57 protein-coding genes and 1 tRNA gene (1 of these 58 running past the window's edge) are annotated in these 55,375 nt (G+C 65.7%); 10 read left to right on the top strand and 48 right to left on the bottom strand.

Annotation, left to right across the window (positions count from 1 at the left end; all coding sequences use genetic code 11):
• The 12 genes from ACFOOQ_RS21835 to ACFOOQ_RS21780 form a co-directional block, all read right to left on the bottom strand.
• On the bottom strand, positions 1-99 hold the beginning of the coding sequence (locus ACFOOQ_RS21835; protein ID WP_379729818.1) for a hypothetical protein. Its footprint begins 156 nt before the window's first position; the window shows 99 of its 255 coding nt (coding positions 1-99); its start codon is at positions 97-99; the stop codon falls past the left edge of the window.
• 21 nt (positions 100-120) lie between these two features.
• Entirely contained in the window at positions 121-411 is a 291-nt protein-coding gene (locus ACFOOQ_RS21830) for an acylphosphatase (protein ID WP_379729817.1), read from the bottom strand.
• Between the two features lie 181 nt (positions 412-592).
• Entirely contained in the window at positions 593-1,210 is a 618-nt protein-coding gene (locus tag ACFOOQ_RS21825; RefSeq protein ID WP_379729816.1) for a YeeE/YedE thiosulfate transporter family protein, read from the bottom strand.
• Positions 1,211-1,221: 11 nt separating this feature from the next.
• Positions 1,222-1,737: a YeeE/YedE thiosulfate transporter family protein gene (locus ACFOOQ_RS21820; protein ID WP_379729814.1), complete on the bottom strand. Its 516-nt coding sequence runs from the start codon at positions 1,735-1,737 to the stop codon at positions 1,222-1,224.
• Between the two features lie 79 nt (positions 1,738-1,816).
• Positions 1,817-2,968, bottom strand: a complete 1,152-nt coding sequence (locus ACFOOQ_RS21815; protein ID WP_379729813.1) for an aromatic ring-hydroxylating oxygenase subunit alpha — start codon at positions 2,966-2,968, stop codon at positions 1,817-1,819.
• Positions 2,965-3,609: a TetR/AcrR family transcriptional regulator gene (locus ACFOOQ_RS21810; protein ID WP_379729810.1), complete on the bottom strand. Its 645-nt coding sequence runs from the start codon at positions 3,607-3,609 to the stop codon at positions 2,965-2,967. The genes ACFOOQ_RS21815 and ACFOOQ_RS21810 overlap by 4 nt, the downstream gene beginning before the upstream one ends.
• Positions 3,610-3,680: 71 nt before the next feature.
• Positions 3,681-4,997: a cytochrome P450 gene (locus ACFOOQ_RS21805; protein WP_379729808.1), complete on the bottom strand. Its 1,317-nt coding sequence runs from the start codon at positions 4,995-4,997 to the stop codon at positions 3,681-3,683.
• Entirely contained in the window at positions 4,957-5,736 is a 780-nt protein-coding gene (locus ACFOOQ_RS21800) for a DUF502 domain-containing protein (protein ID WP_379729807.1), read from the bottom strand. The genes ACFOOQ_RS21805 and ACFOOQ_RS21800 overlap by 41 nt, the downstream gene beginning before the upstream one ends.
• 19 nt (positions 5,737-5,755) lie before the next feature.
• A complete protein-coding gene (locus tag ACFOOQ_RS21795; protein WP_379729806.1) occupies positions 5,756-6,634 on the bottom strand; it encodes an alpha/beta fold hydrolase in 879 nt (292 codons plus the stop codon).
• A 24-nt stretch (positions 6,635-6,658) separates the two neighbouring features.
• Entirely contained in the window at positions 6,659-8,323 is a 1,665-nt protein-coding gene (locus tag ACFOOQ_RS21790; RefSeq protein WP_379729805.1) for an ArnT family glycosyltransferase, read from the bottom strand.
• The gene (locus ACFOOQ_RS21785; protein ID WP_379729804.1) at positions 8,320-8,637 is read right to left on the bottom strand and encodes a lipid-A-disaccharide synthase N-terminal domain-containing protein; all 318 of its coding nucleotides are present in this window, start codon (positions 8,635-8,637) and stop codon (positions 8,320-8,322) included. Before ACFOOQ_RS21785 ends, ACFOOQ_RS21790 begins: the two co-directional genes overlap by 4 nt.
• Positions 8,638-8,656: 19 nt before the next feature.
• Entirely contained in the window at positions 8,657-9,439 is a 783-nt protein-coding gene (locus ACFOOQ_RS21780; RefSeq protein WP_379729803.1) for a glycosyltransferase family 2 protein, read from the bottom strand.
• Positions 9,440-9,669: 230 nt separating this feature from the next.
• On the opposite strand from ACFOOQ_RS21780, the gene ACFOOQ_RS21775 reads away from it, so the two are divergent.
• Both ACFOOQ_RS21775 and ACFOOQ_RS21770 read left to right on the top strand, forming a co-directional pair.
• Positions 9,670-10,428 carry a glucose 1-dehydrogenase gene (locus ACFOOQ_RS21775; RefSeq protein ID WP_379729802.1) on the top strand — a complete coding sequence of 253 codons (759 nt, stop codon included), beginning with the start codon at positions 9,670-9,672 and terminating at the stop codon, positions 10,426-10,428.
• Entirely contained in the window at positions 10,419-10,994 is a 576-nt protein-coding gene (locus tag ACFOOQ_RS21770; RefSeq protein WP_379729801.1) for a hypothetical protein, read from the top strand. Before ACFOOQ_RS21775 ends, ACFOOQ_RS21770 begins: the two co-directional genes overlap by 10 nt.
• A 6-nt stretch (positions 10,995-11,000) precedes the next feature.
• On the opposite strand, the gene ACFOOQ_RS21765 is transcribed toward ACFOOQ_RS21770, so the two are convergent.
• The 6 genes from ACFOOQ_RS21765 to ACFOOQ_RS21740 form a co-directional block, all read right to left on the bottom strand.
• Positions 11,001-11,609: a hypothetical protein gene (locus ACFOOQ_RS21765; RefSeq protein WP_379729800.1), complete on the bottom strand. Its 609-nt coding sequence runs from the start codon at positions 11,607-11,609 to the stop codon at positions 11,001-11,003.
• Positions 11,609-11,809 (bottom strand): hypothetical protein, encoded by a 201-nt coding sequence (locus ACFOOQ_RS21760; RefSeq protein WP_379729799.1) that lies wholly within the window; start codon positions 11,807-11,809, stop codon positions 11,609-11,611. The genes ACFOOQ_RS21765 and ACFOOQ_RS21760 overlap by 1 nt, the downstream gene beginning before the upstream one ends.
• 94 nt (positions 11,810-11,903) lie before the next feature.
• Positions 11,904-12,233, bottom strand: coding sequence for a hypothetical protein (locus tag ACFOOQ_RS21755; protein WP_379729798.1), 330 nt, complete (start codon positions 12,231-12,233; stop codon positions 11,904-11,906).
• A gap of 35 nt (positions 12,234-12,268) precedes the next feature.
• Positions 12,269-12,928: a hypothetical protein gene (locus tag ACFOOQ_RS21750; protein WP_379729796.1), complete on the bottom strand. Its 660-nt coding sequence runs from the start codon at positions 12,926-12,928 to the stop codon at positions 12,269-12,271.
• A gap of 123 nt (positions 12,929-13,051) precedes the next feature.
• Positions 13,052-13,240: a DUF4170 domain-containing protein gene (locus ACFOOQ_RS21745; protein WP_379729795.1), complete on the bottom strand. Its 189-nt coding sequence runs from the start codon at positions 13,238-13,240 to the stop codon at positions 13,052-13,054.
• A 96-nt stretch (positions 13,241-13,336) separates the two neighbouring features.
• On the bottom strand, positions 13,337-13,903 hold the full coding sequence (locus tag ACFOOQ_RS21740; protein ID WP_379729794.1) for a hypothetical protein: 567 nt from the start codon (positions 13,901-13,903) through the stop codon (positions 13,337-13,339).
• Between the two features lie 56 nt (positions 13,904-13,959).
• On the opposite strand from ACFOOQ_RS21740, the gene ACFOOQ_RS21735 reads away from it, so the two are divergent.
• From ACFOOQ_RS21735 to ACFOOQ_RS21725, 3 genes are all read left to right on the top strand, one after another.
• Positions 13,960-14,961 carry a tetratricopeptide repeat protein gene (locus tag ACFOOQ_RS21735; protein ID WP_379729793.1) on the top strand — a complete coding sequence of 334 codons (1,002 nt, stop codon included), beginning with the start codon at positions 13,960-13,962 and terminating at the stop codon, positions 14,959-14,961.
• A 160-nt stretch (positions 14,962-15,121) separates the two neighbouring features.
• Positions 15,122-15,197: transfer RNA gene (locus tag ACFOOQ_RS21730), tRNA-Lys, on the top strand.
• An 82-nt stretch (positions 15,198-15,279) separates the two neighbouring features.
• Complete coding sequence (locus tag ACFOOQ_RS21725; protein WP_379729792.1) at positions 15,280-15,771, top strand: PAS domain-containing protein; 492 nt, start codon at positions 15,280-15,282, stop codon at positions 15,769-15,771.
• 121 nt (positions 15,772-15,892) lie between these two features.
• Here the strand turns inward: ACFOOQ_RS21725 and tgt are convergent, their stop codons facing one another.
• The 16 genes from tgt to dusB form a co-directional block, all read right to left on the bottom strand.
• Positions 15,893-17,017 carry a tRNA guanosine(34) transglycosylase Tgt gene (gene tgt, locus ACFOOQ_RS21720; RefSeq protein ID WP_379729791.1) on the bottom strand — a complete coding sequence of 375 codons (1,125 nt, stop codon included), beginning with the start codon at positions 17,015-17,017 and terminating at the stop codon, positions 15,893-15,895.
• Position 17,018: 1 nt separating this feature from the next.
• Entirely contained in the window at positions 17,019-18,077 is a 1,059-nt protein-coding gene (gene queA / locus ACFOOQ_RS21715; protein WP_379729790.1) for a tRNA preQ1(34) S-adenosylmethionine ribosyltransferase-isomerase QueA, read from the bottom strand.
• Positions 18,078-18,113: 36 nt separating this feature from the next.
• On the bottom strand, positions 18,114-18,596 hold the full coding sequence (locus ACFOOQ_RS21710; protein ID WP_379729789.1) for a peptidylprolyl isomerase: 483 nt from the start codon (positions 18,594-18,596) through the stop codon (positions 18,114-18,116).
• A gap of 27 nt (positions 18,597-18,623) precedes the next feature.
• Entirely contained in the window at positions 18,624-19,181 is a 558-nt protein-coding gene (locus tag ACFOOQ_RS21705; protein WP_379729788.1) for a peptidylprolyl isomerase, read from the bottom strand.
• Positions 19,182-19,232: 51 nt separating this feature from the next.
• Positions 19,233-19,757: a pantetheine-phosphate adenylyltransferase gene (gene coaD, locus ACFOOQ_RS21700; protein ID WP_379729787.1), complete on the bottom strand. Its 525-nt coding sequence runs from the start codon at positions 19,755-19,757 to the stop codon at positions 19,233-19,235.
• A complete protein-coding gene (gene gyrA, locus ACFOOQ_RS21695; protein ID WP_379729786.1) occupies positions 19,757-22,522 on the bottom strand; it encodes a DNA gyrase subunit A in 2,766 nt (921 codons plus the stop codon). Before gyrA ends, coaD begins: the two co-directional genes overlap by 1 nt.
• A 142-nt stretch (positions 22,523-22,664) precedes the next feature.
• On the bottom strand, positions 22,665-23,498 hold the full coding sequence (locus ACFOOQ_RS21690) for an inositol monophosphatase family protein (protein ID WP_379729784.1): 834 nt from the start codon (positions 23,496-23,498) through the stop codon (positions 22,665-22,667).
• A complete protein-coding gene (gene hflX, locus ACFOOQ_RS21685; RefSeq protein ID WP_379729783.1) occupies positions 23,495-24,784 on the bottom strand; it encodes a GTPase HflX in 1,290 nt (429 codons plus the stop codon). Before hflX ends, ACFOOQ_RS21690 begins: the two co-directional genes overlap by 4 nt.
• 94 nt (positions 24,785-24,878) lie before the next feature.
• Positions 24,879-25,145 carry an RNA chaperone Hfq gene (gene hfq, locus ACFOOQ_RS21680; protein ID WP_379729781.1) on the bottom strand — a complete coding sequence of 89 codons (267 nt, stop codon included), beginning with the start codon at positions 25,143-25,145 and terminating at the stop codon, positions 24,879-24,881.
• 212 nt (positions 25,146-25,357) lie between these two features.
• The gene (locus ACFOOQ_RS21675; RefSeq protein ID WP_379729780.1) at positions 25,358-26,254 is read right to left on the bottom strand and encodes a D-amino-acid transaminase; all 897 of its coding nucleotides are present in this window, start codon (positions 26,252-26,254) and stop codon (positions 25,358-25,360) included.
• A 39-nt stretch (positions 26,255-26,293) separates the two neighbouring features.
• A complete protein-coding gene (gene trkA / locus ACFOOQ_RS21670; RefSeq protein WP_379729779.1) occupies positions 26,294-27,670 on the bottom strand; it encodes a Trk system potassium transporter TrkA in 1,377 nt (458 codons plus the stop codon).
• Positions 27,671-27,685: 15 nt separating this feature from the next.
• Positions 27,686-29,077, bottom strand: a complete 1,392-nt coding sequence (gene ntrX, locus ACFOOQ_RS21665; protein WP_379729777.1) for a nitrogen assimilation response regulator NtrX — start codon at positions 29,075-29,077, stop codon at positions 27,686-27,688.
• Positions 29,067-31,469 (bottom strand): sensor histidine kinase NtrY-like, encoded by a 2,403-nt coding sequence (locus ACFOOQ_RS21660; RefSeq protein ID WP_379729776.1) that lies wholly within the window; start codon positions 31,467-31,469, stop codon positions 29,067-29,069. Before ACFOOQ_RS21660 ends, ntrX begins: the two co-directional genes overlap by 11 nt.
• A gap of 120 nt (positions 31,470-31,589) precedes the next feature.
• Positions 31,590-33,038: a nitrogen regulation protein NR(I) gene (gene ntrC / locus ACFOOQ_RS21655; RefSeq protein ID WP_379729775.1), complete on the bottom strand. Its 1,449-nt coding sequence runs from the start codon at positions 33,036-33,038 to the stop codon at positions 31,590-31,592.
• A 2-nt stretch (positions 33,039-33,040) separates the two neighbouring features.
• The gene (locus ACFOOQ_RS21650) at positions 33,041-34,183 is read right to left on the bottom strand and encodes a two-component system sensor histidine kinase NtrB (RefSeq protein ID WP_379729774.1); all 1,143 of its coding nucleotides are present in this window, start codon (positions 34,181-34,183) and stop codon (positions 33,041-33,043) included.
• On the bottom strand, positions 34,183-35,169 hold the full coding sequence (dusB, locus tag ACFOOQ_RS21645; RefSeq protein WP_379729773.1) for a tRNA dihydrouridine synthase DusB: 987 nt from the start codon (positions 35,167-35,169) through the stop codon (positions 34,183-34,185). The genes ACFOOQ_RS21650 and dusB overlap by 1 nt, the downstream gene beginning before the upstream one ends.
• 124 nt (positions 35,170-35,293) lie before the next feature.
• Here dusB and ACFOOQ_RS21640 point away from each other — a divergent pair, with 124 nt between their 5' ends.
• Genes ACFOOQ_RS21640 through ACFOOQ_RS21630 form a run of 3 tightly spaced genes read left to right on the top strand, consistent with a single transcriptional unit; the run spans position 35,294 to position 37,449 of the window.
• The gene (locus ACFOOQ_RS21640) at positions 35,294-36,463 is read left to right on the top strand and encodes a bifunctional 2-C-methyl-D-erythritol 4-phosphate cytidylyltransferase/2-C-methyl-D-erythritol 2,4-cyclodiphosphate synthase (protein WP_379729772.1); all 1,170 of its coding nucleotides are present in this window, start codon (positions 35,294-35,296) and stop codon (positions 36,461-36,463) included.
• A 10-nt stretch (positions 36,464-36,473) separates the two neighbouring features.
• Positions 36,474-36,926 (top strand): phosphatidylglycerophosphatase A family protein, encoded by a 453-nt coding sequence (locus ACFOOQ_RS21635; protein WP_379729771.1) that lies wholly within the window; start codon positions 36,474-36,476, stop codon positions 36,924-36,926.
• A 4-nt stretch (positions 36,927-36,930) separates the two neighbouring features.
• A complete protein-coding gene (locus ACFOOQ_RS21630) occupies positions 36,931-37,449 on the top strand; it encodes a CinA family protein (RefSeq protein ID WP_379729770.1) in 519 nt (172 codons plus the stop codon).
• On the opposite strand, the gene ACFOOQ_RS21625 is transcribed toward ACFOOQ_RS21630, so the two are convergent.
• The 8 genes from ACFOOQ_RS21625 to ACFOOQ_RS21590 all read right to left on the bottom strand — a co-directional run bounded on the left by ACFOOQ_RS21625 (position 37,446) and on the right by ACFOOQ_RS21590 (position 46,129).
• Positions 37,446-38,867, bottom strand: coding sequence for a malonyl-CoA decarboxylase (locus tag ACFOOQ_RS21625; protein ID WP_379729769.1), 1,422 nt, complete (start codon positions 38,865-38,867; stop codon positions 37,446-37,448). The two genes, ACFOOQ_RS21630 and ACFOOQ_RS21625, sit on opposite strands and share 4 nt — an antisense overlap.
• Before the next feature lie 27 nt (positions 38,868-38,894).
• Positions 38,895-39,371, bottom strand: coding sequence for a type II toxin-antitoxin system RatA family toxin (locus tag ACFOOQ_RS21620; protein WP_379729768.1), 477 nt, complete (start codon positions 39,369-39,371; stop codon positions 38,895-38,897).
• A gap of 8 nt (positions 39,372-39,379) precedes the next feature.
• Entirely contained in the window at positions 39,380-40,360 is a 981-nt protein-coding gene (lipA, locus tag ACFOOQ_RS21615) for a lipoyl synthase (RefSeq protein WP_379729767.1), read from the bottom strand.
• A gap of 98 nt (positions 40,361-40,458) precedes the next feature.
• Entirely contained in the window at positions 40,459-41,880 is a 1,422-nt protein-coding gene (gene lpdA / locus ACFOOQ_RS21610) for a dihydrolipoyl dehydrogenase (protein ID WP_379729766.1), read from the bottom strand.
• Between the two features lie 16 nt (positions 41,881-41,896).
• Positions 41,897-43,213, bottom strand: coding sequence for a pyruvate dehydrogenase complex dihydrolipoamide acetyltransferase (locus ACFOOQ_RS21605; protein WP_379729765.1), 1,317 nt, complete (start codon positions 43,211-43,213; stop codon positions 41,897-41,899).
• Positions 43,214-43,227: 14 nt separating this feature from the next.
• A complete protein-coding gene (locus ACFOOQ_RS21600; protein ID WP_379729764.1) occupies positions 43,228-44,601 on the bottom strand; it encodes a pyruvate dehydrogenase complex E1 component subunit beta in 1,374 nt (457 codons plus the stop codon).
• A gap of 22 nt (positions 44,602-44,623) precedes the next feature.
• On the bottom strand, positions 44,624-45,643 hold the full coding sequence (gene pdhA / locus ACFOOQ_RS21595; RefSeq protein WP_379729763.1) for a pyruvate dehydrogenase (acetyl-transferring) E1 component subunit alpha: 1,020 nt from the start codon (positions 45,641-45,643) through the stop codon (positions 44,624-44,626).
• Positions 45,644-45,817: 174 nt separating this feature from the next.
• Positions 45,818-46,129, bottom strand: coding sequence for an FtsB family cell division protein (locus tag ACFOOQ_RS21590; protein ID WP_379729762.1), 312 nt, complete (start codon positions 46,127-46,129; stop codon positions 45,818-45,820).
• 240 nt (positions 46,130-46,369) lie between these two features.
• On the opposite strand from ACFOOQ_RS21590, the gene ACFOOQ_RS21585 reads away from it, so the two are divergent.
• Complete coding sequence (locus tag ACFOOQ_RS21585) at positions 46,370-47,422, top strand: glutathionylspermidine synthase family protein (protein ID WP_379729761.1); 1,053 nt, start codon at positions 46,370-46,372, stop codon at positions 47,420-47,422.
• A gap of 19 nt (positions 47,423-47,441) precedes the next feature.
• On the opposite strand, the gene ACFOOQ_RS21580 is transcribed toward ACFOOQ_RS21585, so the two are convergent.
• The 4 genes from ACFOOQ_RS21580 to ACFOOQ_RS21565 all read right to left on the bottom strand — a co-directional run bounded on the left by ACFOOQ_RS21580 (position 47,442) and on the right by ACFOOQ_RS21565 (position 51,562).
• Entirely contained in the window at positions 47,442-47,801 is a 360-nt protein-coding gene (locus tag ACFOOQ_RS21580; protein ID WP_379729760.1) for a hypothetical protein, read from the bottom strand.
• Between the two features lies 1 nt (position 47,802).
• Positions 47,803-49,083, bottom strand: coding sequence for a phosphopyruvate hydratase (gene eno / locus ACFOOQ_RS21575; RefSeq protein WP_379729759.1), 1,281 nt, complete (start codon positions 49,081-49,083; stop codon positions 47,803-47,805).
• A 151-nt stretch (positions 49,084-49,234) separates the two neighbouring features.
• Entirely contained in the window at positions 49,235-49,603 is a 369-nt protein-coding gene (locus tag ACFOOQ_RS21570) for a DMT family protein (RefSeq protein ID WP_379729758.1), read from the bottom strand.
• A gap of 84 nt (positions 49,604-49,687) precedes the next feature.
• On the bottom strand, positions 49,688-51,562 hold the full coding sequence (locus ACFOOQ_RS21565) for a chloride channel protein (RefSeq protein WP_379729757.1): 1,875 nt from the start codon (positions 51,560-51,562) through the stop codon (positions 49,688-49,690).
• A gap of 548 nt (positions 51,563-52,110) precedes the next feature.
• Between ACFOOQ_RS21565 and ACFOOQ_RS21560 the strand changes: the two genes are divergently transcribed.
• The gene (locus ACFOOQ_RS21560) at positions 52,111-52,533 is read left to right on the top strand and encodes a hypothetical protein (RefSeq protein ID WP_379729756.1); all 423 of its coding nucleotides are present in this window, start codon (positions 52,111-52,113) and stop codon (positions 52,531-52,533) included.
• 89 nt (positions 52,534-52,622) lie between these two features.
• Here the strand turns inward: ACFOOQ_RS21560 and kdsA are convergent, their stop codons facing one another.
• On the bottom strand, positions 52,623-53,483 hold the full coding sequence (gene kdsA / locus ACFOOQ_RS21555) for a 3-deoxy-8-phosphooctulonate synthase (RefSeq protein ID WP_379729755.1): 861 nt from the start codon (positions 53,481-53,483) through the stop codon (positions 52,623-52,625).
• Between the two features lie 200 nt (positions 53,484-53,683).
• The gene (locus ACFOOQ_RS21550) at positions 53,684-55,315 is read right to left on the bottom strand and encodes a CTP synthase (RefSeq protein ID WP_379729754.1); all 1,632 of its coding nucleotides are present in this window, start codon (positions 55,313-55,315) and stop codon (positions 53,684-53,686) included.
• Between the last annotated feature and the right edge of the window lie 60 nt (positions 55,316-55,375).

The following is a 55,375-nucleotide window of genomic DNA, read 5'->3' as shown; positions in this document are numbered from 1 at the left end:
GCCGGTTGCCCACCAGGTCACCCCACCAAAGCCCAGCGAGCCAGCATAGCAGATCAGCCACTGCTTTAGCGTCAACTTCATAGTTTTATTGTTTTTCATGACCCTAGGATGAGTTTCAGACTATTCAGTCGAGCTTTGCTCGAAGCCGGTGGCCCGTGCCGCCAGCTCGGCCTCCTCGGGGGTGACCGGGGCGGTCTCGACGCCGGTGACATCGGCCGCCGGCGGGCCGCCGGCCAGATCCCGCTCCAGGGTATCGAGGACATCCTTCTCGCCATAGGCGACCACCTCGACCCGGCCGTCACGTCGGTTCCGGACCCAGCCGACCAGGCTGAGCGCCCGGGCGCGCTGCACGAGCCAGTGCCGGTAACCGACCCCCTGGACGCGGCCCGCGACATAGTAACGGCTGGTCATCTTCGTGGTGTTTCTGGCCATGCAGGAAGTTTAGCCGCCGGTTCCGCCGAATGCCAGACCGCCCTGCCGCCGCCGCTGGGTGCCTGCGAGCGGGCTTCCAACGGGCTCGTCGAGAGGGCGCGCTGACGGGTAGCCGTCGCCGCCAACTACACCGCCCAGAAGGGCGGACAGGTCACCGCCATCAATGCTGAGGCCGCTGCCGCATAGCGGGCGCCGAGGCGATCTGTTCGCTGGTGTCTCCATCGACATCCGCGCCCAGTTCGCCGCGCCAGGGGCGCCAGCGTTCCAGCAGCACCAGCACGACCACCAGCAGGGCGGCAGCGGCCAATGCCACCGGCCAGAACGGCAGACCAACAAGCTGGTTGAGGGTGAGTTTGCCGGGACCGCCGCTGATCCAGGGGTGCAGGGTCGGTTCGAGATAGCCGAAGGTCATGGCGCCGGCAATGCCGCCAAGCAGGGTTGCCCAGGCATCCCGGTAGCCGGCACCGATCTGGACCAGCACCGTGCCGGGGCAGCCGCCAGCCAGGCTGATGCCGACGCCAAGCAGCAGGCCACCGACGACATCGGCCGCATACAGCGTGGCCTTCGGCGACAGGCTGACGAACCCAAAGCCATTGAGGGCTGCCAGCACGACAAGACCGGTGGCGACCGCGCTCAGAAAGACCTTCAGCATGGTGAAATTGCGCAACTGCATCTGGCCAAGGATGATGCCCGGTTCAAACACGCGCGACTTTTCCAGGGCGAAGCCGAAGACCAGCCCCATGGCCAGACCGATCAGGATGGCGGAGATCACGCTCATGACAGCCTCCCTTACACGCGCCGCATCAGCATCGCGGTAGCGATGCCGCCGGCGAACATTGCGGTAACGGCGATGAAGGAACTGATGGCAAGCTGGGCCATCCCTGACAGGCCATGGCCGCTGGTGCAGCCATCGGCGACGCGGGCGCCGAACAGCATGATGAAGCCGGCCGCAAAGGCGAGCGGCAGACGGCCCGCCAGCGAGGTGATGCCGAGGCCACGCGACCAGGCATAGGACATGACCGCGCGCCGCGAACCGGACAGCCGCGCCGACAGGGCCGCGCCGAGCGCAATGCCGCCCACCAGCGCGACCTGCCACCAGTTCTTGGCGCCAGCCAGATGTTTCGCCACATACTCAATCTGCGCGATGCCCGGATCGATGATCCCGGCAAGATGCCCGGCAATGGTGACATAGGCCGACGAGGCGCCGAGCGCCGTGTGGATCAGCAAAAATGCGGGAATCTGCAGCAACCCGATCAGGATGCCGGCAGCATAAGGCGACCAGGCCTTGTCGGTGAGTGCGAACATGAACACCTCCCACGGCCGGACCAGATCACGGCCGTGGAAATCTTTTATACAATTTTCTTATGTTTAATGTTGATCCAGATCAAGCCGATGGTTCGGCGGCCAGCGCCCGGTCCATGCTGTCATGGAACCAGCCACAGCCCTGCTCGAAGCGGCCGAAGGTTAGGTGGCTGTTGGCACCGGAGCGGAAGCCGCGCTGGATTGCCTGGGCCATCTGAAAATCTTCGTCGAGCGCGTCCCAGAAGATCTTCACGTTGCGGTCCCAGTGTGCCCGCGCCTTCGGCGTTTCGGCCGGCTGCGGGATCAGGGCGCCGCCATGGATGCGGCAGGCATCGGTGCCATCGGGCAGGACGATCATCGCGGTGGCGTGGTCCGGCTGGACCAGGATCAACAGGTTGGGAAAAATGAAGTAAAGCAGGTTGCCGTAATCGCGCACGGACAGCCGTGTCCCGTCCGACCGGGTCAGATCCTGCGCCACCTGCTTGGTGAAAAACAGCCGCATGTGCGGATCGAGCCGGTCGGCGACGATGACATTGTCGGTAAACATCGGCGCGATGGTCGTCCGGTGGGCATGGCGGACGTGGTAGGTCTCGAGCCCTCCTTCGACCACCACCTTCCAGTTCGCCGCCACGCCGATCTCGCGCTCGTCGTACAGCACATGGTCGCCAAGGCCAAAGCTGTCGAGGTCGTCACGGATGCCGCCGAGGAAACCGTCGAAATCGTAAGCCTCACCCGGGCTGGGGACCACGAAGACCAGACCGAAGGCCTCCGCCACCGGCAGGCGGACCAGGCCACGGGTCGCCCTGTCCACCCCCGCAAAGCCGTCCTCATGCGGGATGCCGCGCAGGGCACCCGCCATGTCATAGGTCCAGGCGTGATACGGACAGACCAGCGCCCGCCGGCCACAGCCGCCACGCTCCCAGACCAGCTTGGCACCGCGATGCCGGCAGACATTGAGAAAGGCGTTGAGCCGCCCACCCTGGTCCCGGGTCAGCAGCAAAGGCAGGTCGAGCAGGTCATGGGTGACATAATCGCCGGGCTTCGCCAGCTTCGATGCAAAGCTGACCGCAACCGGATACCGCCGGAACAGGGTGCTTTCCTCGGCCGCCAGCCGCACCGGATCGACATAGCGCGCGGTATCGATGCGGGTGACCTGGTCGGCCATGTCGGTGCTGCCCGCCGCCATATGCCGGCGGGTGCGGTCGAGCCAGTCGGATGCTGTGGCTGGTTTCATGATCCGGCCTCCTGCAGCCGGGCGGTGCCGGCGATGAACTGCCAGAGCTGGGCGGCGATGCGCTCACGCCCCGGCCGCCGCGGCATCGCCAGTACCCGGCCGATCGCCTGCCGCAGGCCGCCGAGGATCATGGCGCCGAGCAGATGGGCGTCGAGATCGGCGGGGATTTCGCGGCGGCCCTGCGCCAGTTCGATGTTATGGGCGGCAAGCTTGATGTGGCCGGCGATGCGCGCCGCCTCGACGGCGGCGACTTCCGGCTCACGGCTTAAGCGGCCGAGGATCAGCGGCGCCAGCGCATCGGCATAATGGAAGGCGACCATGCGTTCGAGCCGCAGCCGCTCGCGCTCGGCCCAGCCGGCGCCGGGCTTCGGGTTGACGTCCATCACCGCCGCCTCGAAGCGGTCGTAGAAATCCTCGACCAGCGCGGCGATCAGACCGGCCTTGGAGCCGAAATAATGATAGCTGAGCCCGACCGACACGCCGGCCAGCCGCGCCACGTCGGCGATCTCGCAGGCGCCCGCGCCGGCCACCAGCGCGCGGGCCGCCGCATCGAGGATGCGCCGGCGGGTCTCGCTGCCGCGCGGCGAGACGGCCGCATCATGCGGCAGAATGGTGTCGGGCTGGCGCTTCGCGCGGGGCATGACTGGAGCTTAATTGAATTCAATTCAAAGTCCAGTCCGGCGTGCGCCCCTGCCGCTGCAGGACAGCCGCGTCAGAAGCTGACCGGAAAACTCAGGAACCCGCGGAACCGGGCGCGGCCGCCGCGCACCGGATCACCCGCCGGGCGAAAGTCCGGAAAACGCGCCAGCAGCCGGCTGATCGCGATCTGGCCCTCGATACGCGCGAGCGACATGCCGGCGCAGGCATGGATGCCGGCACCGAAAGCCAGATGCCGGTTCGGCTGGCGGCCGACATCAAGCCGGTCGGGGTCGGCGAACTGCGCCGGATCGCGGTTGGCGGCACCAATGCACAAAGTCACCAGGGTGCCGGGTGGCAGGGTCACGCCGCCGATCTCCACCTCCTCCACCACGCGGCGGTTGCCGAGCTGGTTGGAACTTTCGAAGCGCAGGAATTCTTCGACCGCCGTCTTCATCAGCGACGGATCATCCGTCAGGCGGCGGCGTTCGTCCGGCCAGTCGAGCAGGGCCGCGATGCCGTTGCCAATCAGGTTGGTGGTGGTCTCGTGTCCGGCATTGAGCAGGAAGATGCAGTTCTGCACCAGTTCGTCCGCTGTCAGCGCCTCGCCGTTCTCGCCGCGGATCAGGCCGGTCAGCACATCGCCGTAGCCATCGGCGCCGGCATCCTCGTGGGCGGCCATATGCGCGCGCCAGCTTTCCAGATGCCGCTCCAGATAGGCTTCGAATTCGACCATGGCGCGATTGCCGGCCTCGGCCCGCTCCGGGGTCAGCACCGGCTCCAGCGCGCCGAGAATGGCGAGCGACCAGTCGCGCAGCAGGTGGCGGTCTTCAGCCGGCACCGCCAGCATGTCGCCGATGATCTCGACCGGCAAAGCCGCGGCATAGTCGGTGACGACATCCATGCCGCCCTGTTTTTCAGCGCGGTCGAGCAGCCGGTCGACCAGCGCAGTGAAGCGGGCCTCCAGCAGCCTGAGCGCGCGCGGCGTAAACGCCGGCGCCAGCAGGCGACGCACGCGGGTGTGCAGCGGCGGATCGTTGAAGACAAGGCTGGTGGTATGGTGGCGATAGAGCGGCGTATCGCCGAATTTCGGCCGGAACTCGATCTTCTTGTCGGAGCTGAAGCGCTTCGGGTCGCGGTAGACCGCCTGCAGGTCGTCGTAGCGGGTCAGGAAGTAACTGCCGTCGGGCATCTGCCGCACCGGCGCGTAATGCCGCAGCAGGTGATAGACCGGATACGGGTCGTCGAGGAAAGCGCGATCGAGCGCGCGCAGGTCGAAGCCGGCCACGACATCCCGTCGTGCCGCCTGGTCGGCGGTCGTGTAGCGGCCGAGCCGCAGGCCGTTCAGGTCATCAGGGCGTGAAACCGCCGTCGCCGGTGCCGGGCTGGCCATTGGGTTTTCCTCCGTCGGCCGTCTTCGCGGCCGTTTTGCCTGCCGCCAGATCCGGCGGCACGATCACGCCGCAGGAAATGATCAGCTTCATCGCCTGATCGACCGAGGTCGACAGGATCACGATATCCCTGCGCCGGTAATACGCCATGTAGCCGCCGGTTGGATTCGGCGTGGTCGGCACATAAACGGTCACGAGGTCATCGCCCAGATGCTGCGACACTTCCGTGCCCTGCACATAATTGGTGACGAAGGCGATGGTCCAGGAGTCTTTCGACGGCCATGGCACCAGCGCCACCTGGCGGAAGGAATTGCCGGACTGGCTGAACACCGTCTCGAACACCTGCTTGAGCGCGCTGTAGATGCCGCGAACCACCGGCATGCGGGCGACGATGCGTTCGCCGATCCTGAGCAACGTGCGGCCGAGCAGGTTGGTGGCGAGGAAGCCGATCAGGGTCAGCAGCACCACCGAGACGACGACGCCGAGGCCGGGGATGCCGTAAGGCAGATGGAACGGAATGAACCGTTCGGGCTCGAAGCCCATCGGGATCAGGCGCTGGACGTTGCGGTCGATCGCCTCGATGGTGATGACCACCAGATAGATGGTCAGGCCGATCGGCGCCGTGACGATGATGCCGGCGAGGAAATAGTTGCGCAGGCGCGCCAGCGGCCCGAGCCTGGGTGGCCGGAGGGCGGCGAGCGGCTCGGGGGTCTCGGGCGGCAGATCGGGCGACACTGTCACTGGAACTTCACCCTCCGGGTCAGTCGGCAAAAAAGCGCTGCAGCGCCTGCAGGGTTTCCTCAGGCGCCTCCTCGGGCAGGAAATGCCCGCTTGGCACGGCCTGGCCATCGACACTGGCGGCAGCCTTGCCGCGCCAGGTGCCGATCACGTCATAGGCCTTGTGCATCAGCCCTTTCTCGCCCCACAGCACCAGCAGCGGACAGGCGATCCGCTTGTCCTCGTCGGCACGGTCATGTTCGAGGTCGATGCTGGCCGCGGCACGGTAATCCTCGCAGGAGGCATGGATGGTTGCCGGATCGCTGAAGCAACGCACGTAATCCGCCCAGGCCTCGGGATCGAAGCCGAAGCCGGCGCCCGACCACTGGCCGGTCTTGCGGCGCAGATAGTATTCCGGGTCGCTGCCGATCATGCGCTCGGGCATGTCGAAAGGCTGGATCAGGAAGAACCAGTGGTAGTAGCCGGTCGCCACCTGCTGGTTGACGGTCTCGAACAGGGTCCGGGTCGGGATGATATCGAGCACCGCCAGTTTCTCGACGGCCTGCGGGTGGTCGAGCGCCAGGCGATGCGAGACGCGGCCACCACGATCATGGCCGGCGAGCCGGAAACGCGGGAAACCGAGCGCCTTCATCACGGCGACCATGTCGGCCGCCATCGCCCGCTTGGCATAGGGGCTGTGGCGTTCGTCGGTCGGCGGCCTGCCGGAATCGCCATAGCCGCGCAGATCAGGGCAGACGATGGTGTAGGTTTCGGCCAGCCGCGGCGCGATGCGATGCCACATGGCATGGGTCTGCGGATAGCCGTGCAGCAGCAGCAGCGGCGGCCCCTTGCCGCCGACCCGCAGATTGATTTCCGCCCCCTCGCCCGCAATGCGTTTCTGCTCAAAACCGGGAAACAACATGGGCGATCCTCCATGGGCCGGGGGTCAGCGCAGCTTGGCGAAGAACTCCGGATTGCTGGCGATGGCCGCGGCATCCCAGATCACCATGATCCGGCCGCGCTTCTGCTGGGCGTATACTGGTTTGGGCGCGCTGTCGAGTTCCTCTTCCAGATAGCGCGTCACCACCCAGCCGTTCGGATGCGCTGCGATCCAGGCCGAAATCTCGCTGCCGCCGCCAATCTCCTGCAGCGGCCTGGTCAGCCGGCCGAGGAACTGGTATTCGCCGGCATAATCGCCGGCATAGGCGATCGGGCGGCCGTCATCCTGGCCCTGCTTGATCACGGCTGCAGCCGGTGCCAGGTCGAAAGCCGCGCGTCCGGGCGGAAAGCCCAGCAGATGCACGCCCAAGAACAGCAGCAGCGCCGGCACGGCGACGCTCGCCAGTGCGGCATCCAGCCGTTGGCGACCGGCCAGCCAGAAGGAAAGCCCGGCGGCCAGCAGCAGCGTCAGGGCGATTTCCATATTGGTGCCGAGCGCCCAGTTGGGCAGGTCGAGCTTGGCGGCCAGATACGGCGACTGCCCGATCACAACCGGCAGCGCCACGACCCCGACAGCCAGCAGCGCAAAAGCCACCACCACCAGCAGGCTGTCGCGCCGGCGCGGCAGGACGCTCCATTCGGCGGTCAGGCCGCGGGCGACCATCAGCATCAGGGCCGGCATCAGCGGCAGCAGGTAATGCGGCTGCTTGCCGCTGATCAGCGAAAAGACGACGAGGCCGATCAGACTGACGATCAGGCCGAAGCGCAGGCCGGGCTCGGCCGGCCGCTTCCACAGCGCCAGCGCGCGCCAGGACGACAGCCACAGCGAGGCTGGGAACAGCAGCGGCACCAGCAGCGGCAGATACCACCAGACCGGCCGGCGATGGGCGAAGCTGTGCTCGACGCGCCCCGCCGTCTGGCCCCACAGGATCGCTTTCTCGTAGGCCGGCCCGCCGGCTGCCCCGGCCGGCAGCGCCCAGGCAAGACCGATGGCGGCACCGATGGCCACCGACAGCAGCACGCCGCCATACCAGCCGAGCCAGCCCGGCCGGCGTTCGGCCGACGCCCAGAGCGGCGCAAACAGCGCCGGCGGCAGGGCGTAGACAAGGATCACCGGCCCCTTGGTCAGCACGCCGAGGCCGATGGCGATGCCGGTGATCAGAATACCGGTCCAGCGCCGGCCATGATGCAGGCCGAGCGCCATGCCGATCCAGGCCAGCAGCGCGCAGCTCGCCATCATCAGGTCGAAGAAGGTCATGGTGGCGAACAACATCCACCAGGCGCCACACAGCAGCAGCAGCGGGGCCACGTTGCCGGCCTGCCGGCCGGCCTCGCCCGGCCACAGCAGACGGCCGAGCCAGCCGGTCAGTCCGAGCGCGGCCAGCCCGAACAGCGGCGCCACCAGCCGCGCCCAGGTTTCGCTGACACCGAAGACCAGCCAGCCGATACGGATCAGCCAGAACAGCAGCGGCGGCTTGTGCGGATAAGGCTCGCCATTGAGCAGCGGCACCAGCCAGTGATCGGCCAGATACATCTCCCAGGCAACCGTGACATAGCGGGTTTCGTCGACTGGCAGCAATGGCCGTGCATAAAGCGCTGCCGCGACAATCAGGATCCAGAAAGCCCCCGTGCCGATAATCGCGGCGCGGGTACTGAACTGCTTCGCCATCATGCTTCGATCCTGCCGGTGCGGCGCGACTTGTAGATCAGATGCAGGTTGCGGGCGTAGACCACCAGTCCCATCAGCTGACCGACGATGAAAACCATGTTGGCGATGTGAACGGCGTAGACCAGCAGGATGATGCCGCCGGCGATGCTGATGTACCAGAAGGTCAGCGGAATTTCGCTGCGGCGGACCCGCTCGGCATGCAGCCACTGGATAAAGAAGCGGGCGGAAAACACCGCCTGCCCGAGGAAGCCGATCACCGCCCAGAAATTCAGGCTGTCATTGAGACGATCCCAGTATTCAACAATCAGCGACACCATCCCTCGACCTTTCAGTCCGTCAGCTCAATGGCTCGACGCCGCCGCAGTCGCGCCAGCGGCGCTTCAGCCAGATCACGCCGATCATGTCGACAATGCCGGCCTTCAGCCGTCCCCAGGTGCCGTAATGCGAGGCACCGCCGCCGCGCGGCCGGTGATTGACCGGCACCGAGCGCACCTGCCCGCCCATGCGCAGCACCAGCGCCGGCAGGAAGCGATGCATGTGATCGAAAGCCGGCAGCCGCAGGAACAGGTCGCGATGCATCATCTTGACGCCGCAGCCGGTGTCGGGCGTGGCATCGCCGAGCAGGCCCGAGCGCACCGCGTTGGCGATCTTCGACGACAGGCGCTTGATGATGCTGTCCCGCCGGTGCACGCGATGGCCGGCCAGCAGCAGGCCGCGGCCGCCATCGGGCGCCGACTTCAGGGTCTGCCACAGCGCCGGAATATCGGCCGGGTCATTCTGGCCATCGCCGTCGAGCGTAACGATGACCGGCGCCCGCGCCGCACGCACGCCGGACAGCACCGACATGGACTGACCGGCATTCTGGCGGTGGCGCAGCGGTCGCAATTCCCGCATGTCGCGACGGGCATTCTTCAGAATGGCCGGGGTCTCATCGGTCGAGACATCATCGACGACGACGATCTCGAACCGCATGCGGCCGCGCAGCGCAGCGCAGACCTCGTCCAGCAGGTTGCGGATATTGGCGGCTTCGTTGTGCACCGGAATGACGACCGACAGTTCCGGAGCCTCGTCGGCTCCGGCCTCGATGCCGGTCACCGGCTGGGAAGAAAGTACGGTCATCGCGCGATTCTTTTCAGGGCATCGGCCCGCGCATTTAATAATCCGCCCGCCCCGCAGTCACAAGCATCAGCGCTTCCCTGCGACCCCATTTCGTACTGATCTGGCCGCTCCGCAGCCCCAAAATAAGGCAGCAATGCGAACGACTTGCATGTCTCAGCCGGGTCGCTAGAGTCAGGTCAGAACCAAGACAAGAACATATCCTTACAGGATGCTTGCGGAGGACTTCGACCATGCGACTGGCAGACAAGGTGGCGATCATCACGGGCGGCGGTTCCGGCTTCGGCGAGGGCATCGCCCGGCGCTTCGCCGCCGAGGGAGCCGCCGTCGTCATCGGCGACCTGAATCCCGCCGCGGCCGAGCGGGTGGCCGGCGAAATCGCCAGGGCCGGCGGCAGGGCGACTGCGGTCACCGTCGACGTGGCCAAAGCCGACCAGATGGCGGCCCTGGTGCAGGCCGCCGTGAAGACCCATGGCGGACTCGACATCATGGTCAACAATGCCGGCATGCCGCAGCGCAACGCGCCGCTGCTGAACACCGACGAGGCAACCTTCGACCGGCTGTTCGCGGTCAATGTCAAAAGCATCTACCTCTCGGCCATGCAGGCGGTCCCGGTGATGCGCCAGCGCGGCGGCGGCGTGTTCATCAACATTGCCTCGACCGCCGGTGTGCGCCCCCGCCCCGGCCTGGTGTGGTATAATGGCAGTAAGGGCGCCGTGATCACCCTGACCAGGGCGATGGCGGTCGAGCTGGCGCCGGAAGGCATCCGCGTCAACGCCCTCAATCCGGTGGCGGGCCTGACGCCGATGCTGAAGGAATTCATGGGCGGCGAGGAAACCGAGGAAATGAAGGCGAAATTCGTCAGCACGATTCCGATCGGCCGCTTCAGCACGCCACAGGACATTGCCAACGCGGCGTTGTATCTTGCCTCCGACGAGGCCGGCTTCATCACCGGGGTCTGCATGGAGGTCGACGGCGGACGATGCATCTGAACCTTTCCGCATTCTGCCGCCACACGGCCGCCGCAGCGCTGCTGGCCCCTGTCTTGCTGTCCGGCCTGGCCGTCGCCCAGCAGGCGCCGGCTGACCAGCAGAAAGCCGTGCAGAGCCAGCCGGACCCGCATGTCCCGCCGCCGGCGCAGCCAATCGATCCGGGCAAGGCCGCTGCCCGCGACATGCAGGACAAGGCGCTCGACCAGATGAAAAAGCAGGCCGAGCCGCCGAAGCCGAAAACCGGCTCCGGCTCGGCCGCGGCGCCGCGCAACCGCACCATGCAGTTCTCGCTGCCGCCGCTGGTGGCGATTTCGGAAGTGCCGCGCGGCAAGGCGGTGATGATCCAGGGCCAGGTGCTGTCGCCGCAGCCGACCACCTTCGTGCTGAATGACGGCAACTCGTCAATGGTGATCAATCTGGGCACGGACTGGCGCCAGCTCAGCAAGGTGCGGGCCGGCGACCGGGTCGGCGTGATCGGCCAGATGGATCCCTATGGCTCGCCGCTGTTCCGTGCCACCGGCATCGTGCTGGACACCGGCCGCATCATCGTCATTCCCAACAGCTAGGCCGCATCAGGGGCGCGGCCGGCCAGAGCCCGGTCCGCCAGACCGGCAGGTGCGGATCGCCGTCTTGACCATGCCGAGCTCGGTGCGCCTGGCATGGGCGAGGAAATCGTCCCAGCTTTTCAGGCCATCGACCACCGCAGCCGTCGCCACGCATTCCGATGGCGCCAGCGTCACCAGGCCACGTGAGGCCAGCGCGTCATCGACCACCTGCTGGCCGGCATAGGGATTATCCGGATAATTCCGCGCGTAGGCCTTGTCGCGCATCTGCACGGCCTCGCGCAGGCTCTGTGCGTTGGCGGCGTCGAAAGCCATCCATTTCTGCAGGATGCTGCCATCGAAGCCGCGCCGCGCGCATTCCCGCGCATAGGCGCGCAGCACGATGCCGGCGCGCACGATGGCCTCGGCCTGCAGTTCGGGCGGCGTCATACAGGCATTGTCCGGCTTCGGTATCGTGACCTGGGGCACGCCCGTCGGCGGCGCGGGTTCCGGTCGTGCCGGCAGCCGCTGTCCGCCCGTCTGCGCCAGGGCAATGCCGCTCCAGCCTGTCAGGCAGGCACCGACAACGACAAGAATGGCGACAACAAGAATGGCAATCCGGCGCCAGGCTGGCCGCATCACGGCTTGCGGGCCACCGTCGCGACGAAGGTGGCCGCCGCATCGGCGGCCTGGTCGACCTGGGTGGAGGGCACGGCCGGAGTCTGGTCGAGAGCCTGCTGGATCGCCTGCGCCTCCTGCGGCGGCAGACGGCGCAGGATCGCGGCCGTGCGCTCGGGCCCGGCCACGCGCAAGAAAGCGACAAGCTTGTCGCGACTCATGCCTGCCCCTTTCTCATCGTAACACCCCTTGCCGACAGTCTAGCGCCGATCCCGCGATCCGCCAAACCCGCAGCTCGCATCATTTCGGCCCGGATCATTTTGGTTTGGGCGCTGATTTCATCATGGCCAGATAGATCGGCATCACCACGTTGGTGAACTTGTTCTGACCATACTGCAGTTCGTCCATCGCCGCCTTGACCATCTCGACGGTCGGATAATAAGGCACGATCGTGTAGCCATGTTGCTTCAGCGCCGCCAGCACCGCGACCGCCTGCTTGTTGTAATTCTCGAAGAAATAGCTGCTGTCGGCTTTCTTGATCGCTTCGGAGATCACTTCGACGGCCGGAATCGGCTTTACCGCCTGCGGCTGCCAGTTATAGCCATCGGGCGGCTGGTTCTTGCTGCGATCATCACTCGAGGCCATGGGCAAATCCTGGCGCAAAATCGGCGGCGGCCGGATCAGCCGGCCGGCCGGCGCACATTGGTCGGCCACTGACGGCCGGTATTCTTGAGGTCGGTATTCTTGAGGCCGGGCGCCGCAGCCGATGCCGGCGGCTTGCCGCCGTCGAGCTGCCGCACGGCCGTCGCCACCCTGTGTTCGATGGCGATCTCCGATGGCGCGCGCAGTCGCATTTTCACATAAGCCTCGCGCAGCGCCTCGGCAACCCGGCGCTCCAGCGTGCTGCCCGGCCCGGTGATGCGCCGGCGCAGGATGATGCCGAGTGCATCGATGTTCAGACCGATGATGGCCTGCAGCCGCGGCGAAGCCTGCGTCAGGTTGGTCGTCAGGTTCTTCAGATTGTCGGCATACAGGGTGACCAGCGGATAGCCGAACAGGCTGCCCTGCCCTTTCAGCTCGAGCGCGATGTCGCTGATCCATTCATAATATCGCGCGCGGCCGATGGTGTTGAACGCGGCAGACCCCCAGGCATCCTTGAGATTGCCGAACGCCTGCGCCGCGGCCTTCTCGAAATCGGCCTGCGTCTCGACCATGACTTTCTCGATCCTGCCGCGCAGATCGGGATTGAGGCGGACATCCTGTCCTTGCCTGAAATTCACCGCCTTGCGCTTCAGGTCGCCGCGGTTGGCGATCAGCCGTCCCGCCGCGTAGGGGTCCATTGCCGGCCTCCTTGTGTCGCCTGCCGACCGAATCGGCAGCCCTGCCGGTAAATCATCGTGGCAGGCAAACCGCTTAGCAACAGGCAATGCAAAAGGCCGGCCGCCCCGCGAGCAGCCGGCCGGTCAGGCGTCGCGCGGAATCACCCGCAGACGGTGATTGCAGATGTCGATCTTGTCGGCCATGCGGGCACGCCAGATCTGGTCGGCTTCCTTCTCGGTCTTGAAGGGGCCATAGCGTTCCTCAGTACCGGCGATGGGCGCCGGGTCGGCCAGATCGTTAAAAATCCCGCCTTCAACGTAGAATACAGGCATCGTCATCATCCTCCGGGACCGGCGCATTATCCCGCGACTGCGAAGAAAACAATAGGCCCGGGATGGTTGTAATTCGGTTACCGGACGGCATGGCGGCTATGCCCGGGCTGCAAGCCAGCCGTCCAGCGCCTCGGCCACCCCGGCAACCACCGCCCCCCAGCCGGCCGCGGCATCCTGCTGCCGGAAGCCGCGCACAGCCGGATAGAACGGGCTGTCCGGGCGATCGACAGACCAGTACCAGAGCAGGCCATATCCCGGCGGCGGCAGCAGCAGCCAGGTCGGCACCCCCAGCGCACCGGCCAGATGAACCGCCGTATTGCTGACGGAAATGACCAGGTCGAGCGCCGCGATCTGCGCCGCCACAGCGTCGAGATCGGCGAGCGGATCGACGGCATCGTCATGCCACAGATCCACGCCATGCTCTGCAGCGAGAGCCGTCCGCTCCGTCCGGGTGTCGCCATACTGCAGATCGACCCAGAAAACCGGCCGCTGTCGCAGCACCGGCGCCAGGTCAGCCAGGCGGAGGGATTTGTGCCAGCCATAATCAGCATTGCCGCTGCGCCAGGCGACGCCGATGCGCGGCCGCCCTCCCGCCAGCACATCGTGGCGGGACCGCTGGCGGGCGCTTTCACCAGCATCGGCAATCAGGAATCCGGAAACCATTGCAGGAGTTTAGGCATCATAGGATGCTGGCGCCAGAGACCTTTTCGCCGGGCCCCATGCCACAGACCGATCTCCAGACCGCAAACGCCCTTGCCGCTGCCGCTGCCGCCGCGCTGCAGGCCGGCGACCTGCCGCTGGCGGTCAGCCGCTTCGAGGCGGCGCGGCGCCTGGCGCCGGCTGACCGCGCGGTGCTGCGCAGCCTGGGGGCGCTGTATCGCCATGGCAACGACTGGCCGAAAGCCTGGTCGGTGGCGGAAACCGGGCTGCGGATCACCGCGGACCAGGATGCCGGTTTCCGCGATGACCGGCTGGCCGCCATGGCCGGCGCCGGCTTTACCGATGCCGCCGGCAGCCTTGCCGCCGCCTGGGCCACCATGGAACCGGATAATCCGCAGGCCCGTTATCGGTTCGGCGACCTGCTGCTGAAGACAGGCCGCCATGCCGCCGCACTCGCGGAACTACAGGCCGCCCTCGCCCGGCAGCCTGACCGGCCGGATATCCTGGTGGCCGCCGCCGAAGCGGCTTTCCGCACCGGCGACCATGCCCGCAGCCGGGCGTGGCTCGACCGCGCCGTCGCCCTTGATCCCGACAACCGCTCGGTGCGCATGGCGCGGGCAACGATCATGCTGTCACTGTCCATCTGGGATCCCGGCCTTGCGGATTACGAACACCGCCTGCGTCCCGATGCCCTGCTGCAGGTGACGCGTTCTCTCAGCCTGCCGCGCTGGCAGGGTGAAGACCTGACCGGCAAGACGCTGCTGGTGGTCGCCGAGCAGGGCGTCGGCGACCAGATCCGGCTCGCCCGTGACCTGGCGACCCTGCGCGGCCTCTGCGGCCACCTGATCGTCGAATGCGCGCCACGGCTGGTGCCGCTGTTTACCCGCAGCCTGCCGGGCCTGACCATCGCCGCCAGCGTCGAACGCCGGGATGGGCGGGTCCATCATTTCGATTATGGCTGGCTGGTGCAGCATCCGCCGGCCGATGCCTATATCGAACTGGGCAGCGTGATGCTGCGGCTGTGGCAACGCGGCCTGCCGCCGGATCGCCCCATCCCTTGACCGGCCCCGACCGGCAGCGGCAAGCTGCGGAACGGCTTGGATATTTCCGACGAATCGGTCGCGGACCCATCGGCATTTCGCAGGGCTGCGCCGGTTGACGGGACCCGGCCGCCGACCTATGGTCGCGGCGCCTTTCGGGGCCCCTTCCGACAGACCTCGTGAGCCCGTAGCTCAGCTGGTAGAGCAAGCGACTTTTAATCGAGAGGTCCCGGGTTCGAATCCCGGCGGGCTCACCACTGCCGGATGCCGTTTCCGCCGTGTGCGGAAAAATCTCCTGTTTCCCAGCTTTTTCATGTAATCTGTGCCCAGAGGATATCTGTGAACCGGCTTCTGGTCGATAGCAGGTTCCGGCCAGATCCCGGCCTGAATTTCGGGCGTCCGGAGCTGAAATCCCTGACCGCGCTCTGGCACGAGAAGCGGGCAGATTGCATTGCGCCGGACCGCGCCGATTTCGATCCTCTCTCGCTGCGCGATTATCTCAGCCGCATCATCATCTACGAAGTGGTCGGCACGCCGCCGCAGCATCGCTTCCGTTTCCGGCTCTACGGTACCCTGGTGGCCGAGTATTCCGGCCGTGATGTCACCGGCCAGATGCTCGACGCGGTGATGTCGCCGGAGGCCTATCAGGATTACTGCCGGATCCTGAACGGCCTGATCGCCGATCCGCGGCCGCTGCGGGTGACCGGCACGCTGTACTATCTCGACCGCAGCTTTGTGCATTTCGAATGCCTCAGCCTGCCGCTGACTGTCGGCGGCGGCGACCGCATCGGCCAGATCATGGATATCCTGTACTACCCGGACGAGGGCTGAACGCCGCTGCTTTAGCGGTGCAGCAGCCAGTAGACCAGGTGCACCAGGCCATAGGCGAGCATGGCGAAGACAAAGGCGATGCCGAAGACGCGCAGGTGCCGCCCGAGCTTCGCCCGCAGCATCACAAGGGCTCGATATCGCCCAGTGCCTGACCGGCATGGAAGTCGGCGGCGAAAGCCTGCAGCCGTCCCTCGCCGATGGCAGTGCGCATGCCGATCATCAGGTCCTGATAGTAGGTCAGGTTATGCGCCGTCATCAGCATGGCGCCGAGGATTTCGTCCGACCGCACCAGATGGTGCAGATAGGCACGGCTATACTGGCTGCAGGCCGGGCAGCGGCAATGCGCGTCCAGCGGCCGCGGGTCCTCGGCATGACGGGCATTGCGGATGTTGACAGTGCCGCGCCGGGTGAAGGCCTGGCCGTTACGGCCCGACCGCGTCGGCATTACGCAGTCGAACATGTCGATGCCGCGCTGCACGGCACCGACGAGGTCCGATGGCTTGCCGACACCCATCAGATAGCGCGGCCGGTCCTGCGGCAGATGCGGCACGGTCACATTGAGGGTGGCGAACATCTCTGCCTGTGTCTCGCCCACCGCAAGACCGCCGACCGCATAGCCGTCGAAGCCGGTGCCGATCAGCCCCTTAGCGGATTCCTCGCGCAGGGCCGCATTCGTCCCGCCCTGCACGATGCCGAACAGGCCGTAACCATCGCGTTGGCGGAAAGCAGCGCGGCAGCGTTCGGCCCAGCGTAAGCTGAGCCGCATCGCTTCGGCCACGCGCGTCTCGTCGGCCGGCAGCTTGACGCATTCGTCGAGCTGCATGGTGATGGTGGCATCCAGCAGGTGCTGGATCTCGATCGAGCGCTCGGGCGAGAGTTCATAGCGGGCGCCGTCGATATGCGACTGGAAGGCGACGCCGTCCTCGCTGACCTTGTTGAGCTGGGCCAGCGACATCACCTGGAAGCCGCCGGAATCGGTCAGGATCGGCCCCGGCCAGTTCATGAATTTGTGCAGGCCGCCAAGCTTCGCCACGCGTTCGGCGGTCGGCCGCAGCATCAGGTGATAGGTGTTGCCGAGGATGATCTGCGCCCCGGTCTCGCGCACGGCCTCAGGCGTCATCGCCTTCACGGTCGCGGCGGTACCCACCGGCATGAAGGTCGGCGTCTCGATGGGGCCATGGGCGGTCTGCAGCCGGCCCTGGCGGGCGGCGCCGTCACGGGCGCTGACGTCAAAGCGGAAGGGCATGTTACCGGCGGGGTTGGCGGAATAGCAGGCTTGTATCGCCATAGGAGTAGAAACGGAAGCCGTTGTCCACGGCGTGGCGGTAGATCGCCCGCTGGCCCGCGATGCCGACAAAGGCTGCCACCAGCATCACCAGGGTCGATTTCGGCAGGTGGAAATTGGTCAGCAGGCCGTCGGCGACGCGAAAGTCGAAGCCCGGGGTGATGAAGATGTCGGTCTCGCCGGTAAACGGCCGCAACTCACCGGTCTGTCGCGCCGCGCTTTCCAGCAGGCGCAACGAGGTGGTGCCGATGGCAATCACCCGGCCGCCGGCGGCACGGGCCGCCTGCACCGCCTCGACGGTGGCGGCACTCACCTCGCCCCATTCGGCATGCATCTGGTGGTCCTCGACCCGGTCGACCTTGACCGGCAGGAAGGTGCCGGCGCCGACATGGAGCGTGACGCGGGCGAAACGGACACCGATCTCCTTCAGCTTCTCGGTCAGGTCCGGCGTGAAATGCAGGCCGGCGGTCGGCGCCGCGATGGCACCGAGCTTCTCGGCGAACATGGTCTGGTAATCGCTGCGGTCGCGCTCGTCCGCCGCGCGCTGTGCCGTGATATAGGGCGGCAGCGGCATGGCGCCGACCTGTTCCAGCGCCACCAGCAGCCCGGCGTCGTCACGGTCGAACTGCAGGACCAACTGGTCGCCATTGCGCTCGACCATTTCGGCCCGGATGCCGCCGTCGAAGGTGATCGCATCGCCGGGCTTGAGCCGGCGGGCGGGCCGCAGCATCGCCTGCCACTGGCGGCCGCCGACGGGCCGCAGCAACAGGGCCTCGACCTTCACCTCCGAGGGCCCGCGGTCGCGGCGGCCGAACAGCCGCGCCGGGATCACCCTGGTGTCGTTGAACACCAGGATATCGTCGGGCCGCAGCAGCAAAGGCAGGTCGCGCACCACCCAGGTTTTCGGGTCGATCCCCTCGCCGGCACGATAGTGCAGCAGCCGCGCGGAATCGCGCGGCACGGCGGGCCGCTCGGCAATCAGGTCCGGCGGGAGGGGAAAGTCGAAGTCGCTGACCAGCATGGCGAAGCCCCGGCCGGGGCCGGGCGCGGGGCCTGTTCAGTCGGCGTCGGCGGCAACGCGGATCGAAACAATCTTGTCAGGATCCTTCACGGTGCCGTTCTGAGACTGGCTGCCGCGCTTGATGGCGTCGACATGCTCCATGCCCTCGGTCACCGCGCCCCAGACGGTATACTGGCCGTCGAGGAAGCGGGCATCGTCGAAGCAGATGAAGAACTGGCTGTCGGCGCTGTTCGGATTCTGGGCGCGCGCCATCGAGCAGGTGCCGCGCACATGCGGCTCGTCGTTGAATTCGGCGTCCAGCTTCTGGCCCGAACCGCCGGTGCCATCGCCGCGCGGATCGCCGGTCTGGGCCATGAAGCCCTCGATCACCCGGTGGAATTTCAGGCCGTCATAGAAACCGTCGCGCACCAGTTCCTTGATGCGGGCGACATGGTTCGGCGCCAGGTCGGGGCGCAGCGCGATGGTGACGCGGCCGTCTTTGAGTTCGAGATAGAGGGTATTTTCCAGATCGGCGCTCATGGCGGCCTGCCTTTCCTTGATGTCGGCTTACTTGATATCGGCGGCGACGCGCAGGCGGATGATCTTGTCGGGATCGGTGACAATGCCACTGCCCGGTGCACCCTTCTTGATGCGGTCGACATATTCCATGCCGCTGATGACGTTGCCCCAGACGGTGTACTGGCCGTTGAGGGACGGAGCATCATCGAAGCAGATGAAGAACTGGCTGTCGGCACTGTCGATGCTCTGGGCACGCGCCATCGACACGGTGCCGCGCACATGCGGCGCGCTGCTGAACTCGGCCTTCAGTTTCTGGCCCGAGCCGCCGGTGCCGGTGCCGGTCGGATCGCCGGTCTGCGCCATGAAGCCGCGGATCACCCGATGGAAGACGATGCCGTCATAGAAGCCCTTGCGCACCAGTTCCTTGATGCGGGCCACCGTCTTCGGCGCGAGATCGGGCCGCATGGCGATGACCACCTTGCCGTAGGTCAGCTCCATGACCAGGGTGTTTTCCGGATCGCTGGTCTGGGCCCGGGCCGATAGAGCCAGACCCGGCAACAACAGACAGGCCAGCAGGCCGAGAACAAGAAAATGCCGGCGGTTCATGCGCAACTCCTTACCAGAAAGATCAGCCCAGAAACGATCAGCCCGGAAGAATCAACCCTGGGCGCCCTGCGCCTTCACCACGGCGACCCGGGCGCGCAGGCGTTCGGCCACCCGCGGCGAAACGAAGGGATTGATGTCGCCATCCAGCATGGCGATTTCCTTCACCAGCCGCGAGGCGATGAACTGGTGATTGTCGGAGGCCATCAGGAAGACGGTCTCGATATCGGAATTCAGTCGGGCATTCATGCCGACCATCTGGAACTCGTATTCAAAATCCGACACCGCGCGCAGGCCACGAATGATCATGACGGCGCCGATGTCCATGGCGAAATGCATCAGCAGGTTGGAGAACGGCTTGACCTCGAACTCGGTCGCGCCGGGCATCAGCGGGCCGATTTCCTCGCGCACCATTTCGACGCGCTCCTCCATGGAAAACAGCGGACCCTTGCCGGCATTGACCGCGACACCGACCACCAGCTTGTCGACCAACTTGCCCGCTCGCTTGATGATGTCATAGTGACCTTTGGTAACCGGATCGAAAGTGCCCGGGTACAAACCGATCCGCTGCCTGGTCATTACTCCTCCCCAGAGTCATCCCCGTCCATTGCCGGGTCCCCGTCCACTGCCGGGCCCCCACCAAATGCCGGACCGTTGTCCTGGCCATCCTCCTGGCCGGCGCCACTTTCAGGCAAGTGTGCGACCGATGCAACCTTCTCGCCGTCGCCCAGCTTGAAGATGATGACGCCCTGGGTATTGCGGCCGGCGATGCGGATATCGTCGACCGGGCAGCGGATCACCTGGCCGCCATCGGTGACCAGCATGATCTGGTCGTCATGCTCGACCGGGAAGGCGGCGGCGACATTGCCGTTCTTGGCGGTGGTCTCGATATTGATGATGCCCGAGCCGCCGCGGCTGGTGACCCGGTATTCATAGGCCGAGCTGCGTTTGCCGTAGCCTTTCTCGGTGACCGTCAGGATGAACTGCTCGGCCGCCTGCAGGGCGGTGAACCGGTCGCTGGAAATGTCGGACGGCATCTCCACGCCGGTCTCGCCGGCACGGATGCGGGCCTGGGCGCTTTCGTAACGGAAATAGGCTTCGCGCTCTTCCGGATTGACCTCGATATGCCGCAGGACCGACATCGAGATGACCCGGTCGCCCTCGCCCAGCTTCATGCCGCGCACGCCGGTCGACGAGCGGCTCTGGAAGGTGCGCACGTCGGCCACCGGGAAGCGGACGCATTTGCCGGCATAGGAGGCCAGCAGGATGTCGTCCTGCTCGGTGCAGGAGAACACGCCGATCAGGCTGTCGTCGGCATCCTCGCCCTCGAACTTCATGGCGATCTTGCCATTGGCGTTGATGCTGACGAAATCGCTCATCGCGTTGCGGCGGACATAGCCCTTGGCGGTGGCGAACATGACGTGGAATTCGCCCCAGCTGCCCTCGTCCTCGGGCAGCGCCAGTACCGTGGCGATCTTCTCGCCCTGGGCCAGCGGCAGCAGGTTGACCAGCGCCTTGCCGCGCGACTGCGGCGTGCCTTCCGGCAGGCGGTGGGTCTTCATGCGGTAGACGCGGCCGATATTCGAGAAGAACAGCACCGGCTGGTGGGTATTGGCGACGAAGACGCGGGTGACGAAATCCTCGTCCTTGGTGCTCATGCCGGTGCGGCCCTTGCCGCCGCGCTTCTGCAGGCGGTAGGTCGACAGCGGGGTGCGCTTGATGTAGCCGGAGTGGCTGACCGTCACCACCATGTCCTCGCGCTGGATCAGGTCCTCGTCGTCCTGCTCGAATTCCAGCTCGGCAATCTGGGTGCGGCGCGGCACGGAGAAACGCTCGCGCACCGATACCAGTTCATCGCGCAGCACGCCCATCAGCTTCTCGCGGCTGAACAGGATCGACAGATACTCGTTGATCTGTTCGGCCAGGCCTTTCATCTCCTCGCCGATCTCGTCACGGCCCAGCGCCGTCAGGCGCTGCAGGCGCAGGTCGAGGATGGCACGGGCCTGGGTCTCCGACAGCCGGTATGTGCCATCGACCACCTTGTGGCTGAGATCGTCGATCAGCAGGATCATGTCCGCCACGTCGGCCGCCGGCCATTCACGGCCCATCAGCTGGTCGCGGGCGGTTTGCGGGTCCGGCGCGGCGCGGATGGTGCGGATTACCTCGTCGATATTGGCGACGGCGATGGCCAGGCCGACAAGGACATGGGCGCGATCACGCGCCTTGCCGAGCAGGAAGCGGGTCCGCCGGGCAATCACTTCCTCGCGGAAGCCGACAAATGCCGCAATCAGCTGCTTGATATTCAGCAGCTCCGGCTTGCCGGCATTCAGCGCCAGCATGTTGACGCCGAACGACGTCTGCAGCGGCGTGAAGCGGTAGAGCTGGTTCAGAACCACCTCCGCCATGGCATCGCGCTTGATCTCGACAACGACGCGCACGCCGTCACGGTCGGATTCATCGCGCAGGTCGGAAATACCTTCGATCTTCTTGGCACGGACATGCTCGGCGATCTTCTCGATCATGCCGGCCTTGTTCACCTGATACGGAATCTCGGTGATGATGATGGCTTCGCGGTCCTTGCGAATCTCCTCGATATGCACCTTGCCGCGCATGATCACCGAGCCGCGGCCGGTCCACATCGCCGCCTTGGCACCGGCGCGGCCCAGAATGATGCCGCCGGTGGGGAAATCCGGCGCCGGCAGCAGCTCGAGCAGCTGCTCGAACGTCACCTCGGGATCGTCGACATAGGCGCAGCAGGCGTCGATCACTTCGCCCAGGTTATGCGGCGGGATATTGGTCGCCATGCCGACGGCGATGCCGTTGGCGCCGTTGACCAGCAGGTTCGGGAACTGCGCCGGCAGCACGGAGGGTTCCTGCGTGCTGTCGTCATAGTTGGACTGGAAATCGACGGTATCCTTGTCGATATCCGTCAGCAGCGCCTCGGCGGCCTTTTCCAGGCGGATTTCCGTGTACCGCATGGCGGCAGCCTTGTCGCCGTCCATGGAGCCGAAGTTGCCCTGCCCGTCCAGCAGCAACTGGCTCATCGAGAACGGCTGCGCCATGCGCACCATGGCGTCGTAGATCGACTGGTCGCCATGGGGGTGGTACTTACCCATCACGTCACCGACCACGCGGGCCGATTTGCGGTACGGCTTGTCGGCGGTATAGCCGTTCTCGTGCATCGAAAACAGGATGCGGCGATGCACCGGCTTGAGCCCGTCGCGTGCATCAGGCAGCGCGCGCGACACGATCACGCTCATGGCGTAACCGAGGTAGGAGCGCTGCATCTCCTGCTCGATGGAGATGGGCTGAATATCGTGCGGTAGCTTCGGCTGGTCGGTCACGAAACGGGGGTCCGGATGCTGTTTTTGACGGGTAGAATCAGACGCCCGAACAGCCCCGCAAGGGCCATGGAATCAGGCCCCGGAAATTACCACGCTGAGGGGTGCCGGAGCAACGTTGCCAGCCCCGTCTCACCCCCCTATTTCAGGGGTCAAAAATACCGGATTTCAGCCAATTCCACTGGTCCTCGCCGCAGGCCACGACGAGCGGGCTGCTGAACGGCTTGTCGGCGGCGCGGTATGGGCTGCCGTCGAGCCGGCGGGCGATGCCGCCGGCCTCGGAAATCAGCAGGCTGCCGGCCGCATGATCCCACGGCATGGCGCGGTTATAGACCGCGTAATGGATCTGGCCGTCGGCCATGGCGAGATATTCCTGCCCGGCGCAGCGCAGCATCATCACCCCGGCGGTGCGGTCGAGGCGATGGGCGATGCGGGCGGCGAAATCGCGGTCGCCGTAGCGCATGTTCGGCGCACCCGACAGATGCGCCAGCGACGGCGGCTTCGGCGCTGTCAGCCGGCGCAAGGTACCATCCGCCTCGCGCTGCCAGGCGCCGTCGCCCTTGTGCGCCATCGCGGTGATATTGCGCACCGGATCGTGGATCCAGCCGGCCACCGCGTCGCCATCCTGCACCAGCGCCACCATCACGGCGAACAGCGCATTGCCGACGGCAAAATTGGCGGTGCCGTCGACCGGGTCGATCAGCCAGCAGGTGCCGGGCCGGCGCAGGGCCTCCATGATGCTCTCGTCGGCACTGACCGCCTCCTCGCCGACCACGGTGGAGCCGGCAATCAGGGCCTCCAGGCGCGGGGTAAGGAAGGCCTCGGACTCGCGGTCGGCGATGGTGACCATGTCGTGCGGGCCGGCCTTCTCGTCGATCTCATGGCCGCCGAGTTGCCGGAAGCGCGGCATGATCACGCCGCGGGCGGCTTCCTCGATCAGCAGCCGCACCGCATCCATGTCGAACATAGTATCGTTCACGCCCGTTTGCCTTCCTGCCGCTTCTGCCACATGCCGGCCTCGGCCTGGCTCATCGCCACCGAGAGCTTCAGGTGGCCGTCTTCCTCGTGCATGTCGAGCACCTCGCCGTGCCGGTGCAGCCAGGCAATCGCCGCCCCGTCGCCGGCATCGAGGATGAGATCGAGTTCGACGCGGTCGCTGCCCAGCATGGCATCGATACGTTGCAGCAGGATGTCGCAGCCGGCGCCTTCAAGCGCTGAAATCGCCACCGCATCCTCCTGACGGGCGGCCTGGTTCTCGAGATTGTCGCGGGCTTCCGGATCAAGCTGGTCGGTCTTGTTCCAGGCTTCCAGCAGACGATGACCGCTGCCTTCGCCGATGCCGAGCGACGTCAGCACGTCGCGCACGTCGGCGGCCTGGGCGGCGCAGTCGGGATGCGACATATCGCGCACATGCAGGATCAGGTCGGCCGCGATCACCTCTTCCAGGGTGGCACGGAAGGCGGCGACCAGATGGGTCGGCAGCTCGGAGATGAATCCCACCGTGTCGCTGAGGATGATATTGCGCCCGGACGGCAGCCGCACGGTGCGCATGGTGGGGTCCAGCGTGGCAAACAGCAGGTCTTTGGCGAAAACCTCGGCGGCGGTCAGCCGGTTGAACAGGGTCGATTTGCCGGCATTGGTATAGCCGACCAGCGCGACGACGGGATACGGCACCTTCTGCCGTGCCCGGCGGTGCAGCGAGCGGGTGTTCACCACATGCTCGAGCTCGCCCTTGATCTTGGCGATGCGCTCGCCGATCAGGCGGCGGTCGATTTCGAGCTGGCTTTCGCCGGGACCGCCGAGAAAGCCGAAACCGCCGCGCTGGCGCTCAAGGTGGGTCCATGACCGCACCAGGCGCGAGCGCTGGTAATTGAGATGCGCCAGCTCGACCTGCAGCCGGCCCTCGCGGGTGCGGGCACGGGCACCAAAGATTTCGAGGATCAGCCCGGTGCGGTCGATCACCTTGGCCTTCAGCGCGCGCTCGAGATTGCGCTGCTGTACCGGCGACACGGCGGCATCGACGATCACCACGTCGACCGGGCTTTCGGCGATGCGGGCGGCGAGTTCCTCGACCTTGCCCGGGCCGATCAGGGTCGCTGGCCGCCAGGCGGAGACGGTGACCAGTTCGGCATGGATGACGTCGAGATCGATGGCCTGCGCGAGGCCGACCGCTTCGTCGAGGCGGGCCTCGGGCCGGCGGCGCTCGCCCTGCCCCGACCCCTTCTGCGAGAATTTGAGGGCCGGATGCAGGACAAGGGCACGCATGGCATGCCCTTGTCCGCCAGTGTCATGATCGGAAGTCAACAAACGCGATGATGCTCCTGGGCTTCCGGGACCGATGGGTGAAACACCCAGCCGGTCAGCCTTCGCTCGGTGTGCTGCCCGTACCCTGGGCAGCCGGATCGAACAGCTGGATCGGACCCGACGGCATCACCGTCGAGATGGCATGCTTGTAGACCAGCTGCATGTGACCGTCCCGGCGCAGCAGCACCGAGAAGTTGTCGAACCAGCTGATGATGCCCTGCAGCTTGACGCCGTTCACCAGAAATACGGTGACGGGGGTCTTGGTCTTGCGGATGTGATTGAGGAAAACGTCCTGGACGTTCTGAGGCTTGTCGGCGGCCATAGTTGTGGACCTTTCTTTTCTTATCTCGTTGTTATTGTTTTTATTTTACCCGGTTCTTCTCTGGGATGCGGAACCTTGGGTACCGGGGGGCGAAGAGCATTCGCCCCCGGAATCCGAGATTAATACATGAGTGCGCAAAGTGGCAAAACAATGGCGCGTGAAAAATTCTGCACCCTGCGGCAACGCGCCCGGCCGCCCGCGCCGGATGACGCTCAGGGTGCGGCGAAAACCGCCTGCCAGTCGGGCTGGCCGCGGCCATGGCTGGCGGCATGCGCCTCGTAGATGCTGCGCAGCCGAGCCGCCACCACGCCGGGACCGCCATTGCCGACCGGTTTGCCGTCCACACTGGTGACCGGCATCACAAAGGATGTGGTGGAGGTCACAAAAGCTTCGCGGGCGGCCAGCGCCTCGGCCACGGTGAACGGCCGTTCCTCGAAGCGCAGGCCCTCGCGCCGCACCAGTTCCATCACGGCATTGCGGGTGATGCCGCCGAGAATGGCGTTGCTGATCGGCCGGGTCACCAGCACATTGTCGGCGGTGAGAATCCAGGCATTGGACGAGCTGCCCTCGGTGACGAAGCCATCGCGGTCGACCAGCCAGGCTTCATAGGCGCCGGCCTCCTTGGCCGCCTGTTTGGCCAGCGCCGCCGGCAGCAGGCCGACCGTCTTGATGTCGCAACGGCTCCAGCGAATGTCCGGCCGGGTGATCACCGCGACGCCCTTCGCCGCATTGGCATCGGACTTGGCCATATCGAGGGGGCGGGCGATGGCGACCACGGTCGGCCGCACGCCGGCGGGAAACGGGAATTCGCGCCGCGCCGCGCCACGACTGACCTGCAGGTAGACGCTGCCGGTGTGGATGCGGTTGCGGAGCACGGTCTCGGTCAGCACCATTACCAGCGCCGCGCGGCTCATCGGGCGCAGGATGCGCAGCTCGTCGAGACTGCGTTCGAGCCGGGCCATATGGCCTTCGGCATCGACCAGCCGTCCCTCGTTGACGGCGATCACCTCATAGACGGCATCGGCAAACTGGAAACCACGATCTTCAGCATGGACCGCCGCCTTGGCATAAGGCAGATAGCGGCCATTGACATAGGCGATGCGCGACATCGCTGACTTTCCTCTGACTGGGGTGGCTGGGGAAACGACTTAGAAAAACTCCAGACGGACCGCGAAGAGTTTCTCGACTTTTTTCACGGCATCCTTGCGGACGAACAGAATGATGCGGTCACCGGCCTCGATCTCGCTGTCGCTGCGCGCGATGATCACCTCTTCGCCACGGATGATGGCACCGATCATCATGCCGGCGGGCAGATCGAGCTCGCGCAGCGGCTGGCCGACCAGCGCGCTGGTCTCGACGGCCTCGGCTTCCATCACCTCGGCGGCGCCGTCGCGCAGGCTGTAGACGCCACGGATGCGGCCGCGGCGGACATGCTGCAGGATCGACGAGACGGTGGTCGAGCGCGGATTGACCACCACGTCGACGCCGAGCGAGCCGATCAGGTTCTCGTAGGCCGGATTGTTCACCAGCGTAATGGCCCGCTGACTGCCCGCCCGCTTGGCCAGCAGCGAGGTGAGGATATTCACCTCGTCGTCGTTGGTCAGGGCGATGATAGCTTCGGCCGAACCGGCCTTGGCCTCGTTGAGAATATCCATGTCGAGCGCATCGCCGTTCAGCACCACGGCATTCTTGAGCTGGCCGGCGATAAATTCGGCACGCGCCTTGTTGGACTCGATCATCTTCAGCATGACCGACGGCTGGGTCTCCTCGATCTCGCGGGCCAGGAACAGGCCGATATTGCCGCCGCCCGAGATGACAATACGGCGCGCCTCGCGTTCCTCATGGCCGAACAGCCGCATGGCACGCAGCACATGGTCGGGCAAGGTGCAGAAATAGATTTCGTCGGCGACTTCCATGTGGTCGTCGGCATCCGGCACGATCATGTTACCGTTGCGGTTGATGCCGCAGATGTTGATGCCGAGATCGGGAAACAGCTCGGTCAGCTGGCGCAGCGGCGTGTTCAGCACCGGACATTCCTCGCCGAGACGGACGCCGATCAGGCGCAGCTTGTCGTCGGCGAAGGGGATCATGTCAAAGGCGCCCGGCGTCAGGATACGGCGGTGAATGGCGCGCGCCACCTCGATCTCGGGCGAGATGATGTAGTCGATCGAGATGTGCTTCTCGTTGAACAGGTCAGACCATTCCGGCTTCAGGTAGCTCTGCGCCCGCACGCGCGCAATCTTGGTCGGCACGTTGAACAGCGCATGGGCCACTTCGCAGGCCACCATGTTGACCTCGTCGGCGAAGGTCACCGCGATCAGCATATCCGAATCAGCGGCGCCGGCCTGCTCAAGTACGTCCGGATGCGAGGCATGGCCGACAATGCCGCGCAGGTCATAGCTTTCAGCGACCTTATGGGTGCGCTCGGCCGACAGGTCGATAACCGTGACCTCGTTGCCTTCAGTGGCCAGCTGCCGGGCGATGGTGGTTCCGACCAGCCCGGCCCCGCAGACGATGACTTTCATGGCGGTTCCTTCGCCTTATCCGTTGCGGTCGAGATTGGCGACGCCGAGCGCCTTCAGCTTGCGGTGCAGGGCCGAACGCTCCATGCCGATAAAGCCCGCCGTGCGCGACACATTGCCGCCGAACCGGGTAATCTGGGCCAGCAGGTATTCACGCTCGAACATCTCGCGCGCCTCGCGCAGCGGCAGCGCCATCACCTCGGTGGTAGTTTCCGGCCGCAGGGCCACTGGTGGCGTGGCACCGAGATCCGCCGGCAGCATGTCGGCGTGGATGGCACCCTTCTGCTCGACCGGCATCAGGATCAGCAGGCGGGACAGCGCATTGCGCAGCTCACGCACATTGCCGGGCCACTCGGCCGACTGCATGGCGAGCAGCGCATCCTCGGCCAGTTCGCGCAGCGGCACGCCCTGGCGTTGAGCCTCAACGCCGACGAAATGCTTGACCAGCAGCGGGATGTCCTCGCGCCGGTCGCGCAGGCCGGGCACCTTGAGCGGCACGACATTCAGGCGGTGGAACAGGTCCTGGCGGAACAGCCCCAGCCCGACACGGCCAGCCAGGTCGTGGCAGGTGCCCGAAACAATGCGGACATCGACCTGCACACGGGTCCGGCCACCGACGCGCTCGAAGCTCTGCTCGGTCAGCACGCGCAGCAGCTTGGCCTGGGTTTCCGGCAGCATCTCCGCAATTTCGTCGAGGAACAATGTGCCGCCATGGGCACCTTCCAGCACGCCGATGCGATGATGCCGCTGGCCGTTCACGGCCTCTTCGATGCCGAACAGCTCCTGGTCCATGCGATCGGGCATCAGTGCCGCGACATTGAGCACGACGAAGGGTCCGCCGGCACGGCGCGAGCGCTGGTGAATCAGCCGGGCCACCAGCTCCTTGCCGGCACCCGCCGGGCCGCTGACCAGCACGCGGCTGTTGGTCGGCGCCACCCGCTCGATCGCCTGCCGCAACGCCACCATCGCGGCGGACTGGCCGATCAGTTCCAGCGTGGTGCCGGAGCGCTGCCGCAATTCCTCGTTCTCGCGTTTCAGCCGCGCCTGTTCCAGCGCGCGGTCGACCACCAGCAGCAGGCGGTCGCTCTTGAACGGCTTCTCGATATAGTCGTAGGCGCCGCGCTTGATCGCCGCCACCGCGGTCTCGATATTGCCGTGACCGGAAATCATGATGACCGGCACGGTGCTGTGGTGGCGGATGACGCGGTCGAGAATCTCAAGGCCGTCGAGCTTGCTGCCCTGCAGCCAGATATCGAGAATCACCAGATTGGGCCGGCGCGCCTCGATCTCGCGCAGGGCGCCGTCGGAATCGCCGGCCATACGCGTCTCGTAGCCTTCATCCTGCAGGATGCCGGCGATCAGATTGCGGATATCGGCTTCGTCATCGACAATGAGAATGTCACGCGCCATGACCGCCTGAACCTGATTTCCGCACGATTGTCTGTTCCTGGCTCCGGTCCGGCCCGATGCCCCGCCCGCCATCCTGCAGGTCGCGGTCCCGTAGATCGCTGTCCTGCCGGTGGGGGCCGTGATCCCCGGCACCCGCCGGCTTACGCGGCAGCCGAATCCGCGCCACGCTACCATTTTTCAGGTCCGGATCAAATCCCGGGGCATCGGTCAGGGCAATGGTGCCGCCATGCTCCTCGATGATCTTCTTGACGATGGCAAGGCCAAGGCCGGTGCCCTTGGTCCGCGTCGTCACGTAGGGTTCGAACAGGCGGTCACGGTTCTCCAGCGGCAGCCCCTTGCCGTTATCGATCACCCGGATGTCGAGCATGTTGCCCTCGCCGCCGAGCCGGACCAGAATCCGGCCGGGCTCCAGCGTCGCGCCGTCGCCCGGCCGTTCACGGCCGTCGATCGCGTCAATGGCATTCTGCAGGATATTGGTCAGCACCTGGGCGATCTGGCGGGCGTCGCAGCTGATCTGCATCGGCTCGGCCGGCAGTTCGCTCTCGAAACGGATATCCTGCCGCGCCACCTGCTGCAGGAAGATCGCCTGGCGGATCAGCTGGCCGAGATCCTCGTCGCGATAAACCGGTCGCGGCATGCGGGCAAAGGTGGAGAATTCATCGACCATGCGGCCGATGTCGCCGACCTGGCGGATGATCGTATCCGTACACTGCGCGAAGACGTCCGGATCGGTCTGCACTTCCTTGAGGTATTTGCGCTTCAGCCGTTCGGCAGACAGCTGGATCGGCGTCAGCGGATTCTTGATCTCATGGGCAATGCGCCGCGCGATATCCGCCCAGGCAGCATTGCGCTGCGCCGAGACCAGTTCGGTGACGTCGTCGAAGGTGACGACATAGCCCAGCAATTCGTTGTTGGTGACTTCGCGCGCGATCCGCACGAGCAATGTGCGGCTGATATCGCCGCGCCGCAGCAGCACCTGGCCATGGGCCACCGATCCCGAAGGTTCGGCGATCAGCTCATTGAGCAGGTCGGCCATCTCGGGCGCAACCACAGTAAACGGCTGGCCGGTGACCTGATCGAAATCCCGCTGCAGCATCGTCAGCGCCGAGGGGTTCGGCAGGGTGACGAGGCCCTGTGGGTCGAGACCGACGACGCCGGCGCTGACACCGCCCAGCACCGTCTCGGTGAAGCGCCGCCGTTCGTCGAGCTGCCGGTTGGCGGCGATCAGTTCCGATTGCTGCGCGGCAAGCTGGCCGGTCATGCGGTTGAAGGTGCGGCCAAGCGTCGCGATCTCGTCGTCGTCGCCCTGTTCGGTGACCCGGGCGGTCAGGTCGCCGGCGCGGATGCGCTCCGCCACCGAGACCACCTCCCCGATCGGTGTGACCAGGCGATTGGCGATCAGCAGGCCGAACCAGATTGCCGCCAGCAACAGCAGCAGCGAAATCAGCATGAACAGGATGGCGAAGTTGATTTCAAGCGCCGACCGCGCCTGTTCCAGCCGGTTATACTGCGCCGCCGCCGACCGGGTGCGTTCCAGTTCACCGAGCACCTTATTGTCAATAAAGCGGCCGACATAGAGATAGGCATCGAGATAGCCGTCCAGCTTAAACAGCGCGCGAACCCGGTCGTCGGTCTCGCCGGTCATGATCACCACCTGGCCGGCATTCGCCTCCTTGATCGCGGCAGAGGGAATCCGGTCGAATTCCATCAGCAGGCTGAGTTCGCTGCGCGCCAGGATCTGGCCGGTGGATGTGAACACCACCGCCTCGCCCAGCCCGCGCAGGCGCGACAGCTGGCGCACCGCCTGCTGGAAGGCATAGGCGTCACGGGTCAGCTGCGGTGCCTCGCGATTGAGATCAAGTGCCATAGCCAACACGTCGGCGCGGATCGTCTTGCGATGTTCCTGGATATAGGCCTCCGCGACGGCAACCGAGGATTTGACTGCCGTATTGACGCGGTCGCTGAACCAGGTTTGCAGGCCGAGATTGAAAAACAGCACGGCGAAGACTGTCATCAGCACCGTCGGCAGGGCGGTGACCGCGGCAAACAGCATGACCATGCGGGCATGCAGGCGCGAACCAGCCGCGCCGCTGCGGCGCTGCATCCACAGGTTCACCAGCCGGCGGGCGACCAGGGTGGTCAGTCCGAGCAGCACCACGAGGTCGGTAAGCAGCAGGATCTGCACCTCGCGGGGGGTCAGGTCCTGGTTCGCGCCCGGCGTCATCGCCAGATAGGTCAGCGTGCCGACGATCAGGGCGAGGATCGCCAGCGAAATTTCGAGATTGCGGATCAGCCGGTAGCGGCGAACCCAGCCGAGCATGCGACGCCACAGCCGGGCGCTCATCGTGCTGGCAGCCGGGCTGCCGCCTGTCGGGAGGGTGTCTTCGGTCATGGCAGGTGAATCGCGGGCCGCCTCATGGGCCGATCATAGCCCAGCCGGGCCCGGCGGGCACCCGTCGGCGGGCATCCATCGGCCGCCCCCGGCTGCGGCCGGGGCGGCCCGAGGGTTCGGCTATTTCAGGCCCCGGATGACCTGGATGTTATGGTCGCGGATCTTCTTGCGCAGCGTATTCCGGTTCAGGCCAAGCATATGGGCGGCCTTGATCTGGTTGCCCCGGGTGGCGGCCAGACTGAGGGAAATCAGCGGGATTTCCAGTTCCCGCAGCATCCGGTCGTACAGGCCGGGCGGCGGCAGGTCATCGCCCTGGGTGGCGAAGAACTTGGTCAGATGCCGCTCGATGGCGCCGGTGAGGGTCTCCTCCTCGCTCGGCTCGCTGGCGCGCGGCGTCTGCGGCGGCTCGGCCAGCTCGTTCTCGATCACCTCGACGCCGATCACGTCGTCGGCGTAGAGCGCGCCGAGCCGGCGGACCAGGTTTTCCAGTTCGCGGACGTTGCCCGGCCAGCGGTAGCGCCGCAGCCGTTCCATCGCCTCGGCGGCCACCGTCTTGGTCGGCAGGCCCTGGGCGGCGGCCTGGTTGAGGAAGTGGCGGACCAGGTCGGCGATATCCTCGCTGCGCTCGCGCAGCGGCGGCAGGCGCAGCGGCACGACATTGAGGCGGTAGAACAGGTCTTCGCGGAACAGGCCCTGGTTCACCGCCTGCCGCAGGTCGCGGTTGGTGGCGGCGACGATGCGGACATCGGTGCGGATCGGCGTGCGGCCACCCACCGTGGTGTATTCGCCCTGCTGCAGCACGCGCAACAGCCGGGTCTGCGCCTCGATCGGCATGTCGCCGATCTCGTCAAGGAACAGCGTGCCGCCCTCGGCCTGCTCGAAGCGGCCGGCGTAACGATTGGCGGCACCGGTAAACGCACCCTTCTCGTGGCCGAACAGTTCGGATTCGATCAGCTCGCGCGGGATCGCCGCCATGTTGATGGCGACGAACGGCCCGTTGCGGCGCTTGCCGTAATCGTGCAGCGCGCGGGCCACCAGCTCCTTGCCGGTGCCGGACTCGCCGTAGATCAGCACGGTGAGGTCGGTGCCCATCAGGCGCGCCATCACGCGGTAGATTTCCTGCATGGCCGGCGAGCGGCCGATCAGCGGCAGCTTTTCCTCGTCGGCCGCGGCCTGCGCCTCTTCCGACTGCACCGCCTTGGGCTGGCTCATCGCCCGCTCGACGACGCGCAGCAGTTCCTTGAGGTCGAAGGGCTTCGGCAGATAGTCATAGGCGCCGCGCTCGGCCGCCTTCACCGCGGTCAGCAGCGTCTTCTGCGCGCTCATCACGATGATCGGCAGATCGGGGCGGATGCGCTTGATGCGCGGCAGCAGGTCGAGGCCGTTCTCGTCGGGCATCACCACGTCGGTGATGATCAGGTCGCCCTCGCCTTCGGAAGACCAGCGCCACAGGGTGGCGGCATTTCCGGTCGAGCGCACCTGATAGCCGACCCGGCCCAGCGCCTGATCCAGTACGGTGCGGATCGAGCGGTCGTCGTCGGCTACGAGAATGGTGCCCTTAGTACTCATAATCAGGACTCTCCGGAATCTTCCGTTGTCGGGTTCACCGGCAGACGGGCGCTAAAGACGGTTCGGCGGGGGCGACTGTCGCATTCGATGACGCCGCCATGGTCGCCGATGATCTTCGCAACCAATGCAAGACCGAGGCCAGAGCCGCTGGCCTTGGTTGTCACAAAGGGATCGAACAGATAGGTGCGGATATCCTCGGGCACGCCGGGGCCGTTATCCTGCACCGAAACCTCGAGCGGCAGATGCAACCGGTCGCGCGAACCGCGCACCGCCAGCCGCACGCCATGGCGGTAGGCGGTGGTCAGCACGATCTCGCCGGCCGGGTCGTCGCCGACCGCTTCGGCGGCATTCTTCACCAGATTGAGGAAGACCTGCACCAGCTGGTCGCGATTGCCGTAGACCGGCGGCAGCGAGGGATCGTATTTCTCGACAAAGCGCAGATGTTTGGCAAAACCGGCCTGGGCGATCTTGCGCACATGCTCCAGCACCTGGTGGATATTGACCGGGCCGCGGTTGATCGGCCGCTTGTCGGAGAATATCTCCATGCGGTCGACCAGGCCGCAGATACGATCCGTCTCGTCGCAGATCAGGCGTGTCAGTTCGCGGTCAGCCTGGCTGGCATTGAGCTCCAGCAGCTGCGCGGCGCCACGGATGCCGCTGAGCGGGTTCTTCACTTCATGGGCCAGGATCGCGGCCATGCCGACCACCGAACGGGCAGCGCCGCGATAGGTCAGCGCACGGTCGATCTTGGCGGCCACGGTGCGTTCGTCGAAGCGCACCACGGCGCGGTCGGTCTGCTCGGGCACTGGCGAGACCTGAACATCGACCAGCCGTTCGCCCAGCCGCGGCGAGCCAAGGTCGACGTCATATTCGGAAACGGTATAGCGCTCGCGGAAGACCTGGGCGATCAGTTGCAGGACCGGGCTGCCGAACGGCACCAGGTCGCGCAGGTTCTGGCGATAGAGGAAGGCCGCGCCGGAATCGAAGAACTGCTCGGCGGCCGGATTGGCGTAATAGATCTCGCCCTGGTCGCCGACCAGCAGAATGGGGGTCGGCAGCGCGCCAAGCACCTGGGTGGTGTCGATCGCCGGCAAATCGGCACCGGCAGGCGGCGGGGCATTGGCAGTGCGCTCGGCATTACGCATCAGGCGGCCATCCTGTCGAGCTGCGGTGCATAGAAGTCGCGGATCGTATGGCGCACCAGGTCGGGCGCCTCGATCTGCATGATACGGGTGCGGAACTCGGCCGAACCCGGCAGCCCCTTGGAATACCAGGCGACATGCTTGCGGGCGATTTTCAGCCCGGTCTGCACGCCGTAATGCGACAGCATGGCGTCGAAATGCTCCAGCACCGTCGCCTGCTGCTCGTGCAGCGGCGGGTCCGGCAGGCGGACGCCGGATTTCAGGAACTCGATCACCTGGCGCAGGAACCACGGCCGGCCATAGGCGCCGCGGCCGACCATCACGCCATCGGCGCCGGACTGGTCGAGCGCGTCCTTCGCCTCGTCCAGGGTGGTGATATCGCCATTGACGATCACCGGGATCGACACGGCGTCCTTCACCTTGCGCACGAAGCCCCAGTCGGCACGGCCGTTATAGAGCTGGCAGCGGGTGCGACCATGCACGGTCAGCATCCGGATGCCCTCGCCCTCGGCGATGCGGGCCAGTTCCGGCGCATTGCGGCTGGCGTCGTCCCAGCCGGTCCGCATCTTCAGCGTCACCGGCAGTTTCACGGCCTTCACGGTGGCGGTCAGCAGGCTTTTGGCATGCTCCAGGTCACGCATCAGCGCCGAACCGGCATGGCCGTTCACCACCTTCTTGACCGGGCAGCCCATATTGATATCGATGATGGCGGCACCCTTGTCCTCATTCAGCCGGGCCGCCTCGGCCATCACCCCGCCCTCGCAGCCGGCAAGCTGCACCGACATCGGAAATTCTTCCGGGGTGTTTTCTGCCATCTTGAGTGACTGCCGCGATGCGCGCACCATGGCCTCCGAGGCGATCATCTCGGACACGACGAGGCCCGCCCCGCTGCGCTTCACCAGGCGACGGAACGGCAAGTCGGTGACCCCTGACATGGGAGCCAGGATCACCGGGTCTTCGATCGAGACGGAACCTATCGTTATGCTCATTTTTTGCACAACACCCGGGGTGCACAGTTGTTGGTCACTGTAATGGGTTTCCTACCGCACTGCAATATTATTCGTCTGCCTGCGACCTTTGCCGGCCGCAGCGGGCTCGGCTAGGGTGCCGGCCATGACGATTGCCGCACTGATTGTGGCGGCCGGCCGGGGAACGCGGGCCGGCGGCGAGAAACCCAAACAATACCAGATGCTTGGCGGGCAACCCCTGTTGCGCCACAGCCTCCGGGCCTGCCTTGGCCACGCGGCAATAGCACGGGTAGCGGTCGTGATCCATCCCGAAGATTCGGCGCTCTACCGCGACGCCCTGGGTGACTTGGAAATGGACAGTCGTCTGACAGCGCCCATTGCCGGCGGCGCGACCCGGCAGGACAGCGTCCGGCTTGGTCTGGAAGCACTTAGCAGGGATGCTCCCGGGCATGTGCTTATTCATGATGCAGCACGCCCATTTTTGCAGCATGCCCGGATCGATGCGCTGATTGCCAGTCTGCGCGATGCGCCGGGTGCGATCCTCGCCGTGCCGGTGGTCGACACGCTGAAACGCGAAGTCGCAGGCAACGCCCATGCCGGTATCGATCGCGCCGGCCTGTGGCGAGCCCAGACCCCGCAGGCCTTCCGCTTCGCCGATATCCTCGCCGCCCACCGCAGGCTGGCCGGCCAGGCGCTGACCGACGATGCCGCCGTCGCCGAGCAGGCCGGACTGGCGGTGCGGCTGGTGGCCGGCACAGAGGAGAATTTCAAGGTGACCGAACCCGAGGATTTCCGCCGCGCCGAACGCCAGCTGCTGATGCAGCGCGGCGACATCCGCACCGGCCAGGGCTTCGACGTGCATGCCTTCGGTGACGAACCGAACCGGCCGCTGATGCTGGGCGGGATCACTGTGCCGCATGGCCGCAGTCTCGCCGGCCATTCCGATGCCGATGTGGCGCTGCATGCGCTCACCGATGCGATCCTCGGCGCCATCGGTGCCGGCGACATCGGCCAGCATTTCCCGCCCTCCGATCCGCAATGGAAAAACAAGGACTCCGCCGCCTTCCTCGCCCATGCCGCCGGCCTGGTGCGGGCGCGCGACGGCCTGATCGCCCATTGCGACATCACCATCATCTGCGAGGCGCCGAAGATCGGGCCGCATCGCGAGGCGATGCGCACGCGCATCGCCGGCATCCTCGGCATCGACGCCGACCGCGTCAGCGTGAAGGCGACCACCACCGAAAAGCTCGGCTTCACCGGTCGCGGCGAAGGCGTCGCCGCGCAGGCCGTCGCCACCATCCGCCTGCCGGGCTGAGGACGGAAGCATGCCGGCCCTGCCCTTCCTGCTCTGCACCTGGTTTGGCCTCGGCAAGCTGCCGAAAGGCCCCGGCACCTGGGGCTCGCTCGGCGCCCTGCCCTTTGCCTGGGCTCTGCAGATGGCCGGCGGACCGGAGGCCGTGCTGGCGGCGACAGTGGCCATCTCGCTGGTGTCGCTCTGGGCGATTGCCGAATACCTGAAACACCAGCCCGGCGAGGACCCCGGCGAGATCGTCATCGACGAAGTGGCCGGCCAGTGGCTGACCTTGGCCTTCGTGCCGCTCGACTGGCGGCTTTATGTGATCGGCTTCGTCGCCTTCCGCATCTTCGACATCTTCAAGCCCTGGCCGGTGTCATGGGCCGACCGGCAGATCGGCGGCGCGCGCGGCGTGCTTCTCGACGACCTGCTGGCCGGCGTCTATGCCGCGCTGGTCATGTTCATCCTTCTGCATTTCTGGTGACCCCATGGACGACACCCTGCTGCGCCTTGCCGAAGACCTGCTGTCACGCTGCCGCGCGGCCAAGCTGCTGCTGACCACCGCCGAATCCTGCACCGGCGGCCTGATCGCGGCGACGCTGACCGAGATCGCCGGCTCGTCCGATGTCTTCGAGCGTGGTTATGTGACCTATTCCAATGCTGCCAAGTCTTATGCCATCGGCGTGCCGGCAGAGGTCATCGCCGGCCATGGCGCCGTCTCCGAACAAGTGGCGCGCGCCATGGCTGAGGGCTGCCTGCGCCGCAGCGAAGCGGATATCGCCATCGCCTGCACCGGCATCGCCGGGCCGGGCGGCGGCTCTGCACAGAAGCCGGTCGGCCGCGTGCATATCGCGGTGGCCGCCCATGGCATGGCGACCATGCATCAGCAGATGGATTACGGCGATATCGGCCGCGCGGAGGTGCGCACGGCCACGGTGGAGGATGCGCTCAATCTGGCCGGCGAGATGCTGGCCGAGATCCTCGCCCAGCGAAAGCCGCCGGCCTAAAGATCCGCCAGCCGCTTGACCTCGCCCGACGCGGCGATGGTGCTGTCGCGCACGAAGCGCTCGTGATTCTGGTCGATGTCGTCGAGCCGGTAGAGATAGTTCACCATGGTGCCGGCCGATTGCTTGAAGCCGTTCTTCGAGCGGTCGCCGAGCCAGTTCAGCCGGTGCACGCTGGCGCCGTTGCTGAGGTGAAAGCGTGCCACCGGATCGCGCGGCTTGCCCCTGTCCTGCGCGGTCAGCAGATAGCGCGCGCAGAGCCGCAGCAGCACCGGCTTCAGCGCCTCGGCCAGCACCGCATTGTCGGCCCAGGCATTATCCTTCAGCAGGCCGGGCAGCATGCCTTTCGAGAAGCGCTGGCCCAGCGCCTCGCGCAGCTTCTCGCGCGCATCGGCGGTGACCAGATCGGGCGCCCCCTGGGCCACCGTCTCGTCGAGCCATTTGCGGAAGCCGGGGATCGGCGACAGGGTCGAGAACTGCTTCAGGTGCGGCAGCTCGCGAGTCAGGTCGTCGACCACCCGCTTGATCAGGAAATTGCCGAACGAAATGCCGCGCAGGCCGGTCTGGGTATTCGAGATCGAATAGAAGATCGCGGTATCCGCCTCGCCCGGGTCCATCACCGGCGAGGCCTGGTCGAGCAGGGCCTGCACATTGCCGGCGATGCCCTTGACCAGCGCCACCTCGACGAAGATCAGCGGCTCGAGCGGCATGCGCGGATGGAAGAAAGCATAGCAGCGCCGGTCGGCATCGAGCCGGTTGCGCAGGTCGTCCCAGCTCTCGATGGCATGGACGGCTTCGTAGGCGATCAGCTTTTCCAGCAGCGCCGCCGGGCTGTTCCAGGTGATGCGCTGCAGTTCGAGAAAGCCGACGTCGAACCAGGCCACGAAGAGATCTTCGAGATCGGCGTCGACGATGGCCAGTTCCGGCGTCTCCTTGCGGAAGCGCAGGGCATCGGCGCGCATGTCGACGAGGAACTTCACGCCCTGCGGCAGGCCGGTGAACTGGGTCAGCAGCTTCTGCCGCGGCGGGGTCAGCGCCTGGCGCAGCCGGCGTTCGGCCTTCTGGCGGGCGACCGGATCGCCGGCGGCACCGCGCACCGCGGTCATCGCCTTGTCGAGCGCCGGCTCGTCGGCGGCGAAGCCTTTAGCCAGCACCTGCAGGAAGGCGCGCTTGCCGTCGTCATTCAGGCCGAGATAAAGCCGGCCGAGCGCCGCCGCCCGGGCGCGGGCCGAGACCTCGCCGCCGCGCGCCTCCAGACATTCGGCGAACAGGCCGTGCAGGCGGTCGACATCCTTCGGCCCCAGCACGCCCTCGCGGCTCAGCGGCACGCCCTCGCCGCCGCCGGCAATACCGCGCCAGGCACCGACCAGGCTGCGCAGTCCGCGTTCCAGCAGGGTTCCCGAAGCTTGCATTGCAACCATGGCGCCCCTCTCTGCAGGCAGGATCAGTCAGGCCGTCCGGATCGTAGCACCGGGCGGCAGCGACAATCCATTCTCCCCGTAAAGATGACGGGCACGTGTCTCAAAGGCGGCAACCATGCGGCGGACCGCCTCGTTGAACAGCAGTTCGATGGTCTTCTGCAGCAGTTTCGAGCGGAATTCGAAATCGACAAAGAAATCGATCTCGCAACCCTGCTCGTGGGGCAGGAAAATCCAGTGGTTGCGCAAATACTTGAACGGCCCGTCGGTGTATTCCACGTCGATCCGCATCCCCTCGGGGTCCAGCATGACCTTCGAGGTGAAGCGTTCGCGGAACATCTTGAAGCCGATGATCAGGTCGGCCACCAGCAGGTTGGGGCCGCGCTCGCGGATGCGGGCGCCTGTGCACCAGGGCAGGAATTTCGGGTAATGCTCGACGCCGGCGACCACGGCATAGAGCTGGTCCGGGCGATACGGCAGGACGCGCTTTTCCGCGTGGGTCGGCACGCCGCCTCTTAGGCCCGCGCCAGCTTGGCTTCGCGGTTGGCCTTCAGCCGGGCGAAATCGTCGCCGGCATGATGCGACGAGCGGGTCAGCGGCGAGGCCGAGACCATCAGGAAGCCCTTGGAATAAGCCAGCGTCTCGTAGGCCTTGAACTCGTCGGGGGTGACGAAGCTCTTGACCTCGGCATGCTTGCGGGTCGGCTGCAGATACTGGCCGATGGTCAGGAAGTCGACATCGGCGGCGCGCAGGTCGTCCATCACCTGCATGATCTCGATCTTCTCCTCACCGAGGCCAACCATCAGGCCAGACTTGGTGAACATCGACGGATCGACTTCCTTCACCCGGGCAAGCAGCTGCAGCGAGGTGAAATAGCGCGCACCGGGCCGGATCGTCGGATAGAGCCGCGGCACGGTCTCGAGATTGTGGTTGTAGACATCGGGCCGGGCGGCGACGACAGCCTCGATGGCGCCGGGCTTGCGGATGAAATCGGGGGTCAGAATCTCGACGGTCGTCGCGGGCGAGGATTTGCGGATGGCTTCGATCGTCTTCACGAACTGCGCCGCGCCGCCATCGGCGAGATCGTCGCGGTCGACCGAGGTGATCACCACATGATTGAGGCCCAGCTTGCCGACGGCTTCCGCCACATGGTCCGGCTCGTCGTGGTCGACGCCGGCGGGCTTGCCGGTGGCGACATTGCAGAAGGCGCAGGCGCGGGTGCAGACGGCGCCGAGGATCATCACGGTCGCATGCTTCTGCTTCCAGCATTCGCCGAGGTTCGGGCAGGCGGCTTCCTCACAGACCGTGTTCAGCTTCAGGTCGCGCATCAGCTTGCGCGTCTCGGCCACTTCCGGCGAGGTCGGGGCCTTGGCGCGGATCCAGTCCGGCTTGCGCAGCACCGGGGTATCCGGGCGATGTGCCTTTTCCGGATGGCGGACCGGCTTGTCAGTAACAGCCCGGTCAGCAGTTGGCGGCGGATTGAAAATCACGGTCACGATGCGGTCCTCTTCACCCCTCACGGATGAGGTAGCGCGCCCCGACTATACAGAAAAGCCCCCGGGCTGGCACCCGGCGGCCTTCCCGGCCGGAAAGCCTAGAAATTCAGCGCCTTGCCGTAAGCGTCGAGCGTCGACTCGTGCATCATCTCGCTCAGCGTCGGATGCGGGAAGATGGCATGCATCAACTCGAGTTCGGTGGTCTCCAGCGTCTTGGCGATACCGAAACCCTGGATCAGCTCGGTAACCTCGGCGCCGATCATATGGGCACCGAGCAGTTCGCCGGTCTTGGCGTCGAACACGGTCTTGACCAGGCCCTCAGGCTCGCCCAGCGCAATCGCCTTGCCGTTGGCGAGGAAGGGATAGCGGCCGACCTTGACCTCGTGACCCTTCGCCTTGGCGGCCGTCTCGGTCAGACCGACGCTGGCGATCTGCGGCGTACAATACGTGCAGCCGGGGATGTTGGAGACTTTAAGCGGATGGACATCCTTCTCGCCGGCGATCTTCTCGACGCAGATGACGCCTTCATGGCCGGCCTTGTGGGCGAGCCACGGCGGACCGGTCAGGTCGCCGATGGCGTAGATGCCGGGCTCCGCCGTGCGGCTCCACTCGTCGGTGACCACATGGGTCTTCTCGACCTTCACCCTGGTGGTCTCGAGTCCGATATTCTCGACATTGCCGACGATGCCGACGGCGAGGATCACGCGGTCAACGGTGATCTGGCTTTCCTTGCCGGCCTTGTCCTTCAGGGTCGCGGTCACGCTGTCGGCCGCCTTTTTCAGCGCGGTCACGTTCGTGCCGAGATGGATCTTCATGCCCTGCTTCTCGAAGGCCTTCTTGGCCAGCCCCGAGATTTCCTCGTCTTCCACCGGCAGCACGCGGTCCATCACCTCGACCACGGTGACCTCGCAACCCAGCGTGCGGTAGAAGCTGGCGAATTCGATGCCGATGGCGCCCGAGCCAACCACCAGCAGCGACTTCGGCAGGCTTTCCGGGATCATCGCTTCCCTGTAGGTCCAGACCAGCTTGCCGTCAGGCTCCAGGCCCGGCAGCGAACGGGCGCGCGCTCCGGTCGCCAGGATGATGTGCTTGGCGGTCAGATCGGCGACCGGCTTGCCGTCCTTGGTCACCTTCAGCTTGCCCAGACCATCAGAAGACCGGCCATTGAGCGTGCCATGGCCGTCGAAGACCGGAATCTTGTGTTTCTTCATCAGAAACTTGACGCCGCCCGAGAGCTGGGCCGCGACCTTGCGCGAGCGCTCGACCACCTTCTTCGTGTCGATGGTGACCTTGCCTTCAACCTTGAAGCCGTAGGCTTCGGCGTGCTGGATGTGGCTGTAGATCTCGGCCGAGCGCAGCAGCGCCTTGGTCGGGATGCAGCCCCAGTTCAGGCAGATGCCGCCGAGCTGGTCGCGCTCGATGATGGCGGTCTTGAAACCCAACTGGGCCGCGCGGATCGCCGTGGTGTAGCCGCCGGGGCCGGAGCCGAGGACGATGACGTCGAAACTGGTGTCGCTCATGATCTGTCCTCCCCGCTCACAGCAGCATGGTCAGCGGGTCGTCGATATAGCCCTTGAAGGCCTGCAGCAGCTGGGCGCCGAGCGCGCCGTCGACCGCGCGATGATCGACCGACAGCGTGCAGGTCATGATCGTGGCCGGCACGATCTGGCCCTTGCGCACGATGGCACGCTCCTCGCCCATGCCGACGGCGAGAATGCAGCCCTGCGGCGGATTGATCACCGCCTCGAACTGCTTGACGCCGAACATGCCGAGGTTCGAGATCGAGAAGGTGCCGCCCTGGAATTCCTCGGGCTTCAGCTTGCCGTCACGGGCGCGCGCGGCGAGGTCCTTCATCTCGGCGGCAATCTGGGTCAGGCCCTTCTGTTCCGCCTGCTTGACGATCGGCGTGATCAGGCCGTTCGGCGTCGCCACCGCGACCGAGATATCGGCATGCTCGTACATCAGCAGGCCGCTCTCGTCGTAACTGGCATTGGCGGCCGGTACCTTTTTCAGCGCCAGCGCCGAGGCGCGGATGATGAAGTCGTTGACGCTGATCTTGGCCTCCGACTTGTCGTTGAGCCGCTTGCGCAAGGCCAGCAGCTCGTCGATCTCGGTGTCGATGGTCAGATAGAAATGCGGCACCGTCTGCTTGGCTTCGGTCAGACGGCGCGCGATGGTCTTGCGCATGCCGCTGAGCGGTTCCAGCCTGTACGGCATCTTGAGCAGGTCGGCGAGCTGGCGCGCCCCCGGCCCTGAAGAAATGGGGCCGGACGCCACGGGGGCCGCCGCCTTGCCGGCAGCGGCCGGCGCGGCAGCAGCAGCATCTTTCGGCGCCTTCTCGATATCCGCCTTGACGATGCGGCCATGCGGGCCGCTGCCCTGCACGGCGCTGAGGTCGATGCCGGCCTGGGCCGCCATGCGCCGCGCCAGCGGCGAGGCAAACACGCGGGCGCCATCCTGCTTCGGGGCAGGTGCTGCGGCCGCCGGTGCGGGAGCCGGAGCCGCCGCAGCCGGTGCGGCAGCCTTCGGGGCTTCCGCCTTCTCAGGCGCAGGCGCCGGAGCAGCGGCCGGCTTGGGCGCGGCGCCGGCCTTGATGTCGGACGCGGACTCGCCCTCTTCCAGCAGCACCGCGATGGGGGTGTTGACGGCCACGCCCTCGGTGCCCTCGGCCACCAGGATCTTGCCGAGCTTGCCCTCGTCGGTGGCCTCGAACTCCATGGTCGCCTTGTCGGTCTCGATCTCGGCCATGACGTCGCCGGCCTTGACCGTGTCGCCTTCCTTGATCAGCCACTTGGCCAGCTTGCCCTCGGTCATCGTGGGCGAGAGGGCCGGCATCAGGATATCAATCGGCATCCTTTATCCCTCCCTCAGCGATAGCAGACGGCCTTGGCGGCCGCGACGATGTCGTCGACGGTCGGCAGGGCGAGCTTTTCCAGATTGGCGGCATAGGGCATCGGCACGTCCTTGCCGCTGACCCGCGCCACCGGCGCGTCGAGATAATCGAAGGCCAGTTCCATCATGCTGGCGGAGATCTCCGCGCCGACACCCGACTGCGGGAAGCCCTCTTCCACCACGACGAGGCGGTTGGTCTTCTGCACCGACTTCACGATGGTGTCCTTGTCCATCGGCCGGATGGTGCGCAGGTCGACCACCTCGGCATCGATGCCCTCGGCGGCCAGCTTCTCGGCGGCGGCCAGCGCATGGCCGACCGAGATCGAGTAGCCAACCAGGGTGACGTCCTTGCCGGCACGGGCGATGCGTGCCTTGCCGATCGGCACAATATAGTCATCGAGCTTCGGCACCTCGAAGCTGCGGCCATAGAGAATCTCGTTCTCCAGCACCAGCACCGGGTTGGGATCGCGGATCGCCGCCTTGATCAGGCCCTTGAAGTCGGCCGCGCTGTAGGGCGCCACCACCTTCAGGCCGGGGATATGCGAATACCAGGCGGCGTAATCCTGGCTGTGCTGGGCGGCGACGCGCGCCGCGGCGCCGTTCGGGCCGCGGAACACGATGGAACAGCCCATCTGGCCGCCCGACATGTACAGCGTCTTGGCCGCCGAGTTGACGATCTGGTCAATCGCCTGCATCGAGAAATTGAAGGTCATGAACTCGACGATCGGCTTCAGACCGCCAAAGGCGGCGCCGATGCCGATGCCGGCGAACCCCTGCTCGGTGATCGGCGTGTCGATCACGCGGTCGGCACCGAATTCATCCAGCATGCCCTGGCTGATCTTGTAGGCGCCCTGATACTGCGCGACTTCCTCGCCCATCAGGTAGACGTTCGGATCGCGGCGCATCTCTTCCGACATGCCTTCGCGGATCGCCTCGCGCACCGTCATGGTGACGAATTCGGTGCCGGCCGGAATATCGGGATCGGCCATTTCCTTGGGCATCGGCGCCGGTGCGGCCGGAGCTGCCGGGACGGCAGGCTTCGCCGCGGATTCAGTAGCAGCAGCCGGGGCCGCAGCCTTGGTCGCCGGCGCGGCGCCGGGCTGCTCGTCCTCGCCGCGCAACACGGCGATCGGCGTGTTGACAGCGACGCCCTCGGTGCCCTCGGAAACCATGATCTTCTCGATCACGCCCTCGTCGGTCGCCTCGAACTCCATGGTCGCCTTGTCGGTTTCGATCTCGGCCATGATGTCGCCGGCCTTGACCGTGTCACCTTCCTTGATCAGCCACTTGGCCAGCTTGCCCTCGGTCATCGTAGGCGACAAAGCGGGCATCAGAATCTCGATTGCCATGGTCTATTTCCTCCCGGCCCGCTCAGGCTTCCACGTACACGTCGGTCCACAGCTCCGACGGATCGGGCTCGGGGCTTTCCTGCGCGAAATCGGCCGCCTTCTGGATGATGTCCTTGACCTCCTTGTCGACGGCCTTCAGCGCGTCTTCATCGGTCATCTTGCTGGTCAGCAGCACATTGCGCGCCTGGTCGATCGGATCATGCTCGGAGCGCATCTTGTTGACCTCGTCCTTCGAGCGGTATTTCGCCGGATCGGACATCGAATGGCCGCGATAGCGGTAGGTCATCATCTCGAGAATGATCGGCCCCTTGCCGGCGCGGCACCAGGCCACCGCCTCTTCGCCGGCCTCCTTCACGGCCAGCACGCTCATGCCGTCGACCTGGCGGCCGGTGATCCCGAAGCTCTCGCCGCGCTTGTACAGCGCCGGCTGCGCCGAGGAGCGGCTGACCGAGGTGCCCATGGCATACTGGTTGTTCTCGATCACATAGATGACCGGCAGCTTCCACAGCTCGGCCATATTGAAGCTCTCGTAGACTTGGCCCTGGTTGGCCGAGCCGTCGCCGAAATAGCAGAAGGTGACGTTGTCGGTCTTCTTGTACTTCTGGGAGAAGGCAAGACCGGTACCCAGCGGCACCTGGGCGCCGACGATGCCGTGGCCGCCGTAGAAATGCTTCTCGCGGCTGAACATGTGCATCGAGCCGCCCTTGCCCTTCGAATAGCCGCCGATGCGCCCGGTCAGCTCGGCCATGACGCCCTTCGGGTCCATGCCGGTGGCCAGCATGTGGCCGTGGTCACGATAGGAGGTGATGACGGCATCGCCGAGCTTGGCGCAGGCCTGCAGGCCGACGACGACCGCTTCCTGGCCGATGTAGAGATGGCAGAAGCCGCCGATCAGGCCCATGCCGTACAACTGGCCGGCCTTTTCCTCGAAGCGGCGGATCAGCAGCATGTCGCGGTAATAGCCGAGCATCTCGTCGGCCTGCGGCAGCTTGGCTGCCTTCTTGGCGGCCGTCGCATCGACGGCCTTGCCTGCTTTCGCCATTGTATCCTCCCGGCTTAACGCTACGGCACACTCGGGTGCATATAGAGCATGCGGGCCTGAAAACGACCCGGCTGGAGGCGCAAGATGGCGGCTAACTTTAGTTAAAACAAGGCGTTTTCAAAGATTAACCTGATTTCGGTTAATCGACGCAATTCCATTTCCTCGGGCGCCCACTCAGCGTCCAAGTATTACCAGATCATGGGGCTTGATCATACCCAGAACCCGCCGCGACTGCTCTTCCAGCATGTCGGTATCCAGCCCGCTCTCGCGCAGCAGGCCGGTGCGCCGCTCCAGCACCTGGCGTTCGGCAGTCACCGCCGCCAGCGCCGTTTCGGTCTGCTGGATCTGCAGGGTCAGGCGCGTATAGGCATTGATGCCGCGGTCGCCCTCGACGGCGTGGTAGCAGAAATAGCCGATCGCCGCGAAACAGATGACGGGAACGATGGCCGAAAGGGAATGCCGGCGGATTTCACTGTATGCGCTCATGGCGGGAATCGAATCATATCCGAGTCGCCGGGTCAATCCCTTTCGTTAACGAGGCGGCGATTCTGACCATTGAGTCAAAGTGTTATGGAACCGACTCGAGCTCCGGAGGACCGCCCATTCCCTTTCACCCGGCCGGGAGCTATCTAGGCTGTCATGTGGGACTCTCGCCCGATCCGCTGCCCCGCCCCGGCCCGCCGCAAGCCGGCCGGCCGGCCGTCAGTCCGTCGCTGAGGACCGCCCATGCACCGCCTTGCCGTCGCCCCCAATGCGGAATGGCCCGAGCGCGCCGGCGAACTCGGCTATACCTCGCTCGATGCGGCCGGCGCTTCCTGCTGGTGCGAGGACGCCGCCTACTGCTTCAGCTCCGGCCAGATCGACCAGCTCGACGCCGCCGCCCAGCGGCTGGAAGACATGTGCCTCGACCTCGTCGACGACGTGGTCTGTCGCGGCGACTACGAAGCCTTCCGCCTGTCGGACACCGCCTGCGCACTGGTCGAGGACTCCTGGCGCCGGCAGGACAAGAATCTCTATGGCCGCTTCGATTTTGCCTGGGACGGCCGCGACGCGCCGATGCTGCTCGACTATCGCGCCGACGCGCCGACCGAACTCTACGAGTCGAGCGTGGTGCAATGGGAATGGCTGCATAACTACTGTTCGCACTGCGACCAGTTCAACGGCATCCACGAAACTCTGATCGAGGCGTGGAAGAGTTTCGGTCTCTGGGGCCATCGCGTGCATTTCGCCTGCTCGCGCGATGCCGCCGCCGATCTCGGCACGGTTGATTACCTGCGCGACACGGCACTGCAGGCCGGCCTCGATACCGGCCGCCTGTTCATCGACGAGATCCGCTGGAACGGCAAGCGCTTCACCGACCTGACGGCCAAGCCGATCACCGTGCTGTTCAAGCTGTATCCCTGGGATCGCATGCTGCAGGAAAGCTTTGCCGGCCGCATCGGCTCGTCGGGCATGCGGCTGATCGAACCGGCCTGGAAGATGCTGCTGTCCGGCGGCAACCTGCTGCCGGCGCTGTGGCAGCGCTGGCCCGATCATGAAAACCTGCTGCCCGCCAGCACGGACCGCGATGCCATCCGCGGCGCAAAGCTGCCGACCCTGGCACAAGGTGGCGCGACGCCGGCATGGCGGCAGGTCATCGACCTGCCCTGCTTCGACGGCTTCTATCCGGTGCTCGGCGTCTGGGTGGTGGCTTCGCGGCCCTGCGGGCTCGGCATCCGCGAGACCCGCAGCCCGACCGGCGGCAACACCGACCGCTTCGTGCCGCATCTTTTCGAATAAAGCCGATCCGACGCCGCCTTCAGCGGCAGCGCACCAGCAGGCGGTCGGATTCGATGGTCTCGTCGAAGACGATGAGCTTGTTGGGCGCCATCTCCATCACCACCAGCGCCAGCTCGCGGTCGGGTTCATTGGCATCCAGCAGGATGATGTGGTCGCGCTCGGTACGGAAGCGGCCCTCATGGGGATCGCCCTCGTCGAGGGTCGAGCGGTAGCCGCCCTCAGGCGTGAACTCCAGCATCTCGCCGGCACTGCAGGCTTCCGCACTCATGCCCCAGCGGCCGAGGATCATACCCGGCCGCACCGTCACGGTCTCGGCCGCCGCCGCCGCGCCCCCCAGGAGCGCGACGGTCAGCGTTGCGATGGCGGCGAGACGGCGCAACTCAGCGCCGCTTCAGGGCAGCAAAGCCCGGATACTTCGCGGAGCCTTCGAGCTCCTGCTCGATGCGGATCAGCTGGTTGTATTTGGCCATGCGGTCAGAACGGGCCAGCGAGCCGGTCTTGATCTGGCCGCAGTTGGTGGCGACGGCAAGATCGGCAATCGTGCTGTCCTCGGTCTCGCCCGAACGATGCGACATCACGGCGCGATAGCCGTTCTTGTGGGCGAGCTCGACGGCTTCCAGGGTTTCGCTGAGCGTGCCGATCTGGTTCACCTTGACAAGGATCGCATTGGCGACGCCCTTGTCGATGCCATCGGCCAGCCGCTTCGGGTTGGTGACGAACAGGTCGTCGCCGACCAGCTGGCATTTGCCGCCGATCATGTCGGTCAGCTCTTTCCAGCCGGCCCAGTCGTCCTCGGCCATGCCGTCCTCGATGGAGACGATGGGATAATCGCCGACCAGCGTCTGCCAGTATTTCGCCATCTCGACCGGGCTCAGCTTCAGCCCCTCGCCGTCCAGATGATACTTGCCGTCCTTGAAGAACTCGGTGCTGGCGGCATCCAGCGCGATCATCACGTCCTTGCCCGCCTTGTAGCCGGCGGCCTCGATGGCCTGCATGATGAAGTCGAGCGCGCCGCGGGTCGACGGCAGGTTCGGCGCGAAGCCGCCCTCGTCGCCGACATTGGTGTTGTGGCCGGCGTCCTTCAGCTTTTTCTTCAGCGTGTGGAACACCTCGGCGCCCATGCGAACCGCATCGGCGACGGTGCCGGCGGCTACCGGCATGATCATGAATTCCTGCACGTCGATCGGATTGTCGGCATGGGCGCCGCCGTTGATGATGTTCATCATCGGCACCGGCAGGACATGGGCCGCGGCGCCGCCGACATAGCGGTAGAGCGGCAGGCCGGCCTCTTCGGCGGCCGCCTTTGCGACTGCAAGGCTCACGCCCAGAATCGCGTTTGCACCGAGCCGATTCTTGTTCGGCGTGCCGTCCAGCGCGATCATCATGTGATCGAGTTTAAGCTGCTCGGCGGCATCGATGCCCGACAGGGCATCGTAGATCTCGCCGTTCACGGCAGCGACCGCCTTCAGCACGCCCTTGCCGAGATAACGCGTCTTGTCGCCATCGCGCAGTTCCATCGCCTCATGGGCGCCGGTCGAGGCGCCCGAGGGCACGGCCGCACGGCCCATTGCGCCGGATTCGAGATGCACGTCGACCTCGACGGTCGGATTGCCGCGGGAATCGAGAATTTCGCGGGCGACGATGTCGGTGATGCCGCTCATGGCGGGAAACCCCTTCTGGAAGGCTCAGGTGGAAGACGGAAAACCGCTGGCAGGGATAGCCCGGCCAAGCCCGTGGAGCAAGGCCCGGGCCGGTGACCGGCGGGAGCCGGAGGCCGGTTTTCCGCGATTTCCGGCATGATCAGCCCCATGATTACCCGTTGATCGGGCCGCGGAAAATGAACCAGGCCCCCACCCCGATGAAAACGAAACCAACGGCGTAATTCCAGGTGAAGGGCTGCTTCAGGTACAGCACGGAGAAGACGGCGAAGACCAGCAGGGTGACGACCTCCTGGATGGTCTTGAGTTCGGCGGCGGAATAGACGCTGGAGCCCCAGCGGTTGGCCGGCACCGCGAACCAGTATTCGAAAAAGGCGAGGCCCCAGCTGGTCAGCACCACGATCCACAGGGCTTCGCTTTTGTATTTCAGGTGGCCGTACCAGGCGAAGGTCATGAACAGGTTGGAGACCATCAGCATGGCGATCGGCACCAGCCGAGCGTAGGGAGCGAGGATTTCGGGCATGACGTCGGTGACTTCCGGAGGGGCGGGAAAGCTGCAGTATCCCGGAGGAATGGGGCGAAATCCAGCCCGCCCGACATCGTCCGGTCAGTCGCGGTAGCCGACATCCTCGCGGCGCATGCGCTCGGCCTCGGCGTAATAGCGCTTGTGCACATCCGCCTCATGGACGCAGCCGATCAACAGCCGCGGCCGGTCGCCGCCAGCCACCACGGCAATGGCGTCGACATCGGTGCGGTCGAACAGGTCGGGCAGGATGCTGATGCGGTCGGTCGGCCGCACCGTAAACGGCTGCGGCCGCATCAGGTCGGCGACATGCTTGCCCTCGGCGCCTTCGAGGATCGCCGCATTGGTGTCGTTGACGTCGACCACCCCGGCGAAACTGCCGTCTTCCTCGACGGCAAAGGCGATGGTCTTGCGACCGAACAGGAACAGGCTGGCCAGGGTTTCGACATCCAGGGTCACCGGCACCCGCAGGATATCGGCGTCGACGATCTCGCGCACCTTCAGCTCGTAGAGCCGGCCGACATCATGGGCGCCGCGCAGGTCGAGGCCCTTGAGGTGGAAACGCCAGGTGGCAAACGAATAGCCGAACCAGCGGCGCGTCACCAGCGAGGCGACCACCACGCCGATGGCGACCGCGATGGTGACGGAATATTCCTGGGTAGTCTCGAAGGCGAGCAGGATCATGGCGAGCGGCGCGCCGATGATCGAGGCCGCCACCGCGCCCATGCCGACCACGGCATAGACGATGGCGTTCGGTGCCAGCGCCGGGGCGACCAAGCTGAGCGTTCCGCCGATGGCGGCGCCATACAGGCTGCCGAGGAACAGCGAGGCGCTGAACAGACCGCCGGTGAAGCCGCTGCCGATGCTGATCGCCGAGGCCAGGCATTTCGCTGCCATCAGGGTGAACAGCACCACCAGCGGCAGGTTCTGGTGCAGCACCTGTTCGATGCCGCCATGGCCCGAACCCAGCACATAGGGGAATTCCATCGCCAGCAGGCCGAGCAGCAGGCCGCCGACTGCCGGCCGCAGCCAGTCCGGTGTACGGAGGCGGCGAAAGCCGGCGTCGATCACGGTGGCGGCGCGCATGGCGGTGACGCCGACCATGGCGGCGCCGATGCCGATGGCGCCGAAGATCAGGTATTCGGCGCTGCCGATCTGCGGCTGGATCGACAGGTAGAAGATCGCCGAATTGCCGAACACCGACTGCGCCACCAGCGTACCGGCGATGGCGGCAATCGATACTGGCGCCAGCGCGGTGATCGCATAGCTGCCGAGCACCAGTTCGAGCGCATAGAAGATGCCGGCCAGCGGCGCGTTGAAGGCGGCGCCGATGGCGGCGGCCGCGCCGCTCGCCACCATGATGCGCAGCCAGTGGCGGGTCAGCTGCAGCTTGCGGCCGGTCGAGCTGAACAGGCTGGAGCCGATCTGGGTGATCGCCGCCTCGATGCCGACCGAGGCCCCCGCGCCCAGCGACAGCAGGGTCTTGCCGACAATGAGCAGGCTGTCGCGGAACGACATGCGGCCGCCATGCAGGGCATTGGCCTCGATGGCGTCGACGATCTCGTGCTTCAGCAGGCGTTTCTGCGCGTAGGTGACCAGCCCGACCAGCAGGCCGCCGGCAATCGGTACGGCCAGCAACCGCCACGGGTCATGGGCGGCAATCTGCACCCAGCCGCGTTCGATGGAAAAGCCGAAGGCGCCATGCTGGACCAGCGACACCACCTGGCGCAGGGCCGCCACCGTGCTGCCGACCACGGAGCCCAGTACCAGTGCCAGCGGCAGCAGCACCAGCTCCTCCTCGCGGATCAGCCGGCGCAGGTAGCGTACCCGCGCCTCGATCCAGATCGCCGCCGCCGCCCGGCGGGCGCGCAGCCGGACCCTGAGCGAGGCCTTGGACGGCAGGTCGGCCGGCGTGTCGGCAACGGCCGGCGCATCGGGCGGCAAAGCCGTCTCGCCCACCGGGACATGGCCACTATCTGCCGGAGCGCTGTCCGCCGCCGGCCTGTGACCAGGCGGCGCCGTATCCTCGTTGGCCGGCACGCCAGTTGCGACAGCTGGGGGGGCGACGGATGGGGGCGCGACCGGGGGGGACGACGCCGGCGCCACATCGCCCATGGCCTCAGCCGGGGCGGACTCGCCGGCCGGAGGTGTGCTGGGGGATGTCTTGCGCCAGGGCCACATGGGGGACGGCCATTAAAAGTGAAGAAAGCGGGAAAAACGGACGGAGGCCGGCCGGGACAGGCCCTGCCGGCGGTTCAACTATGGTCAGGGACCATAGGGCAAATTAAGGCGCATCTATGATGAAACAGTGTCGCAGCCGGATTTTTCTCCGCCGCGCGCCGGCCGGGCCGCGAAATCCGCCCGCCTCTGCCGGAAAGGTCGGGGCGAGACCCCGGGCCTCTCCCACTCGTCATGCCCGGGCTTGACCCGGGCATCCACGTCGTGAACCCTTAAGTACTCGTACGTTACAATTGTTATTTCTGCCTCATCGGGGCAAAGGTAGCCACATGGATACTGCGATCATTGTCGCTGTGATTTCGGCCGCCGCAGCGCTAATCGTGCAAGCGGTCTCATCTTTCCTCACACGATCGAGGGAACGGGAGGCAGATTGGCGCAAACAACGTTTAGAGTATTACCGCAGATATTTTGAACTATTGAATAAAGTCGTTGCGACCAAGCCTACAGACATCGAGCGCAAAGAGTATGCCATCGCATGTAGTGCTTTGTATCTAGTGGCACCAAGCGACGTGATGATGGCTATGAAAGAGTTTCAAGACAAAAGAGATCATCCCCGTGCGGAACGGGAAAAATTGCTCGGAAACATTGTCTGGGTAATTCGCAAGGACCTTGGTTTTCCTCCTTCCGATAACCAAGATGGCTTTGATGTCCGCTTATGGGGCATCAACGAAACAGACCACAAGCGCAAATAAACTTGCCTGCACTTAGACGTGGATGGCCGGGTCAAGCCCGGCCATGACGATTTTCTGAAAGACCGGGGGAGTAACCGCTGTCTTAGGTGTCAGTGCCCGGCTTTGGCCAGGTGGTCGAATTCGAGCAGCTGTTCGAGGATCGGTTCCAGCCTGTCGAAGTGCACCATGTTGGGACCGTCGGACGGCGCGCTGTCCGGGTCCCTGTGGGTTTCCATGAACACGGCAGCCACGCCGATGGCGACGGCGCCACGGGCGAGGATCGGCACGAAGCGGCGGTCGCCGCCGGACGCCGTACCCTTGCCACCGGGCTGCTGCACCGAATGCGTCGCGTCGAACACGACGGGGCACCCGGTCTCGGCCATGATCGGCAGGGCGCGCATGTCGTTGACCAGCGTGTTGTAGCCGAACGAGGCGCCGCGTTCGCAGAGCATGACGTTCGGGTTGCCGGCATGGTCGAACTTCTCGACGATGTTCTTCATGTCCCAGGGCGCGAGGAACTGGCCCTTCTTGACGTTGACCGGCAGGCCGGTCTGGGCGGCAGCGACCAGCAGATCGGTCTGCCGGCACAGGAAGGCCGGGATCTGCAGCAGGTCGACATGGGGCGCCACGGCGCGGCACTGCTCTTCGGTATGCACGTCGGTGATGACCGGGACCCTGATCTCGCTGCGCACCGCGTCGAAGACCGGGATTGCGTTTTCCAGACCGAAGCCGCGGTTGGAATGGATCGAGGTGCGGTTCGCCTTGTCGAAGGAAGTCTTGTAGATGAAGTTGATGCCGAGCCTGTCGGTCAGCTCTTTCAGGCTGCCCGCCATGTCCAGCGCATGCTCGCGGCTTTCCATGGCGCAGGGGCCGGCCAGCAGGGTGAGCGGCAGGTCGTTACCGATCTCGAATTCGCCGACCTTCACATGACGGACCGGGTTGTTCTGGCCGGGGTTCTGGGTGTCGCTCATGCCGCCTGGCTCCTGCTCTGGCCCCTTGCTGACACTTTACCGGGTCAGGGCCCGCCTGTCCCGAGCTGACATAAGTCAGATCGGTTAATAAACCACCGCCGGAAGCACTGCCCCCTTTGCCCGTCACCCTCGGGCTTGACCCGAGGGTCCCATTAAATGGGATGCCCGGGTCAAGCCCGGGCATGACAAGAGGACAACGATCACACCAGTCGGGACTGCTCCAGTGCCGCCTTCACAAAGCTGGCAAACAGCGGATGCGGCTCGAACGGCTTGGACTTCAGCTCCGGATGGTACTGCACGCCGATGAACCAGGGGTGATCCGGCAGTTCGACGATCTCGGGCAGCAGGCCGTCAGGCGACATGCCGGAGAAGACCAGGCCGCAGGCCTCGAGCTTTTCGCGATACTTGGTGTTGACCTCGTAGCGGTGGCGGTGGCGTTCGGAGATCGCCGTGCTGCCGTAGATCTCCGCCACCCGGCTGCCGGACATCAGGGCCGCCTCGTAGGCGCCGAGCCGCATGGTACCGCCGAGGTCGCCGGCGCGGCTGCGCTGCTCCAGTTCGTTGCCGCGCATCCATTCGGTCATCAGGCCGACCAGCGGCTCGTCGGTCGGGCCGAATTCGGTCGAGCTGGCTTTTTTGATCCCTGCCTTGGATCGGGCGTATTCGATCACCGCCATCTGCATGCCGAAGCAGATGCCGAAATACGGCACCTGGCGTTCACGCGCGAAGGTCACCGCGCGGATCTTGCCTTCCGAGCCGCGCTCGCCGAAGCCGCCCGGCACCAGGATGGCATGCACGCCATCCAGCGCGGCCAGCGCCGTCTCGTCCTGCTCGAAGATCTCGGACTCGATCCACTCGATGTTGACCTTGACGTTGTTGGCGATGCCGCCATGCACCAGCGCCTCGGCCAGCGACTTGTAGGCGTCCTTGAGGCCGGTGTACTTGCCGACGATGGCGATCTTGACCTTGCCTTCCGGCATGGTGACGCGCTGGACGATATTCTGCCAGGTGGTGAGGTCCGGCTCCTGCGAGACATCCTCGCCGAAGGCCTTCAGCACCTGCACGTCCAGACCCGCCTCGTGATAGGACAGCGGCGCCGCATAGATGGTGTCGACGTCCAGCGCCGGGATCACCGCCTCTTCGCGGACGTTGCAGAACAGCGCCATCTTCTTGCGGTCGCCCTGCGGGATCTCGCGGTCGGCGCGGCACAGCAGGATGTCGGGCTGGATGCCGATCGAGCGCAGCTCCTTGACGGAGTGCTGCGTGGGCTTGGTCTTCAGCTCGCCCGAGGCGGCGATGAAGGGCACCAGCGTGCAGTGGATGTAGACCGCCTGGCCGCGGCCGGCCTCGAGGCCGAACTGGCGGATCGCCTCCAGGAACGGCAGGCTCTCGATGTCGCCGACGGTGCCGCCGACCTCGACCAGCATGAAATCGACGCCCTCGCGGTCGTCGGCAATGAATTCCTTGATGGCGTCGGTGATATGCGGGATCACCTGCACGGTGCCGCCGAGATAGTCGCCGCGGCGTTCCTTGGCGATCACCGTCTGGTAGATGCGGCCGGTGGTGATGTTGTCGGTCTTGCGCCCCGGCACCCCGGTGAAGCGCTCGTAATGGCCGAGGTCGAGGTCGGTCTCGGCCCCGTCATCGGTGACGAAGACCTCGCCATGCTGATACGGGCTCATGGTGCCCGGATCGACATTGATATAGGGGTCGAGCTTGCGCAGCCGCACGGTATAGCCGCGAGCCTGCAGCAGCGCACCGAGCGCCGCCGAAGCCAGACCTTTTCCGAGGGAGGAAACCACGCCGCCGGTGATGAAGATGTACCGCGTCATGGGCTTCCTGTTTAACTGATTCATCCGACACAAAAAAGGGCTTTGCGCGCCGCGGCGCGC

The sequence above is a fragment of the Ferrovibrio xuzhouensis genome (genome assembly GCF_042648965.1).
Lineage (GTDB): Bacteria > Pseudomonadota > Alphaproteobacteria > Ferrovibrionales > Ferrovibrionaceae > Ferrovibrio > Ferrovibrio xuzhouensis.
The sequence above is the reverse complement of the archived record's forward strand: the minus strand, read 5'-3'. Positions and strand labels throughout refer to the sequence as shown.

Coding starts and splice junctions, on each gene's coding strand:
- ACFOOQ_RS21830 (WP_379729817.1), bottom strand. CDS start 411: ATGACCAGCCGTTACTATGTCGCGGGCCGCGTCCAGGGGGTCGGTTAC.
- ACFOOQ_RS21825 (WP_379729816.1), bottom strand. CDS start 1,210: ATGAGCGTGATCTCCGCCATCCTGATCGGTCTGGCCATGGGGCTGGTC.
- ACFOOQ_RS21820 (WP_379729814.1), bottom strand. CDS start 1,737: ATGTTCGCACTCACCGACAAGGCCTGGTCGCCTTATGCTGCCGGCATC.
- ACFOOQ_RS21815 (WP_379729813.1), bottom strand. CDS start 2,968: ATGAAACCAGCCACAGCATCCGACTGGCTCGACCGCACCCGCCGGCAT.
- ACFOOQ_RS21810 (WP_379729810.1), bottom strand. CDS start 3,609: ATGCCCCGCGCGAAGCGCCAGCCCGACACCATTCTGCCGCATGATGCG.
- ACFOOQ_RS21805 (WP_379729808.1), bottom strand. CDS start 4,997: ATGGCCAGCCCGGCACCGGCGACGGCGGTTTCACGCCCTGATGACCTG.
- ACFOOQ_RS21795 (WP_379729806.1), bottom strand. CDS start 6,634: ATGTTGTTTCCCGGTTTTGAGCAGAAACGCATTGCGGGCGAGGGGGCG.
- ACFOOQ_RS21790 (WP_379729805.1), bottom strand. CDS start 8,323: ATGATGGCGAAGCAGTTCAGTACCCGCGCCGCGATTATCGGCACGGGG.
- ACFOOQ_RS21785 (WP_379729804.1), bottom strand. CDS start 8,637: ATGGTGTCGCTGATTGTTGAATACTGGGATCGTCTCAATGACAGCCTG.
- ACFOOQ_RS21780 (WP_379729803.1), bottom strand. CDS start 9,439: ATGACCGTACTTTCTTCCCAGCCGGTGACCGGCATCGAGGCCGGAGCC.
- ACFOOQ_RS21775 (WP_379729802.1), top strand. CDS start 9,670: ATGCGACTGGCAGACAAGGTGGCGATCATCACGGGCGGCGGTTCCGGC.
- ACFOOQ_RS21770 (WP_379729801.1), top strand. CDS start 10,419: ATGCATCTGAACCTTTCCGCATTCTGCCGCCACACGGCCGCCGCAGCG.
- ACFOOQ_RS21765 (WP_379729800.1), bottom strand. CDS start 11,609: ATGCGGCCAGCCTGGCGCCGGATTGCCATTCTTGTTGTCGCCATTCTT.
- ACFOOQ_RS21760 (WP_379729799.1), bottom strand. CDS start 11,809: ATGAGTCGCGACAAGCTTGTCGCTTTCTTGCGCGTGGCCGGGCCCGAG.
- ACFOOQ_RS21755 (WP_379729798.1), bottom strand. CDS start 12,233: ATGGCCTCGAGTGATGATCGCAGCAAGAACCAGCCGCCCGATGGCTAT.
- ACFOOQ_RS21750 (WP_379729796.1), bottom strand. CDS start 12,928: ATGGACCCCTACGCGGCGGGACGGCTGATCGCCAACCGCGGCGACCTG.
- ACFOOQ_RS21745 (WP_379729795.1), bottom strand. CDS start 13,240: ATGCCTGTATTCTACGTTGAAGGCGGGATTTTTAACGATCTGGCCGAC.
- ACFOOQ_RS21740 (WP_379729794.1), bottom strand. CDS start 13,903: ATGGTTTCCGGATTCCTGATTGCCGATGCTGGTGAAAGCGCCCGCCAG.
- ACFOOQ_RS21735 (WP_379729793.1), top strand. CDS start 13,960: ATGCCACAGACCGATCTCCAGACCGCAAACGCCCTTGCCGCTGCCGCT.
- tgt (WP_379729791.1), bottom strand. CDS start 17,017: ATGCCCTTCCGCTTTGACGTCAGCGCCCGTGACGGCGCCGCCCGCCAG.
- queA (WP_379729790.1), bottom strand. CDS start 18,077: ATGCTGGTCAGCGACTTCGACTTTCCCCTCCCGCCGGACCTGATTGCC.
- ACFOOQ_RS21710 (WP_379729789.1), bottom strand. CDS start 18,596: ATGAGCGCCGATCTGGAAAATACCCTCTATCTCGAACTCAAAGACGGC.
- ACFOOQ_RS21705 (WP_379729788.1), bottom strand. CDS start 19,181: ATGAACCGCCGGCATTTTCTTGTTCTCGGCCTGCTGGCCTGTCTGTTG.
- coaD (WP_379729787.1), bottom strand. CDS start 19,757: ATGACCAGGCAGCGGATCGGTTTGTACCCGGGCACTTTCGATCCGGTT.
- hflX (WP_379729783.1), bottom strand. CDS start 24,784: ATGCGTGCCCTTGTCCTGCATCCGGCCCTCAAATTCTCGCAGAAGGGG.
- hfq (WP_379729781.1), bottom strand. CDS start 25,145: ATGGCCGCCGACAAGCCTCAGAACGTCCAGGACGTTTTCCTCAATCAC.
- ACFOOQ_RS21675 (WP_379729780.1), bottom strand. CDS start 26,254: ATGTCGCGCATCGCCTATGTCAATGGCCGCTATCTGCCTTATGCCAAG.
- trkA (WP_379729779.1), bottom strand. CDS start 27,670: ATGAAAGTCATCGTCTGCGGGGCCGGGCTGGTCGGAACCACCATCGCC.
- ntrX (WP_379729777.1), bottom strand. CDS start 29,077: ATGGCGCGTGACATTCTCATTGTCGATGACGAAGCCGATATCCGCAAT.
- ACFOOQ_RS21660 (WP_379729776.1), bottom strand. CDS start 31,469: ATGACCGAAGACACCCTCCCGACAGGCGGCAGCCCGGCTGCCAGCACG.
- ntrC (WP_379729775.1), bottom strand. CDS start 33,038: ATGAGTACTAAGGGCACCATTCTCGTAGCCGACGACGACCGCTCGATC.
- ACFOOQ_RS21650 (WP_379729774.1), bottom strand. CDS start 34,183: ATGCGTAATGCCGAGCGCACTGCCAATGCCCCGCCGCCTGCCGGTGCC.
- dusB (WP_379729773.1), bottom strand. CDS start 35,169: ATGAGCATAACGATAGGTTCCGTCTCGATCGAAGACCCGGTGATCCTG.
- ACFOOQ_RS21640 (WP_379729772.1), top strand. CDS start 35,294: ATGACGATTGCCGCACTGATTGTGGCGGCCGGCCGGGGAACGCGGGCC.
- ACFOOQ_RS21635 (WP_379729771.1), top strand. CDS start 36,474: ATGCCGGCCCTGCCCTTCCTGCTCTGCACCTGGTTTGGCCTCGGCAAG.
- ACFOOQ_RS21630 (WP_379729770.1), top strand. CDS start 36,931: ATGGACGACACCCTGCTGCGCCTTGCCGAAGACCTGCTGTCACGCTGC.
- ACFOOQ_RS21625 (WP_379729769.1), bottom strand. CDS start 38,867: ATGGTTGCAATGCAAGCTTCGGGAACCCTGCTGGAACGCGGACTGCGC.
- lpdA (WP_379729766.1), bottom strand. CDS start 41,880: ATGAGCGACACCAGTTTCGACGTCATCGTCCTCGGCTCCGGCCCCGGC.
- ACFOOQ_RS21605 (WP_379729765.1), bottom strand. CDS start 43,213: ATGCCGATTGATATCCTGATGCCGGCCCTCTCGCCCACGATGACCGAG.
- ACFOOQ_RS21600 (WP_379729764.1), bottom strand. CDS start 44,601: ATGGCAATCGAGATTCTGATGCCCGCTTTGTCGCCTACGATGACCGAG.
- pdhA (WP_379729763.1), bottom strand. CDS start 45,643: ATGGCGAAAGCAGGCAAGGCCGTCGATGCGACGGCCGCCAAGAAGGCA.
- ACFOOQ_RS21590 (WP_379729762.1), bottom strand. CDS start 46,129: ATGAGCGCATACAGTGAAATCCGCCGGCATTCCCTTTCGGCCATCGTT.
- ACFOOQ_RS21585 (WP_379729761.1), top strand. CDS start 46,370: ATGCACCGCCTTGCCGTCGCCCCCAATGCGGAATGGCCCGAGCGCGCC.
- eno (WP_379729759.1), bottom strand. CDS start 49,083: ATGAGCGGCATCACCGACATCGTCGCCCGCGAAATTCTCGATTCCCGC.
- ACFOOQ_RS21570 (WP_379729758.1), bottom strand. CDS start 49,603: ATGCCCGAAATCCTCGCTCCCTACGCTCGGCTGGTGCCGATCGCCATG.
- ACFOOQ_RS21560 (WP_379729756.1), top strand. CDS start 52,111: ATGGATACTGCGATCATTGTCGCTGTGATTTCGGCCGCCGCAGCGCTA.
- kdsA (WP_379729755.1), bottom strand. CDS start 53,483: ATGAGCGACACCCAGAACCCCGGCCAGAACAACCCGGTCCGTCATGTG.
- ACFOOQ_RS21550 (WP_379729754.1), bottom strand. CDS start 55,315: ATGACGCGGTACATCTTCATCACCGGCGGCGTGGTTTCCTCCCTCGGA.